The 57,081-nt window shown below is 71.1% G+C and carries 48 protein-coding genes and 1 pseudogene (1 of these 49 only partly in view); 22 read left to right on the top strand and 27 right to left on the bottom strand.

Annotation, left to right across the window (positions count from 1 at the left end):
• Together AB0I22_RS22535 and AB0I22_RS22530 are read right to left on the bottom strand one after the other, a co-directional pair.
• On the bottom strand, window positions 1–12 hold the 5' end (the start) of the coding sequence (locus tag AB0I22_RS22535) for an SCP2 sterol-binding domain-containing protein (protein ID WP_363132640.1). The gene continues 378 nt to the left of window position 1, outside the view; the window shows 12 of its 390 coding nt (coding positions 1–12); the start codon lies at window positions 10–12; its stop codon lies beyond the left edge, outside the window.
• Window positions 13–1,057: 1,045 nt separating this feature from the next.
• On the bottom strand, window positions 1,058–1,444 hold the full coding sequence (locus tag AB0I22_RS22530) for a DUF397 domain-containing protein (RefSeq protein ID WP_363132639.1): 387 nt from the start codon (window positions 1,442–1,444) through the stop codon (window positions 1,058–1,060).
• A 412-nt stretch (window positions 1,445–1,856) separates the two neighbouring features.
• On the opposite strand from AB0I22_RS22530, the gene AB0I22_RS22525 reads away from it, so the two are divergent.
• A complete protein-coding gene (locus tag AB0I22_RS22525; RefSeq protein ID WP_363132638.1) occupies window positions 1,857–2,288 on the top strand; it encodes a GNAT family N-acetyltransferase in 432 nt (143 codons plus the stop codon).
• 117 nt (window positions 2,289–2,405) lie between these two features.
• Here AB0I22_RS22525 and AB0I22_RS22520 read toward each other — a convergent pair whose 3' ends face one another.
• Together AB0I22_RS22520 and AB0I22_RS22515 are read right to left on the bottom strand one after the other, a co-directional pair.
• Entirely contained in the window at window positions 2,406–3,305 is a 900-nt protein-coding gene (locus AB0I22_RS22520; protein WP_363132637.1) for an MBL fold metallo-hydrolase, read from the bottom strand.
• Window positions 3,306–3,347: 42 nt separating this feature from the next.
• Window positions 3,348–3,575: a hypothetical protein gene (locus tag AB0I22_RS22515; protein WP_363132636.1), complete on the bottom strand. Its 228-nt coding sequence runs from the start codon at window positions 3,573–3,575 to the stop codon at window positions 3,348–3,350.
• 171 nt (window positions 3,576–3,746) lie between these two features.
• On the opposite strand from AB0I22_RS22515, the gene AB0I22_RS22510 reads away from it, so the two are divergent.
• The 3 genes from AB0I22_RS22510 to AB0I22_RS22500 all read left to right on the top strand — a co-directional run bounded on the left by AB0I22_RS22510 (window position 3,747) and on the right by AB0I22_RS22500 (window position 6,058).
• Complete coding sequence (locus tag AB0I22_RS22510; protein WP_363132635.1) at window positions 3,747–3,956, top strand: hypothetical protein; 210 nt, start codon at window positions 3,747–3,749, stop codon at window positions 3,954–3,956.
• On the top strand, window positions 3,943–5,334 hold the full coding sequence (locus tag AB0I22_RS22505) for an amidase (protein WP_363132634.1): 1,392 nt from the start codon (window positions 3,943–3,945) through the stop codon (window positions 5,332–5,334). Before AB0I22_RS22510 ends, AB0I22_RS22505 begins: the two co-directional genes overlap by 14 nt.
• Window positions 5,335–5,458: 124 nt before the next feature.
• Window positions 5,459–6,058, top strand: a complete 600-nt coding sequence (locus tag AB0I22_RS22500) for a TetR/AcrR family transcriptional regulator (RefSeq protein ID WP_363132633.1) — start codon at window positions 5,459–5,461, stop codon at window positions 6,056–6,058.
• A gap of 129 nt (window positions 6,059–6,187) precedes the next feature.
• Here AB0I22_RS22500 and AB0I22_RS22495 read toward each other — a convergent pair whose 3' ends face one another.
• Window positions 6,188–7,213, bottom strand: a complete 1,026-nt coding sequence (locus AB0I22_RS22495; protein WP_363132632.1) for an ATP-dependent 6-phosphofructokinase — start codon at window positions 7,211–7,213, stop codon at window positions 6,188–6,190.
• 208 nt (window positions 7,214–7,421) lie between these two features.
• Here AB0I22_RS22495 and pta point away from each other — a divergent pair, with 208 nt between their 5' ends.
• From pta to pyk, 3 genes are all read left to right on the top strand, one after another.
• Window positions 7,422–9,497, top strand: coding sequence for a phosphate acetyltransferase (pta, locus tag AB0I22_RS22490; protein WP_363132631.1), 2,076 nt, complete (start codon window positions 7,422–7,424; stop codon window positions 9,495–9,497).
• A 57-nt stretch (window positions 9,498–9,554) separates the two neighbouring features.
• Window positions 9,555–10,784: an acetate kinase gene (locus AB0I22_RS22485; protein ID WP_363132630.1), complete on the top strand. Its 1,230-nt coding sequence runs from the start codon at window positions 9,555–9,557 to the stop codon at window positions 10,782–10,784.
• A 96-nt stretch (window positions 10,785–10,880) separates the two neighbouring features.
• Complete coding sequence (gene pyk / locus AB0I22_RS22480; RefSeq protein ID WP_363132629.1) at window positions 10,881–12,320, top strand: pyruvate kinase; 1,440 nt, start codon at window positions 10,881–10,883, stop codon at window positions 12,318–12,320.
• 80 nt (window positions 12,321–12,400) lie between these two features.
• Here the strand turns inward: pyk and AB0I22_RS22475 are convergent, their stop codons facing one another.
• The 6 genes from AB0I22_RS22475 to AB0I22_RS22450 form a co-directional block, all read right to left on the bottom strand.
• Window positions 12,401–14,995 (bottom strand): FtsX-like permease family protein, encoded by a 2,595-nt coding sequence (locus AB0I22_RS22475; protein ID WP_363132628.1) that lies wholly within the window; start codon window positions 14,993–14,995, stop codon window positions 12,401–12,403.
• A 70-nt stretch (window positions 14,996–15,065) separates the two neighbouring features.
• Window positions 15,066–15,863, bottom strand: coding sequence for an ABC transporter ATP-binding protein (locus AB0I22_RS22470; RefSeq protein ID WP_363132627.1), 798 nt, complete (start codon window positions 15,861–15,863; stop codon window positions 15,066–15,068).
• 183 nt (window positions 15,864–16,046) lie between these two features.
• Complete coding sequence (locus tag AB0I22_RS22465) at window positions 16,047–16,925, bottom strand: carbohydrate ABC transporter permease (RefSeq protein ID WP_363132626.1); 879 nt, start codon at window positions 16,923–16,925, stop codon at window positions 16,047–16,049.
• 1 nt (window position 16,926) lies between these two features.
• Window positions 16,927–17,832 (bottom strand): sugar ABC transporter permease, encoded by a 906-nt coding sequence (locus AB0I22_RS22460; protein ID WP_363132625.1) that lies wholly within the window; start codon window positions 17,830–17,832, stop codon window positions 16,927–16,929.
• Window positions 17,829–19,187, bottom strand: coding sequence for an extracellular solute-binding protein (locus AB0I22_RS22455; protein ID WP_363132624.1), 1,359 nt, complete (start codon window positions 19,185–19,187; stop codon window positions 17,829–17,831). The genes AB0I22_RS22460 and AB0I22_RS22455 overlap by 4 nt, the downstream gene beginning before the upstream one ends.
• A gap of 80 nt (window positions 19,188–19,267) precedes the next feature.
• Window positions 19,268–20,284: a chitinase gene (locus AB0I22_RS22450; protein WP_363132623.1), complete on the bottom strand. Its 1,017-nt coding sequence runs from the start codon at window positions 20,282–20,284 to the stop codon at window positions 19,268–19,270.
• Between the two features lie 251 nt (window positions 20,285–20,535).
• Here AB0I22_RS22450 and AB0I22_RS22445 point away from each other — a divergent pair, with 251 nt between their 5' ends.
• From AB0I22_RS22445 to AB0I22_RS22435, 3 genes are all read left to right on the top strand, one after another.
• Window positions 20,536–20,661, top strand: coding sequence for a hypothetical protein (locus AB0I22_RS22445; protein WP_363132622.1), 126 nt, complete (start codon window positions 20,536–20,538; stop codon window positions 20,659–20,661).
• A gap of 5 nt (window positions 20,662–20,666) precedes the next feature.
• Window positions 20,667–21,785 carry a methyltransferase domain-containing protein gene (locus AB0I22_RS22440; protein ID WP_363132621.1) on the top strand — a complete coding sequence of 373 codons (1,119 nt, stop codon included), beginning with the start codon at window positions 20,667–20,669 and terminating at the stop codon, window positions 21,783–21,785.
• Window positions 21,786–22,012: 227 nt separating this feature from the next.
• A complete protein-coding gene (locus tag AB0I22_RS22435) occupies window positions 22,013–22,423 on the top strand; it encodes a peptidase inhibitor family I36 protein (RefSeq protein ID WP_363132620.1) in 411 nt (136 codons plus the stop codon).
• A gap of 110 nt (window positions 22,424–22,533) precedes the next feature.
• Here AB0I22_RS22435 and AB0I22_RS22430 read toward each other — a convergent pair whose 3' ends face one another.
• Together AB0I22_RS22430 and AB0I22_RS22425 are read right to left on the bottom strand one after the other, a co-directional pair.
• Entirely contained in the window at window positions 22,534–23,238 is a 705-nt protein-coding gene (locus AB0I22_RS22430; RefSeq protein WP_363132619.1) for a response regulator, read from the bottom strand.
• Window positions 23,239–23,299: 61 nt separating this feature from the next.
• The gene (locus AB0I22_RS22425; protein WP_363132618.1) at window positions 23,300–25,357 is read right to left on the bottom strand and encodes an ATP-binding protein; all 2,058 of its coding nucleotides are present in this window, start codon (window positions 25,355–25,357) and stop codon (window positions 23,300–23,302) included.
• Between the two features lie 246 nt (window positions 25,358–25,603).
• Here AB0I22_RS22425 and AB0I22_RS22420 point away from each other — a divergent pair, with 246 nt between their 5' ends.
• A complete protein-coding gene (locus AB0I22_RS22420) occupies window positions 25,604–26,923 on the top strand; it encodes a cation:dicarboxylase symporter family transporter (protein ID WP_363132758.1) in 1,320 nt (439 codons plus the stop codon).
• 121 nt (window positions 26,924–27,044) lie between these two features.
• Here AB0I22_RS22420 and AB0I22_RS22415 read toward each other — a convergent pair whose 3' ends face one another.
• Entirely contained in the window at window positions 27,045–27,839 is a 795-nt protein-coding gene (locus tag AB0I22_RS22415) for a TetR/AcrR family transcriptional regulator (protein ID WP_363132617.1), read from the bottom strand.
• 212 nt (window positions 27,840–28,051) lie between these two features.
• Here AB0I22_RS22415 and AB0I22_RS22410 point away from each other — a divergent pair, with 212 nt between their 5' ends.
• Complete coding sequence (locus AB0I22_RS22410) at window positions 28,052–29,686, top strand: MFS transporter (RefSeq protein WP_363132616.1); 1,635 nt, start codon at window positions 28,052–28,054, stop codon at window positions 29,684–29,686.
• A gap of 139 nt (window positions 29,687–29,825) precedes the next feature.
• Here the strand turns inward: AB0I22_RS22410 and AB0I22_RS22405 are convergent, their stop codons facing one another.
• Complete coding sequence (locus tag AB0I22_RS22405) at window positions 29,826–31,034, bottom strand: cytochrome P450 (protein ID WP_363132615.1); 1,209 nt, start codon at window positions 31,032–31,034, stop codon at window positions 29,826–29,828.
• Between the two features lie 184 nt (window positions 31,035–31,218).
• Between AB0I22_RS22405 and AB0I22_RS22400 the strand changes: the two genes are divergently transcribed.
• Window positions 31,219–31,893 carry a helix-turn-helix domain-containing protein gene (locus AB0I22_RS22400; RefSeq protein WP_363132614.1) on the top strand — a complete coding sequence of 225 codons (675 nt, stop codon included), beginning with the start codon at window positions 31,219–31,221 and terminating at the stop codon, window positions 31,891–31,893.
• Window positions 31,894–31,941: 48 nt separating this feature from the next.
• Here the strand turns inward: AB0I22_RS22400 and AB0I22_RS22395 are convergent.
• Both AB0I22_RS22395 and AB0I22_RS22390 read right to left on the bottom strand, forming a co-directional pair.
• Window positions 31,942–32,184 (bottom strand): annotated as a pseudogene (locus AB0I22_RS22395) (helix-turn-helix domain-containing protein); the annotation flags it as partial.
• A 240-nt stretch (window positions 32,185–32,424) separates the two neighbouring features.
• On the bottom strand, window positions 32,425–32,796 hold the full coding sequence (locus AB0I22_RS22390) for a hypothetical protein (RefSeq protein ID WP_363132613.1): 372 nt from the start codon (window positions 32,794–32,796) through the stop codon (window positions 32,425–32,427).
• Between the two features lie 305 nt (window positions 32,797–33,101).
• Between AB0I22_RS22390 and AB0I22_RS22385 the strand changes: the two genes are divergently transcribed.
• The 3 genes from AB0I22_RS22385 to AB0I22_RS22375 are packed head-to-tail and all read left to right on the top strand — an operon-like array spanning window position 33,102 to window position 34,377.
• Window positions 33,102–33,941 (top strand): helix-turn-helix transcriptional regulator, encoded by an 840-nt coding sequence (locus tag AB0I22_RS22385; RefSeq protein ID WP_363132612.1) that lies wholly within the window; start codon window positions 33,102–33,104, stop codon window positions 33,939–33,941.
• Complete coding sequence (locus AB0I22_RS22380) at window positions 33,925–34,149, top strand: DUF397 domain-containing protein (RefSeq protein ID WP_363132611.1); 225 nt, start codon at window positions 33,925–33,927, stop codon at window positions 34,147–34,149. The genes AB0I22_RS22385 and AB0I22_RS22380 overlap by 17 nt, the downstream gene beginning before the upstream one ends.
• 6 nt (window positions 34,150–34,155) lie before the next feature.
• Window positions 34,156–34,377: a DUF397 domain-containing protein gene (locus AB0I22_RS22375; RefSeq protein ID WP_363132610.1), complete on the top strand. Its 222-nt coding sequence runs from the start codon at window positions 34,156–34,158 to the stop codon at window positions 34,375–34,377.
• Window positions 34,378–34,447: 70 nt separating this feature from the next.
• Here the strand turns inward: AB0I22_RS22375 and glgB are convergent, their stop codons facing one another.
• From glgB to AB0I22_RS22350, 5 genes are all read right to left on the bottom strand, one after another.
• Entirely contained in the window at window positions 34,448–36,700 is a 2,253-nt protein-coding gene (glgB, locus tag AB0I22_RS22370; RefSeq protein ID WP_363132757.1) for a 1,4-alpha-glucan branching enzyme, read from the bottom strand.
• A 784-nt stretch (window positions 36,701–37,484) separates the two neighbouring features.
• A complete protein-coding gene (locus tag AB0I22_RS22365; protein WP_363132609.1) occupies window positions 37,485–39,002 on the bottom strand; it encodes a maltokinase in 1,518 nt (505 codons plus the stop codon).
• Window positions 39,003–39,276: 274 nt separating this feature from the next.
• Window positions 39,277–40,989 (bottom strand): maltose alpha-D-glucosyltransferase, encoded by a 1,713-nt coding sequence (gene treS, locus AB0I22_RS22360; RefSeq protein WP_363132608.1) that lies wholly within the window; start codon window positions 40,987–40,989, stop codon window positions 39,277–39,279.
• Complete coding sequence (locus tag AB0I22_RS22355) at window positions 40,986–42,980, bottom strand: alpha-1,4-glucan--maltose-1-phosphate maltosyltransferase (protein WP_363132607.1); 1,995 nt, start codon at window positions 42,978–42,980, stop codon at window positions 40,986–40,988. The genes treS and AB0I22_RS22355 overlap by 4 nt, the downstream gene beginning before the upstream one ends.
• 318 nt (window positions 42,981–43,298) lie before the next feature.
• A complete protein-coding gene (locus AB0I22_RS22350) occupies window positions 43,299–44,570 on the bottom strand; it encodes a S8 family peptidase (RefSeq protein ID WP_363132606.1) in 1,272 nt (423 codons plus the stop codon).
• 228 nt (window positions 44,571–44,798) lie between these two features.
• Here AB0I22_RS22350 and glgP point away from each other — a divergent pair, with 228 nt between their 5' ends.
• Entirely contained in the window at window positions 44,799–47,429 is a 2,631-nt protein-coding gene (gene glgP, locus AB0I22_RS22345) for an alpha-glucan family phosphorylase (protein WP_363132605.1), read from the top strand.
• 55 nt (window positions 47,430–47,484) lie between these two features.
• Here the strand turns inward: glgP and AB0I22_RS22340 are convergent, their stop codons facing one another.
• Window positions 47,485–48,111, bottom strand: coding sequence for a hypothetical protein (locus AB0I22_RS22340; RefSeq protein WP_363132604.1), 627 nt, complete (start codon window positions 48,109–48,111; stop codon window positions 47,485–47,487).
• A 273-nt stretch (window positions 48,112–48,384) separates the two neighbouring features.
• Here AB0I22_RS22340 and AB0I22_RS22335 point away from each other — a divergent pair, with 273 nt between their 5' ends.
• From AB0I22_RS22335 to AB0I22_RS22315, 5 genes are all read left to right on the top strand, one after another.
• Window positions 48,385–48,783, top strand: coding sequence for an SAV_915 family protein (locus AB0I22_RS22335; protein ID WP_363132603.1), 399 nt, complete (start codon window positions 48,385–48,387; stop codon window positions 48,781–48,783).
• A complete protein-coding gene (locus tag AB0I22_RS22330) occupies window positions 48,771–49,073 on the top strand; it encodes a DUF6317 family protein (protein WP_363132602.1) in 303 nt (100 codons plus the stop codon). The genes AB0I22_RS22335 and AB0I22_RS22330 overlap by 13 nt, the downstream gene beginning before the upstream one ends.
• The gene (locus AB0I22_RS22325) at window positions 49,073–50,362 is read left to right on the top strand and encodes a hypothetical protein (protein WP_363132601.1); all 1,290 of its coding nucleotides are present in this window, start codon (window positions 49,073–49,075) and stop codon (window positions 50,360–50,362) included. Before AB0I22_RS22330 ends, AB0I22_RS22325 begins: the two co-directional genes overlap by 1 nt.
• On the top strand, window positions 50,340–50,861 hold the full coding sequence (locus AB0I22_RS22320) for a hypothetical protein (RefSeq protein ID WP_363132600.1): 522 nt from the start codon (window positions 50,340–50,342) through the stop codon (window positions 50,859–50,861). Before AB0I22_RS22325 ends, AB0I22_RS22320 begins: the two co-directional genes overlap by 23 nt.
• A 95-nt stretch (window positions 50,862–50,956) precedes the next feature.
• Entirely contained in the window at window positions 50,957–51,373 is a 417-nt protein-coding gene (locus tag AB0I22_RS22315; RefSeq protein WP_363132599.1) for a hypothetical protein, read from the top strand.
• Between the two features lie 10 nt (window positions 51,374–51,383).
• Here AB0I22_RS22315 and AB0I22_RS22310 read toward each other — a convergent pair whose 3' ends face one another.
• The 4 genes from AB0I22_RS22310 to AB0I22_RS22295 form a co-directional block, all read right to left on the bottom strand.
• Complete coding sequence (locus AB0I22_RS22310; protein WP_363132598.1) at window positions 51,384–52,382, bottom strand: serine protease; 999 nt, start codon at window positions 52,380–52,382, stop codon at window positions 51,384–51,386.
• Window positions 52,383–52,426: 44 nt separating this feature from the next.
• Window positions 52,427–54,226: a helix-turn-helix transcriptional regulator gene (locus tag AB0I22_RS22305; protein ID WP_363132597.1), complete on the bottom strand. Its 1,800-nt coding sequence runs from the start codon at window positions 54,224–54,226 to the stop codon at window positions 52,427–52,429.
• A gap of 224 nt (window positions 54,227–54,450) precedes the next feature.
• Window positions 54,451–55,101 (bottom strand): response regulator transcription factor, encoded by a 651-nt coding sequence (locus AB0I22_RS22300; RefSeq protein ID WP_363132596.1) that lies wholly within the window; start codon window positions 55,099–55,101, stop codon window positions 54,451–54,453.
• Window positions 55,102–55,226: 125 nt separating this feature from the next.
• A complete protein-coding gene (locus tag AB0I22_RS22295) occupies window positions 55,227–56,819 on the bottom strand; it encodes a M4 family metallopeptidase (protein WP_363132595.1) in 1,593 nt (530 codons plus the stop codon).
• Window positions 56,820–57,081 lie beyond the last annotated feature (262 nt).

Below are 57,081 nucleotides of genomic sequence, written 5' to 3'. Positions count from 1 at the left end.
GAATACGGGCACCAGGAAACTCCTTACGGACAGGGGGGATTGCGCCGCCGAAGCGGCGGCGCGCATACAACGCTGGTTCGGTGGGGCAGGGGATGTCGCGCCGCGATACGAGCGGCGATACAGCGGATTACGGAATGGCATGAACACCACACGCGGCGCTGCCACGGCGGCCGTTCACGCACGGCGGTTTTCGGGAATGACGTCATGGCCGACGGCTCGGGTTCGAGAATCCGGCGCCGCGCGACGAAGGGTGGACGGAGCGACCGCGAGCGGCCTCGAAAAGGCACTGCGGCGTGCGAGTGGGCGAGAGAAGCAAGTAAAGGGCGCGACGGCGTGGCGCAGGGGGCGTCGGCGCTGCCACGAAAAGTGCCGTGACGGCCGCGCGACGGGCTACGGTCGCGAATACCGCCGTCGCGACGAGGGGCACACCGCCATTGCGGCGGCACGCCTGGGCGGCGGCGACGAATGTGGGGGGATGGTTCGCGTGTCGGTCAGGGTGAGCATCCGGTGAGCGGACAAGTACCCGTAGGGGCACTGATGTCCAAGACGTGGTTCGGTGGCTTGAGCCGCAGGAGCACGGGTGTTGCGATCCCCCGATCGTGACGAATTCCGGATGACACAGACGGTGACACGTGTTTCCCCTTGGTAATTCCCCGTTTGGCGCGATGAGGCCAGGTAACCCACCGGCGGTCGCGCCGGCCGTCACGCGCGGCAATCGCGCTGAACCTGCCCCAGGTTCTGACTAGGAGTCGGTTTCCGACTTTAGGTTACTCAAGAAGCGTGCCAGGTGCATACCTGTTGAGTCAAGAACGATCCACTGAACGGGGAGGCAGTCGTTACCTGCCCAATCGGTCATGCGAGGGCAGGCCCAAGGGCATTGCGGGCAACGGGAGTTCACCGCCCATACACCTTGGGAGCGGGCCCACAAAAACGCACCGCCCCGAGGAAGTGTGGGGGCGGTGCGTTTTCGTACAGCGTTACCGGGCGGGCCTCCGCCCGCCGTTGGGACGTTCGGAACGTTCAGAGGTTGAACGCGGGGGCTGGGGACGGCCGTTGCTCAGGCCGTGGCCGCGTATGAGACGAAGGCGGTCCAGGCGGCGGGCGTGACGGCGAGTTGGGGGCCCTGCTTGTCCTTGGAGTCCCGGACGTGGACGGTGCGGGGGCAGGGGCGGACTTCGAGGCAGGCACCGCCTTCGCCGCTGCTGTGAGAGGACTTGCTCCAATCGGTGGAGACTTCTACACACTCTCCACCCTCGCCACTGCTGTGGGTGGACTTGCTCCAGTCGGCGGCTACTTCTACGCACTCGCCACCGGCGCCACCGCTGTGGTTGGACTTGCGCCACTCGATTGCCACCTCGACGCAGGCACCGCCTTCGCCGCCGCTGTAGGTGCTTTTGAACCAGGCGAGTTCGGGGACGCTGTGCACGGAACCTTCAGTGTTCATAGTTCTCCCAGCATCTTCTCGATCAGGGTCAGCGACTCGTGGGGCGTGAGAGCCTGAGCTGGACGCTTCTTGGGGGTTACCAGGATGAACGGTCCGTCCATATGTGGGTGTTCTCTACAGTCGTTGAGTATCACCTGAAGTTCAACGGTCCGTAGCAGACCGAAGTGCGAGCGCTGCCTCAGTTGTTCCGCGCTGTGGCGGAACCCTTCGTCGAACTCTCTCTGTGCTGACCTGGCCCGTCCCCTAGCAGCGTTACCCGCTTGCCGATGACCTTGAAGGGGGCGTCCGTCTCATGCGTCTCGGCCGCCCGCTCGGGCTGCGGCGGAATTCTCGCTGCGCATGGAAAGGGCACTGACCAGGACACTCACTGGCAGAACTGACCTCCGGGCCGGTGCCGCCTAGCATGAGGTGCGTGGACTTTACGAACGATTCGTACGATGTGCGCGAAGGCGTGCCCTCTGTTGAGATCTTCCGCCGCCTGCGCACCGCTGCCGGTCTCTCCGACCGCGACCCTGAGGCGGTCGCGCTGGCGCTGTCCGGCACTTGGTACTGCGTGGTTCTGCATCACGAGGGCGAGCCCATCGGTATGGGGCGGATCGTGGGCGACGGCGGTACCGCGTTCCAGCTCGTCGATATCTGCGTGGACCCCGCGCACCAGGGGAAGGGCCTCGGCCGGCGCATCATGGCCGCGCTCACCGACGAGCTGGAGCGCCGGGCGCCCGCTACCGCGTACGTCTCGCTGATCGCGGACGGGCCGGCGCGCTTCCTCTACGAGAAGTTCGGCTTCGCCGACACCGCCGAGCACGGGTCGATCGGCATGTACCGCTTCATGCGCGGCGGCTGAGGGGCTGATCGGGCGCGGGGGCTGTTGCCTCCGATGCGGCCTGGGGGCCGTGTCCAGTGCCGTGCGTCGCTGTCACCGCGTCATGCCCGCGGTGGCAGCGACGGCTTGGCGACGGCATCAGGAAGCGGGTACGAGCCGCAGCCGGTAGGCGTCCCCGTGGGTGACCACGCGGCCGGCGGTGGGCGGGGCGAAGTGGGTGCCGAGGAGGAGGGTGTCCGTGTCGGCGAGGGAGCCGAGCAGCTTGTGGCGTGTGGCCTCGGACTGCTGCGGGTCGATGTCGACGCAGGCGCCGATGGCGGGGTGGGCGAGCTGGACGGGGTGGTGGACGCAGTCGCCGGAGATCACCGCCGTCTCGCCCTGGCTGGTCAGTTCCACGGCGACGTGGCCGGGAGTGTGGCCGGGCGTCGGGATGAGGCGTACGCCCGGGGCGATCTCGGCGCCGTTGGACGGGACGTCGACGGCGTGCAGCAGGCCTGCCTGTTCGACCGGGATCACGGAGTCGGCGAACATCTGCCGGCGTGCCTCATCCATGTCGTACGTGGCCCAGAAGTCGCGTTCGGCGCGCGTGGTGAGGTAGCGGGCGTTGGGGAAGGTGGGGACCCATTCGCCGTTCACCTGCCGGGTGTTCCAGCCGACGTGGTCGGCGTGCAGGTGGGTGAGGATCACCAGGTCGACGGAGTCCGGGGGGAAGCCGGCGGCGGTGAGGCGCTCCAGGAAGTCGGTCCGCAGGTTGTGCCAGGCCGGGTTGGCCCGCTCCTTGCCGTTGCCGATGCCGGTGTCCACGAGGACGCGCAGCCCGTCCACGACGAACGCGAAGCTGTGGCTGTCGATGTGCAGGATGCCGTCGCGGCCGGCGAAGTGGGGGTGCAGCCAGTCCTGGGCGGTCACGACCTCGGGGGTGGCGTCGGGCAGCAGCCAGGGTCCGGTCGCGGGCGGCAGGGGTACTTCGTCGACGCGGTGGACGGTGACGCCGCCCACGGTCCAGGAGGGGATGAGGGGGGCGGGGGAGGTGTTCATGGTGTGGTGCTTCCTTTGCTTTCTTCAGCGGGAACGGTCGGTTCAGCGGGAGTGGTCGGTTTCGGCGCGGACTGCCCCGCGCCGCGACGCGGCCAGCGCCTCCAGGGCCGCCAGTGCGAGGAGGGCGGCGGCGATGGCGTACGCGTGTGAGGTGGCCCCCAGCCCGTAGCGCCGGGTGGTGAATCCCTGTAGGGCTCCGGGCTCCGGGCTCCGGGCCCCGGGGCCGCGTGCCGACACGGGCGGGCCGGTGGGAGCGGTGCGCGGGGGCACGGGCGAGCGTCGGTCACGACTCTGGGCATGGGGCTCCTTGCGTATTCCGCACTCCGTAAACGCAACGCGTTTGCGTTAAGTCGACCGTAAGGCCTACAGTCGAGCTAACGCAAACCGTTAGCTTTTAGTGCGGGGCGCCTCGCCGTCGCGCCCCTGACCAGGAGAGAAGCCGTGCCCTCCGCCGAACTCACGCCTCCCGAGGCCGCCCGCTGGGCCGCCCGTGCCGGGCTGTCACTGCCCGGCGGCCGCCACACCGCGGCCGCCGCCACCGCCAACCACATCCACTCCGTCGTCGCGGTCCTGCGGGAACTGGACTTCGGGGACACCCCGCCCGCCGGCGCCTACCGCGCGGGAAAGGAGCAGCACGATGCAGCCGTATGAGTTGTCCCTCGCCGCCGCCGCTCAGCGGATCCGGGCCCGGCAGCTGTCCCCCGTCGAGCTGGTGGACTCGGTCCTCGACCGCATCGACCAGGTGAATCCGCACGTCGAGGCCTATGTCGCGGTCGCCGCGGAGCAGGCCCGCGACGCGGCGCGCGAGGCCGAGCGGGAAGCGGCCGGCGGCGTGTTCCGGGGGCCGCTGCACGGCGTACCGGCCGGGCTCAAGGACCTGATCGACGTCGCCGGTACGCCCACCACCGCCAGCTCCCGGGTCCGGGCCGGCCACCGCGCGGCCGCCGACAGCACGGTCGCCGCCCGGCTGCGGGCCGCGGGCTCCGTCCTGGTCGGCAAGACCCACACCCACGAGTTCGCGTACGGACTGACCACCCCGCAGACCGGCAACGCCTGGGACCGCGGCCGGGTCGCGGGCGGCTCCAGCGGCGGGTCCGCCGTCGCGGTGGCCGCCGGGGCGGCGACCTTCGCCCTCGGCACCGACACCGGCGGATCGATCCGGGTCCCCGCCGCGCTGAACGGGGTCGTGGGCCTCAAGCCGACCTACGGGCTGGTGCCCCGCCACGGCGTCACGTCCCTGTCCTGGTCGCTGGACCACGTCGGCCCCGTCACCCGCACCGTCGAGGACGCGGCCCTGGTCCTGACCGTCCTCGCCGGACACGACCCGCGCGACCCCGCCTCGCTGGCCACCCCCGCCGTCGACCACCGGCCGGAACGGGAGCCGGATCTGACGGGCGTGCGCGTCGGCGTGCCGCGCAACTACTACTTCGACCACGTCGACGCGGAAGTCGAGGCCGCCGTCCGCCAGGGCATCGCCCACCTGGAGAAGCTCGGCGCCCGGCTCGTCGAGATCGACATCCCGATGACCCGGTACATCCAGGCCACCCAGTGGGGGCTGATGGTGCCGGAGGCCACCGCCTACCACGAGGGCACGCTGCGTACGGTCCCCGATCTGTACCAGCCGGACGTCCGCATCCTCCTGGAGGCCGGCGAGCTGATGGGCGCGGGCGACTATCTGCGCGCCCAGCGTTCCCGGACGCTGATGCAGGAGGAATGGGCCCGCATCCTGGAGGAAGTCGACGTGATCGCCGCCCCGTCGGTCCCGATGACCGCGGTGAAGGCCGGCCAGGAGACCGTCACCTGGTCCGACGGATCGGTCGAGGCCGTCTCCGACGCTTACGTGCGTCTCTCCTCCCCGGCCAACATCACCGGTGTGCCCGCCCTGTCCGTTCCGGTGGGCCACGACACGGCGGGCATGCCGATCGGCATGCAGCTGCTCGGGCGGCCCTTCGGTGAGCGGGAACTGCTGCGAGTGGGCCACGCCTACGAGCGGACGCAGTCCGCCCGGCCGCTCGCGCCGGTCGCCTGAACGCGGCGTGCGAGCCGGGCCGAGGCGGGGCGGTACGGGGCCTGGCCCGCCCCCACGCCGTTCGGCTCCCGTCGCCCTGGTGCGCGCCCTCCTAAACGCAAGGATTGTGCTTTAAGGTGGTGTCATGAGCCGTAAGCAGATGGTGCGCCCCGGCGGGCGCAGCGCCCGGGTGCAGACGTCGGTGCACACCGCTGTCCGGGAAATCCTGTCGGAGCAGGGCCGCGACGCGCTGACCGTCCCGCTGGTCGCCCAGCGCGCCGGAGTCACCCCCTCGACGATCTACCGCCGCTGGGGCGACCTACAGGAACTGCTGTCGGACGTCGCGGTGGAGCGGCTGCGGCCCGATACCGAGCCGGAGGGCCACGGCGACCTGAAGGCCGACCTGACGGCCTGGGCCGAGCAGTTCCTCGACGAGATGTCGTCCGCGTCGGGCCGTGCCTACATCCGTGACGCGCTGCTCGGTGACCCGGACGGCAGCAACGCCGGCCAATGCTCGGCCTACGCGGCCGAACAGATCGACGTGATCTTCGCTCGGGCGGCCGACCGCGAGGCGAGCGTTCCCGATGTCGAGACGGCGATGGACCGCATCGTCGCCCCCATGATGTACCGCATCCTCTTCCGCCCGGCCGGACTCGACGCCGCGTACGCCCGCCGCCTCGTGAGCGATTTCCTCGACGCGAGCGAGAAGGTGGGCGAGCAGGCGGGCGAGAAGCCCGGCCGCTGACCGGGTGCGGGGGGTACGAGCACACCCCCCGCCCGGCCAACAGCGCGGCCTGCGCCCGGAGCTGACCCGCAGTCAGCTGAAGTCGACCCGCCGCCGAAGCCGAAGTGGAAACCGCCCCCCACCGCCCGGCTAGAAGACCGACTCCGCCTCGTTCATCCGGTTCTCCGGCACCCGCTTCAGCTCTGTCACGGCCTCCGCCAGCGGCACCATCGTGATGTCCGTGCCGCGCAGCGCCGTCATGTTGCCGAAGTCGCCCCGGTGGGCGGCTTCGACGGCGTGCCAGCCGAAGCGGGTGGCGAGGACGCGGTCGTACGCGGTGGGGGTGCCGCCGCGCTGGACGTGGCCGAGGATGACCGGGCGGGCCTCCTTGCCGAGGCGCCGTTCGAGTTCCACGGCCAGCCGGTTGCCGATGCCCGCGAAGCGCTCGTGGCCGAACTGGTCGATGGCGCCCTTCTCGTAGTCCATCGAGCCCTCGGCGGGGTGCGCGCCCTCGGCGACGCAGACGACCGCGAACTTCTTGCCGCGCGAGAAGCGCTCCTCGACCATTTTCACCAGGTCGTCGACCTCGAAGCGGCGCTCCGGCAGGCAGATGCCGTGCGCGCCGCCCGCCATGCCGGACTCCAGGGCGATCCAGCCCGCGTGCCGGCCCATGACCTCCACGACCATGACGCGCTGGTGCGACTCGGCGGTGGTCTTGAGGCGGTCGATGGCCTCGGTGGCGACGCCGACGGCGGTGTCGAAGCCGAAGGTGCGGTCGGTGGCGGAGATGTCGTTGTCGATGGTCTTGGGGACGCCGACGACCGGGACGCCCGCGTCGGAGAGCATCCGGGCGGCGGTGAGAGTGCCCTCGCCGCCGATGGGAATGAGCACGTCGATGCCGTACGCGCGGGAGAAGTCCTGGGCGCTCTCGCACGCCTCGCGCAGCCGGTCGCGTTCCAGGCGGGCGGAGCCGAGGATGGTGCCGCCGCGGGCCAGGATGCCGCTGACCGCGTCGAGGTCGAGTTTGCGGAACCGCCCGTCGAGGAGGCCCTTGAAGCCGTCTTCGAAGCCGATGACCTCGTCGCCGTGGCCGACGAGCGCTCGGTGCACCACCGAACGGATGACAGCGTTGAGGCCGGGGCAGTCGCCGCCTGCGGTGAGAACTCCGATGCGCATCGTGCTGTGTCTCCTGCTCGCTACCGGTACATGTGAGCCAGTTTGATTGTTTCATGACCCCGGTGGCACTGCTGCCCCCACCTCTCGCTGCGCCCTATCCAGGGCCGCGGGTATTGTCAAGAGGGCAAGCCCGCCATACCGGGTGTTTTTGACCAGAAAACCGGCAAAAGCACAGCTGCTGGACCGAGATGGATCAAGGAGAGCACGCGTGACGCGCAGCGTATACGTGACCGGGATCGACCGCGGCGACGGCCGGCAGGTCGTCGAACTCGGAGTCATGGAACTCCTGACCCGCCATGTGGACCGAGTGGGCATCTTCCGCCCCCTCCTGCACGACGGCCCCGACCGCCTCTTCGATCTGCTGCGGTCCCGCTATCGGCTCGGCCAGACCCCGGAGGCGGCCTCCGGGATGACGTACGCGGAAGCCACCGCGATCCAGGCCGAGCAGGGCACCGACGAACTGGTCTCCCAGCTCGTCGAGCGCTTTCTCGCGGTCGGCCGCGAATACGAGTACGTGCTGGTGCTCGGCACCGACTACGGCGCCACCAACCTCCCCGACGAACTGGCGCTCAACGCCCGGCTCGCCAACGAGTTCGGCGCCTTCGTCGTCCCCGTCGTCGGCGGCCAGGACCAGAGCGCCGAGTCCGTACGGTCGGAGGCCCGCAACGCCTACCGCGCCTACGAGGCGCTCGGCTGCGACGTCGTCGCCCTGGTCGTCAACCGGGTCGCGCCCGGCGACCGCGCCGCCATCGTCGAACGGCTCGCCGCCCGGCTGCCCGTGCCCTGCTACGCGCTGCCCGAGGACGCCTCGCTCTCCGCGCCCACCGTCGCCCAGATCGTCCAGTCCCTCGACGCCGAAGTGCTGCTCGGCGACGCCGCCGGGCTCGCCCGCGACGTACGGAACTTCGTCTTCGGCGGCGCCATGCTGCCCACCTTCCTCAAGGCCCTCACCGAAGGCTGCATGGTCGTCACCCCCGGGGACCGCGCCGACCTCATCGTCGGCGCGCTCGCCGCGCACAGCGCCGGGGCGCCGCCCATAGCCGGCGTGGTGCTCACCCTCGACGAGCGCCCCGGCCCCGACATCCTCGCGCTCGCCTCCCGGCTCGCCCCCGGCACGCCCGTCGTCTCGGTGCCGGGCGGCTCCTTCCCCACCGCCGAGCAGCTCTTCTCGATCGAGGGCAAGCTCGACGCCGCCTCGCCGCGCAAGGCCGAGACCGCCCTCGGACTCTTCGAACGGCACGTGGACACGGCCGAGCTGACGCGGCGCATCTCCGTCGCCCGGTCCGGCCGGACCACGCCGATGATGTTCGAGCACGAGCTGATCGAACGGTCCCGCACCGGACGCCGCCGGGTCGTCCTGCCCGAGGGCACCGAGGAGCGCGTACTGCGCGCCGCCGACGTGCTGCTGCGCCGGGACGTCTGCGATCTGACGCTCCTCGGCGAGGAGACCGCGATCCGCAAGCGCGCCGCCGAACTCTCCATCGACCTCGGCGACGCCCACCTCATCGACCCGCACACCTCCCCGCTGCGCGAGCGGTTCGCCGAGCTGTACACCCAGCTGCGCGCGCACAAGGGCATCAGCTACGAGCTGTCCTACGACGTCGTCGCCGATGTCTCCTACTTCGGCACGCTCATGGTCCAGGAGGGCATGGCCGACGGCATGGTCTCCGGCGCGGTGCACTCGACCGCCGCCACCATCCGCCCCGCCTTCGAGATCATCAAGACCAAGCCGGGCGCGCAGATCGTGTCGTCCGTCTTCTTCATGTGCCTCGCCGACCGGGTGCTCGTCTACGGCGACTGCGCCGTCAACCCCGACCCGGACGCCGAGCAGCTCGCGGACATCGCCATCCAGTCGGCCGCCACCGCCGCCCGGTTCGGCGTCGAGCCGCGCATCGCGATGCTGTCGTACTCCACCGGCACCTCCGGCTCCGGCGCCGACGTCGACAAGGTCCGCAAGGCGACCGAACTCGTCCGCGAGCGCCGCCCGGACCTTCTGGTGGAGGGGCCGATCCAGTACGACGCGGCCGTCGACGCGGCGGTCGCGCGCACCAAGCTGCCGGAGTCGGAGGTCGCGGGCCGGGCCACGGTGCTGATCTTCCCGGACCTGAACACCGGCAACAACACGTACAAGGCCGTGCAGCGCTCCGCGGGCGCCGTCGCCGTCGGCCCGGTCCTCCAGGGGCTGCGCAAGCCGGTCAACGACCTCTCCCGCGGCGCGCTGGTGCAGGACATCGTGAACACCGTCGCCATCACGGCCGTACAGGCCCAGGGCGAGCAGCCGTAGCCACGCAACAGCCGCGATCCGCGAACACCCGTCCGCCGCCTACCGGAAAGCCCGTCCATGACTGCGAACGCCGGCGCCAGCGCCGATGCCACCCACGTGCTCGTCCTCAACTCCGGCTCCTCCTCGGTCAAGTACCAGCTGCTCGACATGGCCGACAGCGCCCGCCTCGCCACCGGCCTGGTGGAGCGCATCGGCGAGGAGACCTCCCGGCTGACGCACTCCCCGCTCGCCACCGGCGGCGCCAAGCGGGAGCGCGAGCGGCCGATCGCCGACCACGACGAGGCGCTGCGGGCCGTCACCGAGGAGCTGGCCGCGGACGGGCTGGGGCTCGACTCGCCGGAGCTCGCCGCGATCGGCCACCGCGTCGTGCACGGCGGGCAGCGGTTCAGCGGGCCGACCGTCATCGACCGGGACGTGCTGGCGGAGATCGAGCGGCTGATCCCCGTCGCGCCGCTGCACAACCCGGCCAACATCTCCGGCATCCGCACGGCCATGGGGCTGCGCCCGGATCTGCCGCAGGTCGCGGTCTTCGACACCGCCTTCCACACCACGATGCCGGAGCACGCGGCGCGGTACGCCATCGACGTCGAGACCGCCGACGCGCACCGCATCCGCCGCTACGGCTTCCACGGCACCTCGCACGCGTACGTCTCCCGCGAGACCGCGAAGCTGCTGGGCAAGGACGTGGCCGACGTCAACGTCATCGTGCTGCACCTGGGCAACGGGGCCTCCGCCTCCGCCGTCGAGGGCGGCCGGTGCGTGGACACCTCGATGGGGCTGACGCCTTTGGAGGGGCTCGTGATGGGTACGCGCTCCGGTGACATCGATCCGGCGGTCACCTTCCATCTGCGGCGGGTGGCCGGGATGAGCGTCGACGAGGTCGACGAGCTGCTCAACAAGAAGAGCGGCCTGATCGGCCTCTGCGGCGACAACGACATGCGCGAGATCGGCCGCCGGATGGGCGAGGGCGACCGCGCCGCGCAGCTCGCCTTCGAGATCTACGTGCACCGGCTGCGCAAGTATGTGGGCGCGTACACGGCGGTGCTCGGCCGGGTGGACGCCGTCGCGTTCACGGCGGGCGTGGGCGAGAACTCCGCGGCCGTCCGCGAGGCGTCGCTGCGCGGCCTGGGCGTGCTCGGCATCGAGGTGGACGCGGTACGCAACTCCGTGCGCGGTTCCTCGGCGCGGCTGATCTCGGCGGACACCAGCCGGGTCGCGGTCGCCGTGGTCCCGACCGACGAGGAGCTGGAGATCGCCACCCAGACGTATGCCCTGGTCAGCGCCTAGCCGACGGCCTCCGCCGCCGGCGGCCGGCACCCCTGGGCGCCGGCCTGACCCCCACTGGATTATTCCGCCCCGAAACAAACCGATAGGATCAGCTTTATGCGCCGTTCCAAAATCGTCTGCACCCTGGGCCCTGCCGCCGACTCCTACGACCAGCTCAAAGCGCTGATCGAGGCCGGCATGAACGTGGCCCGCTTCAACTTCAGCCACGGGACCCAGTCGGACCACGAGGAGCGGTACCACCGCGTCCGCAAGGCCGCCGAGGAGACCGGCCGCGCGGTCGGCGTCCTCGCCGACCTCCAGGGCCCCAAGATCCGCCTGGAGACGTTCGCCGACGGCCCGGTCGAGCTGGAGCGCGGCGACGAGTTCATCATCACCACCGAGGACGTCGCCGGCGACAAGACGATCTGCGGCACCACGTACAAGGGGCTGCCGGGCGACGTCTCCAAGGGCGACCAGGTCCTGATCAACGACGGCAACGTCGAGCTGCGGGTCACCGAGGTCGACGGCCCGCGGGTCAAGACCATCGTCATCGAGGGCGGTGTGATCTCCGACCACAAGGGCATCAACCTGCCCGGCGCGGCGGTCAACGTGCCCGCGCTGGCCGAGAAGGACGTCGAGGACCTGCGGTTCGCGCTGCGGATGGGCTGCGACATGGTCGCGCTCTCCTTCGTGCGCAACGCCGACGACGTCCGCGACGTGCACCGCGTCATGGACGAGGTCGGCCGCCGGGTGCCGGTGATCGCCAAGGTCGAGAAGCCGCAGGCCGTCGAGAACATGGAGGCCGTCGTCGCGGCGTTCGACGCCATCATGGTCGCCCGCGGCGACCTGGCCGTCGAGTACCCGCTGGAGAAGGTCCCGATGGTGCAGAAGCGCCTCGTGGAGCTGTGCCGCCGCAACGCCAAGCCGGTGATCGTCGCGACCCAGATGATGGAGTCCATGATCACCAACTCGCGGCCGACCCGCGCCGAGGCGTCCGACGTCGCCAACGCCATCCTCGACGGCGCGGACGCGGTCATGCTCTCCGCCGAGTCGAGCGTCGGCGCGTACCCGATCGAGACCGTCAAGACGATGTCCCGCATCGTCGAGGCGGCCGAGGAGGAACTGCTCTCGCGCGGCCTCCAGCCGCTGGTCCCGGGCAAGAAGCCGCGCACCCAGGGCGGCTCCGTCGCCCGCGCCGCGTGTGAGATCGCCGACTTCCTGGGCGCGACCGCGCTGGTCGCCTTCACCAAGTCCGGCGACACCGCCCGCCGCCTCTCCCGCTACCGCGCGGCCCAGCCGATCCTGGCCTTCACCACCGACGCGGACACCCGCAACCAGCTGACGCTGAGCTGGGGCATCGAGACGTACGTCGTGCCGCACGTCGACAACACCGACGCCATGGTCGACCTGGTCGACGCCGAGCTGCTCAAGCTCAACCGCTACAACGAGGGCGACGCCATGATCATTACCGCCGGCTCGCCCCCCGGCGTCCCCGGCACCACCAACATGGTCCGGGTGCACCACCTCGGCGGCCAGAACGCGGACCAGCAGGGCTGACGCACAGCGCGACCCGAACGGCGGTGGGCGCCCCCTCTCCTTGAGGAGGCGCCCACCGCCGTTTCGCCGACCCGCGAGCCCTACTGCGCGCCGATCGACTCCAGCGGGCTCAGCCGCCCCGCCCGACGCGCCGGCCACACCGCCGCCAGCACGCCCACGACCAGGGCGATCAGCAGGAACAGGGCGATCCGCGCCCACGGCAGGCCGAACTCGTACGCCGGGAACGAGGACCGCACCAGGTGCCCGCCCGACCAGGCCAGGAACACGCCCACCACGATCCCCAGCACCGCGCCGAACACGCAGATCATCACCGACTCCAGCCGCACCATCTGCTTGACGTCGCGGCGCGCCAGGCCGATCGCCCGCAGCATGCCGATCTCACGGGTGCGCTCGAAGACCGACATGGCGAGCGTGTTGACGACGCCGACCACCGCGATCACCAGGGCCATCCCCAGCAGCCCGTACGTCATGTTCAGGATGTCGCCGATCGCTCCGCTGCGCTCCTCGCGCAGGACGGACTGGCCCTTCACCTTCACCAGCGGATTGCTGCCGAGGGCCGAGCGGAGCTTGTCTTCGAGCCCGGCCGTCCTGCCCGGCCCCGCCTTGATGAGAATCCGCTCGTTGGCGAGGGTCTGCTGGTCGACATGGCTCTCGACCGTCGCCAGCGAGGCGAGCGCGTTGGGCGCCACGTCGTTGTCGGTGTAGACGCCGGCGATCTTGTACGTGGCCGACTTCGGCCCCTTCTTGCGGCCCGGCTTCTCGTCCGCGTCGTCCTCCCCGTCGCTGTAGGAGACCTTGATGCTCTGGCCGGTCCGCACGCCGCGCTCGCTCGCGGTCTTCGCCGACAGGGCGACGGTGTTCTTCGCCCGTACGGCCTCCGCCGAACCGCTGATGAAGCGCAGGCCCGCCACCTTCGGCAGGTTCGGCGCGTCCGTGCCGGTCAAACCGCCCGCACTGGACCCCAGATCGGCACCGACCGTGCGCAGCGGTACGGCCGCGGCGACGCCCGGCACGCCGGCCAGCCGGTGCGCGGCGTCCTTCCCGAGGCCGCGACTGCCCTCCGAGGACACCTGGTAGTCGGCCGTCAGCCCCTGCTTCTTCATCATCCGGTCGACGCCCAGCGTGGCCGAGTGGCCCAGCACCGTCAGACCGGTGATCAGCGTGAGGCCGATCATCAGCGCGGAGGCCGTCGCGGCGGTACGGCGCGGGTTGCGCAGGGCGTTGCGCGTCGCGAGCCGGCCGCTGGCCGGGAACATCCGGGCCAGCCCCTTGCCCGCGAACGTCACCAGCGGGCGCGACAGCAGCGGAGCGAGCACGGCCGCGCCCGCCAGGACGAGCGCCGAGCCCACCATGCCGGCGTCGATGCCCCCGCTGTCCGACAGGGTGGTCACGTACAGCATGGTCGCCACGCCCGCACCGGCGAGCACCGCGCCGACGACGCCGCGGACCCGCAGACTCCGCTGCGCCGGCGCCTGGTCGATCTCGGACAGCGCCTCCACCGGGGCGACCCGCGCCGCCCGCCGCGCCGGCAGCCACGCGGACAGTGCGGTCACGACCACACCGACCACGAGCGCGTAACCGACCGAGGCCGGCTCGACGATCAGAGGGCCGTCGGGGAGGTTCGAGCCCGTCGCGTTGAGCAGCGGCCGCAGCCCGAGCGCGACGCCGATGCCCAGCACGAACCCGGCCACCGACGCCAGCAGCCCCAGCACCGCCGCCTCCGCCAGCGTCGAGCGCACCACCTGGCGACGGGACGCGCCCACCGCCCGCAGCAGCGCGGTCTCCCGGCGGCGCTGCGAGATCAGCATGGTGAAGGTGTTGGCGACGATGAACGCCCCGACGAACAGCGCGATGCCCGCGAAGACCATCAGCGACTTCGTCAGCGACCGGGTGCTCATGGTGATCTCGTCGGCCTGGATACGGGCCAGCTCCGAACCGCTCTGCGCGAAAGCCTTGTCGTCGGGCAGCAGCTGCTGGATCCGCTCGGTCAGCTCGACATCGTCGACACCCGGCTTCGCCCCCACCGAGAACTCGCTGAAGGAACCCGGGGCGGCGAACAGCCGCTGCGCGGTCGCGGTGTCGAACACCGCCAGCGTGCCGCCCGACGTCACCCGCGGGTCGGTCGTGTCCACGGTGCCGACCAGCTTCTTCGTCAGCACCGGCCCGTCGATCGCGAACCGGATCGGGTCGCCCAGCTTGAACCCGGCGTCGGCGGCGGCCTTCGTGTTCAGCGCGACCTCGCCGGAGGCGGCGGGCGCGCGGCCGGAGGTGACCGGGTAACGGCTGTCCTTGCCGTCCTTCCCCGGCATGAAGTCGGCCCCGAGCGACTGCCAGTCGTCGCCCATGGGCCGCTGCTTCTTGTCGGCGATCGTCGCGTAACCCGAAGCGCTCGGCCGCACCGAGGCGACGCCCGGCAGCGCCCGTATCTTCTCGGCCAGCCGCTGGTCGAGCGCGGTCTTGTGCCGATCGCCGGGTGCGCGCATCCCCTCGTCGGCGGTCACCAGGGTGGCGACGCCCTTGTAGTTCTTGGCCGAGACGTTGCTGTACGCGTTGCCGGCGGTGTCGCCGAAGATCAGCGTGCCGGAGACGAAGGCGGTGCCGAGGATGATCGCCAGAGCGGTCATCACCAGCCGGGCTTTGTGCGCGAGTACGTTGCGCAGAGCGGTGCGAAGCACGAGTGTCAGTCCTGGGATGCGGGGGACGGGGAGTGCCGGAGTCCGGCGGCGAGCGGTGGGCGGGGGCTCCTCAGCTCGTACGGCCCTTCGAGTCGAACGCCTTCATCCGGTCCAGGACCGCTTCGGCGGTCGGCTTGCGCAGCTCGTCCACGATCCGGCCGTCGGCCAGGAAGATCACGCGGTCCGCGTACGAGGCGGCGACCGCGTCGTGGGTCACCATCACGACCGTCTGCTGGAGGGCCGGCACCGACTCCTGGAGGAAGCCCAGCAGTTCGGCGCCCGAGCGGGAGTCGAGGTTGCCGGTGGGCTCGTCCGCGAAGATGATCTCCGGCTGGGAGGCGAGGGCGCGGGCCACGGCCACCCGCTGCTGCTGACCGCCGGAGAGCTGCGCCGGGCGGTGCGACAGCCGCGCGGACAGGCCCAGGGTCGACACGATCTGCTCCAGCCACGCCTGGTCGGGCCGGCGGCCGGCGATGTCCATCGGCAGGGTGATGTTCTCGATCGCGTTCAGCGTCGGCAGCAGGTTGAACGCCTGGAAGACGAAGCCGACCCGGTCCCGGCGCAGCCGTGTCAGCTGCCGGTCGCCCAGCGACGCCAGTTCGACGTCGCCGATCCGGGCCGAGCCGGAGGAGAGGGAGTCGAGCCCGGCCATGCAGTGCATGAGCGTGGACTTGCCCGATCCGGACGGCCCCATGATCGCGGTGAACTCCGCGCGCCGGAACTCCACGGACACCGCGTCCAGCGCGACCACCTGGGTCTCGCCCTGCCCGTACACCTTGCTCAGCTCGGTCGCCCGCGCGGCGACGCCGTCGGGGGCGGCGGCGCCGGGGACGGCGGTCGACGTGGGGAAGGGGGCGGAACGGGGCACGAGGTCTCCTGGGAGAGCGGGGAATGAATGCTCTCCCATCTTTGAGCACCGGGCCCCCTCTCCACCTCAGCCGCACGGCCCGACCTGGGCACCGGCCAAATGGCCGATGCCGGGGCCGTACGTCGTACTCAAGATGGACGCCCGTCCGACTTCCGGGCGAACGGGATCACGCGGGAGAGGCCCTCATCCCTTCACCGCGCCGCCCAGTGCGAAGCCGCCGCCGAGGCGACGGGAGATCAGGACGTACAGCAGGATCACGGGCGTCGAATAGAGGATGGAGAAGGCGGCGAGCTGCCCGTAGGCCACTTCGCCGCGGTAGCCGAAGAAGGTGAAGATGGAGACGGACGCCGGGAGTTGGTCCGGGGTGAGCAGCAGCATGAAGGGGACGAAGAAATTGCCCCACATCATGATGAAGCTATAGACGGTCACGACGGCCACGCCCGGCCCCATGAGCGGCAGGACGACGCGGACCAGGGCCTGCATGGGGTTCGCGCCGTCGGTCCAGGCCGCCTCTTCGAGGCTGACGGGGATGGCGTCCATGAAGTTCTTCATCAGCCAGATGGCGAACGGAAGCTGGGTCGCGGCGAGGAAGAGGGCCGTACCGGACAGCGTGTCGATGAGGTTGATCTGCACGAAGAGCCCGTACACCGGGACCATGATCGCGGTGACCGGCAGACAGGTCGTGAACAGCACCGCCATGAGGTACGGGCGTTTGAAGCGGGAGCGGAACCGCGACAGGGGATAGGCGGCGAGGGTGGCGCAGGCGATGGTCAGGGCCGTGGCGCCGCCGCACAGCAGCAGGCTGTTGAGCATGGGCCGGTAGGTGATCTCCGGGTCCATGAGGGCGTCGAAGTTGGCCAGCGTGGGGTGGGACGGCACGGAGACGTCGAGCGAGGCGTGTTCGTCGACGGAGGACAGCACCAGCCAGGCCAGCGGCACGGCGAAGGCCAGGGCCGCGACCAGCAGCGCCGCGTCGGCCGCCAGCCGCTGCCGCGTCGCGCGCCGCAGCTTGGGCGTGCGGTGCGCGGAGGCGGACCGGCGGGGTGTTCGATGGGCCCGCATCTCAGACCTCCTCGCGCAGCAGTCGCAGATACACCAGCGAGAACAGCGCCCCCACCAGGAGCAGCAGCAGCGCCACCGCCGTGCCGTAGCCGATAAGCGCCTTCAAGAACGCCTGGTCGTACATGAAGACCGGCAGCGTCTGGCTGCGCGTGCCGGGTCCGCCGCGCGTCATCGCCCAGATCAGGCCGAACACCGACAGCGTCTGGAGGGTGTTGAGCATCAAATTGGTGGCGATGGAGCGGCGGATCATCGGCAGCGTGACGCGCCACATCCGCTGCCACCCGCTGGCTCCGTCCACCTCCGCCGCCTCGGTGATCTCCTGCGGGATCTCGGAGAGCGCGGCGGAGTAGACGAGCATCGAGAACGCGGTGCCGCGCCAGACGTTGGCGAACGAGACCGCGAGGATGGGCAGCGTGAACAGCCAGTTCTGGGACGGCAGATGCAGCCAGTCCAGAATGTCGTTCAGGGTGCCGCGCTGGTTGAAGAAGGCGTAGAGCAGAAAGCCGGCGACGATCTCCGGCAGCACCCACGCGGCGATGACGATCGCCCCGGTCAGCGTCCGTACGGGCCGCGAGGCGCGCCGCATCAGGGCGGCGAGCCCGAGGCCGAGGGTGTTCTGGCCGACGATCGAGGAGAGCACGGTGAAGACGAGGGTCAGTACGACCGCGTTGATGAACTTGTCGTCCGCGAACGCCTGCCGGAAGTTGTCCAGGCCCACGAAGTGCGTGGCCGAGGAGCCGGTCAGCTGCATGTCGGTGAAGGCGATATAGCCGCAGTACGCGATGGGCCCGCCGAGGAAGAGCAGCAGGAGGAGGGTCGCGGGGGCGACGGGCAGCCAGCGGAGGCGATGGCGGGGGCGTTGTCGCCGGTGGGGTTCACGGGCCCGTGCCGTCGGGAGCGCGGTCATCGGTTCCCGCTCACCACTGCGCCGTCGGTGATCGACGCGACTTGCTCGTCGTACGCCTTCGCGGCCTCGCCCACCGACGAGTCGCCGGTGGTCACGTTCTCCATCTGCTCGCCGATCACCGCGGAGACCCTGGGGTAGACGGGCAGCGCGGGCCGGAAGTGGCTGTACTTCACCAGTGAGGTGAAGAAGTCGATGCCGGGCATGGACTTGAGGTACTTCGCGTCGGCGGCGACATCGTCGCGGACCGCGATCTGCGCGCCCCGGATGTCCCACTCCGCCGCGTTCCGCTTCGACTGGAGGGTTTCGATGAACTGCCAGGCCAGATCGGCGTAGCGGGACTTGGCGGGGATCGACCAGGCCCAGCCGCCGGAGAGGCTGACCTTGCCGGGGGCCTGCCCGTGCTGCGTCGGGAACGGCGTCTGCGCCATCACCTTCGACCACTGCGGCCACGGTTTGCCGCCCGTGGGGAGCCAGTACTCCCCGAGCCAGGAGCCGTCGAGGTCGATGGCGACCTTTCCGGCCGGCAGCCACTCGCTGACATTGCGCACGGCGACATTCGGGTCGAGGGCGTCGGTGATATCGGGGCCGAGTTTCTCCGCGTAGACGCTCCGCACGAAGTCCAGCGAGTCCCGGAACCCCTTGCTGCCGGTGACCCATTTCTTCGCCGCCGGGTCGTAGAGCGGGTCCTTTCCGGTGCCGTACAGCAGCATCTCGAAGGTCTGCATCACGGACGCCTCGCCCGCGCCCTTGCCCGTATAGACGTTGAGCGGGGTGACGCCGGGGACCTTGCGTTTGATGGTACGAGCGGTGTCGAGGACGTCCTGCCAGGTCTTCGGCCGCCAATTCGCGGGCAGTCCGGCCTTGGCGAAGATTTCCTTGTTGTACCAGAGGGCGCGGGTGTCGGTGCCGTCCTGCACGCCGTACGTCTTGCCGTCCTCGGCCCGCGTCGCGGCCTTCGAGGCGGGTACGAACTGCTTCCAGTCGGCCCACGTCTTGAGTTTGTCGTCCAGCGGTCGCAGATATCCGCTCTTGATATCGGAGTTGATGAGGAACGTGTCCTCGTACACGAGATCCGGCGAGGTCTTCGGGGACCGCATCATCTGCTGGATCTTGGCGTAATAGTCGTTCTCGGACGCCTGAATCGGGATCAGTTCGACTCTCTTGCCCCGGTGCGTCTTCTCGAACTCCTTCTTCACCATGGCCAGATAGTTGTCGGTATAGCGGACCTTGCCGTTCGTGTTCCGTTGGTAGGCCACCTTCACGGTGTCCGGATGGGGCGAGGACCCCGCGCCGCAGGCGCTGAGCGCGCCTGCGGCGAGGGCGGCGACGAGGATCACAGGGACGGTGGGGCGCACGGGCACGACCTCCAACTGGCCTCGGCGGGCTGCCCGGTGACCGTACGGCCGTCGCCGGCGGGGCGTCGGCCCCGCGAGCGTCAGCCGTTGTAGCCGGCCAGCACCTTGGTGAAGTCGTACGTTCCCTGCTCGATGCCGCTGCACGCGTCACCGCCGCCGCCCGATCCGCACTTGCGGTCGCGGTTGAGCGACCAGAAGGAGACCCGGGAGAGGTGGTGGCTCGTCGCGTACGACACCATCGACTTGAAGTCCGCGACCGAGACGATCTCGCCCGCCTGGTCGGTGTGGCCGTTCATCGAGGAGAAGCCGACCTTGCGGTAGGCGGCGTCCGAGGACAGCTTGTACTCGCTCGCGACGGTGTTCTTGAGCCCGTCCACCGCCGACTTCGTGGCGGCGGCCATGTCGACGCTCCCCTGGCCGCCGAAGTCGAACGGCATCACGGCCCATTCCGCGTCGAGCCCCTTGGCCGCGCCGCGTTTGACGAGGTCCTTGCCGTCGGCGGTGGGGCCGGTGGTGGTCGTGCCGAAGGTGACGTAGACCTTGAGGCCGGGGTTCTTCGTCTTGGTCGTCTTCAGGGCGTCGATGACGCGCTGGCGGACGGTGGCGTTCGAGACCTCGGTGGCCTCGATGTCGATGTCGATGGACTTCAACTTATAGGCGTCGACGACCTTCTGGTACGCCCCGGCGAGCGCCCCCGCCGACGAGCACTTCTCGCCCAGCTTGTTGCCGCTCCAGCCGCCGAACGACACGGTGACGTCGCCGCCGGCCGACCGTATGGAGTTGATCGTGGACTGGTCTGTCCCGCCGGTGAGGGCGCGGGTGCCGTCCCACTTCGGGTTGCAGCCGCCGTCGGAGAGCATGAAGGCCATGGTGAACTGCCTGATGCCGGTGGCCGACATGACGGACGTCGCCTTCGGCGGACTGCCCCAGCCGAGGTAGAGGTAGGGGCCGTTGAGCCCGCTGGGCGCGGCGGTCGGGGCCGCTCCCTCTGCGGCGTGCTTGCTCGGGGTGGCGTAGGCGCCGGCGGTGAGGGCGCCGCTGACGACGACGGCGGCGGAGAGCGCGGAGAGTGCGGAGACGATTCTCTTGCGATGCACGTCGAACCTCCATGGGGGGTGGGTTGAACGTGCGTGAACGCTAGCGAGACGTCATGCTCGCGACAAGGTGGTGGTTAGGAATGCTTCCTGTCGTATGGGGTTGCGGGGACGTCGCGATTCTGCGTACCGTATGTGACTGGCATATGACGCAGGGTTAATCACGGTGACCTTGCCGTCTCCTGCTACCTCCGTACCGGCCCCTGAGGGGCTGCACTGTTCCGCGCCCGGAACCATCCGCAAGGAGAAAGCGCATGGCACGACACGGCGAGAAGCCCGCCCCCATCCCGACGCCGAAGGAGCCGTCCCCGCGGGACAAGGACAGCCAGCACCCCGACGTCTCCCGGCCCGGCAGCGGCGACCACCGCAAGCCGAAGTAGCCGACGTGGAGCCGGACTTCACCGCGCTGAGCGCCCAGGCCGCCGACGACCTCGACGGCCTGGGCGCTTTCGCCCGGCCCTGGCTGCGCCGCGCCTTCGAGGCCGTACCCCGCCACGCGTTCATACCGGACACCGTGTGGGTCGAGGACGGGGGCGGCTACCGGGCCTTCGGGCGTACGGACGACCCGCGGCGGTGGGCCGCGCTGGCCTACGACCCGCGCGACGGCCTCGTCACCCAGGTCGACGACGGCCGCACCCTCGCGGGCGGCATCGGCACCCTGCCGACCTGCTCCATCAGCGCCCCGAACGCCGTGCTGAACATGCTCGCCGAGGCCGAACTGCGGACCTCGGGCACCGTCTTGGAGATCGGCACGGGCACCGGCTACAACGCCGCCCTCATCGCTCAGCGCGTCGGCGGCGACCGCCTGGTCACCGTCGAGATCGACGAAGCGCTCCACGCCGGGGCGCGTGCCGCGCTCACCGCCGCCGGGTGCGAGGACGTCACCGCCGTGCACGCGGACGGGGAGGCCGGCCATCCGCCGCGCGCGCCCTACGACCGGGTGCTGTCCACCGCCGCGGTGCTGGCCGTCCCGTACGCGTGGGTCGAGCAGACCCGTACCGGCGGCCTGATCCTCACGCCGTACCGCACCGCGTTCTGCTCCCACGGCCTGGCGCGGCTCACGGTCGAAGACGGCCGGGCGTCGGGCCGCTTCGCCGGAGCCATGACCTTCATGACCGTACGCGGACAGCGCCCGCGCTCCCCGATCGGCGACCTGTTCACCGACGAGACCTGGCGGCAGGCGCGCGAATCCGCCCCCGACGGTGGACCGGACCACCTTGCCCTCACCGACCCGCACGCCGCCTTCGCCATCGGCCTGCGGCTGCCCGGCGTCGCCCACTGGGAACAGGGCGACGGCCACTGGTGGTGCGGCCCCGACTCCTGGGCCTACGCCACCGGCGAATCCGTGTACCAGTGGGGGCCGCGCGACCTTTATGACGAAACCCGCGCCGCGGCCGATTGGTGGCGCGACAAAGGCCGGCCCTCGCTGTTCGACTTCGGCCTGACCGTGACGGAGGGCGGGCAGACCGTTTGGCTCGGCGATCCCGGCTGCCCTCTTCTGTGAAGCCGCGGTCGGCGGGCGCTGTGGTGCTTTAATGATCGCCCTCAGGGTTCATGGCCTAATTCGCCATGGCCGGAATGCCGGTTGCGCGACCGCGCCCCTTGGTCTTTTCTTGGACCGCCGAAGTTCACAGCTGACTATGTGATCACAGGTGCATACGGCTGCTCCAAGAAAGGTCCTTGGTGTGGCCTTTCCTGGGCGGCTCCCATTCGCAGAGAAACGGAGTCGTAATGCGTTTTGTGCATGCGAAGAACCGTAGAGCCGCCACCACACTGGCAGCGACCGTACTGGCCGCCGGAGCCTTGGCGTTCGCCGCGCCGACCGCGATGGCCGGCAGCAGCGTCGCCCCAGTCGCCACCCCGCGAGTGGCCGACTATGACTGCCCGCGGGGTGCGTTCTGCATCTACAGCGACTGGAACGGCAATGGTGAGCGCTGCGACTTCTACGGCAACGACCCTTCGGCCGGCAGGTCCTGCGGTTTCAGCTCCAGGAACGTAAACGTCAGGTCGGCGTACAACAATACGGCGGCCCGGGTGAATTACTACACCAGCGAGGGCTACCGGAACCGCATCGGCTCCGAAACGCCCGGCAACCGGACGAACTTGGCGGGCAATTACGTCATCAGGTCGGTCAAGTTCTAGTAGGCGTTGACTGAATCGTCAGTGGTGGCAGCCCGGCCAGGACAGGTCGGGACAGGACAGACCGGGCTGCCATCGCTCGCAGCCCCCGACGTATCGGGGGTCGCGCTGTCTCAGCGCTGCGTCAGCCAGCGGTAGCGGAGTTCGGGGCGGCCGACATGGCCGTACTGCGGGGTGCGGGCGGCTCGGCTCGTATGGACCAGGTGCTCCAGGTAGCGGCGGGCCGTGATCCGGGAGATGCCGAGGGCGGTCGCGGCCGTGCCCGCCGACAGCCCGTCGGCGCCCGCCGCGCGCAGCGCGTCGGTGATCGTCTGGAGCGTGTCCAGGCTCAACCCCTTGGGCAGGGAGGCGGGTTGCGGCGCGCGGAGCGCCGACAGGGCGCGGTCCACCTCGTCCTGGCCGCTGGCCTCCCCGGCGGCGGCGCGGAAGTCCGCGTAGCGCACGAGCCGGTCGCGGAGGGTGGCGAAGGTGAACGGCTTCAGCACGTACTGCACCACGCCGAGGGACACGCCCTCGCGTACGACCGCCAGGTCGCGCGCCGACGTCACCGCGATCACGTCGGTGGCGTGCCCGGCGGCGCGCAGCGACCGTACGAGCTGGAGCCCGTGCCCGTCGGGGAGGAAGAGGTCCAGCAGCAGCAGGTCGACCGCCGTCCGCTTGAGGAACTGCGACGCGTCGGCCCGCGAGTGCACCACCCCGGCCACGGCGAACCCCGGCACGCGCCGCACGTAGAGCGCGTGCGCGTCGGCCGCGAGCGGTTCGTCCTCGACGACGAGAACCCGGATCGGGCCGGCATCCGTCGGCGGCGGCGTGGTCATAGGGGTGCTCCTGCCGGAGTGGGGCGTCCACGGGGCGCGGACGCGAAGGGGCGGCCCGGTCTCATGCCGTGACCTCGCTGCGCAGCGGCAGCAGAACCGTGAACTGGGCCCCGCCCGCCGCCGATTCCGCCACGGTCACGACACCGCCGTTCCGGCGAGCGGCCTGCTGTACGAGCGCCAGCCCGAGCCCCCGCCCCGGCGCTTTGGTGCTCCACCCCCGCCGAAAGACCTCGTCGACCGCCGCCGGATCGATCCCGGGCCCGCTGTCCGCCACCCGCAACAGCAACTCCCCGCCGTCCGCCCGGACGGTCACGGTCACCGACCGGCCGCGATCCGGTTCCGCTGCACCTCCGGCACCTCCGGCACCGGCTGCCGCGTCGCTGTCGTCAGTACGCACGCCGTGCCCGTTCTCGGCGGCTGCGGCCTCGGTGCCCCTCGGTGCGTCCTCCCGCTCGGCGTCTTCGGCCGTCGCGTCCGCGTCGGTGTCGTCGTCCGTACGTGCTTCGTGTCCGTACTCGTCCGCGTCCGCGTGGTCGAGGGTGCGCAGCAGGCCCGCGCACCCGTCGCCGTCCCCTGGCGAGCATCCCGCGCCCTCGGCCGACGCCCCCGCATCGGCGGATGCCCGGTGTCCCTCGGCCGCCACCCCCGCATCGGCCGACGCCCGGCGGCCCCCGGCCCCTTCCGCGGCCGGAGCCGCCTCCGCGGGCGCGTCCGCGGGCGCGCCCACGCCCGGCCGCAGGCCGGAAGGCGGCGCGGGCGCGCCCAGGGCCGGAAGCCGCGGCGCGGCCGCACTGGCGTCGACGGCGTTGTCGATCAGGTTCCCCAAGATCGTGACCAGGTCACGGGCCGGCAGCGCCGCCGGCAGCACCCCGTCGTCGATATGGCTCTCCGGAGTGAGCGTCAGCTCCACGCCGTGCTCATTCGCCTGGGCCGCCTTGCCCAGCAGCAGAGCCGCCAGTACGGGCTCGGCGACAGCCGCCACGACCTGGTCCGTGAGGGCCTGGGCCAGTTCCAGTTCGGCTGTGGCGAAGTCGACGGCCTCGTCGGCGCGGCCGAGTTCGATCAGGGACACCACGGCGTGCAGCCGGTTGGCCGCTTCGTGGGCCTGTGAGCGCAGCGCTTCGGCGAAGCCGCGTACGGAGTCCAACTCGCCTGACAGGGCCTGGAGTTCGGTGTGGTCCCGCAGAGTGACGACCGTGCCGCTGCGCTCCCCGCCGCTGACCGGCGAGGTGTTGACGACCACGATCCGGTCGGCCGTCAGATGCACCTCGTCCACGCACGGGCCCGCCGCCAGCAGCGTTTCGGTGAGCGGCGCGGGCAGGCCGAGGGCGGTGACGCGCAGCCCCACCGCGTCCGGGGTCAGCCCCAGCAGGTCGCGCGCGCCGTCGTTGATGAGGGCGATCCGGCGTTCGCCGTCCAGCATCACCAGCCCCTCGCGCACCGCGTGCAGCGCGGCCTGGTGGTAGTCGTGCATCCGGCTCAGCTCGGCGGCGTTCATGCCGTGCGTATGCCGGCGCAGCCTGGCGTTGGCGACGTACGTGCCGACGCCGCCGAGCGCCAGCGCCCCCAGCGCCACCCCCAGCAGCGCCATGACCTGCCGCCGCACCTCGGCGCTGATCTCGTCGACGGTGATGCCCACGCTGACCAGCCCCGTGATCCGCGCGCCGGAGCGGATCGGCGCCACGGCCCGTACGGACGGCCCGAGCGTCCCCGTGTACGTCTCGGAGAACGCCTTCCCGCGCAGCGCCGGTCCGGTGTGGCCGAGGAACTCCTGGCCGATGCGGGCCGCGTCGGGGTGCGTCCAGCGCGTGCCGCGCGGATCCATGATCGTCACGAAGGTGACCCCGGCGTCGCGCCGCACCCGTTCCGCGTACGGCTGGAGCGCGGCGCTCGGGTCGGCGGCCTCGGCGGCGGCCCGTACCGACGGCGCCCCGGCCACCGCGGCGGCCGTCGCGGTCACCTGACGCCGCGCCGCGTCCTCGGCCTGCCCCCGCCCCGTCGCGTACGCGAAGAACGCGCACCCGGCCACCACGGCGGCGACCAGCACGATCTGCATCGCGAAGAGCTGGCCGGCCAGGCTGCGGGGGCGGGGTATGCCGGGTATGCGGGGTGCGCGCATGGCCGACAGTCTGCCTTCTGATTGAGCCGTGAACGTAATGCACGCAAGGGTGACCGCGGTCACAGACGGGTGCATAGTCTGCGGGGCCCCACTCGTCGGGAGAGCGCGGGCCGCATGAGCCGCACGCCCCGTACACCGAGGAGCACCACCGTGTCAGCGCAGACACCGCCACCGCAGGCGCCACCGTCGCCGGACGGGCCCGAGCGGGCCGCCCGTACGAAGAAGGACCGCACCCACTTCCTCTACATCGCGGTCATCGCCGCCGTGCTCCTCGGCATCCTCGTCGGGTTCACCGCCCCCGGCGTGGCCGTGGAGCTGAAGCCGCTCGGCACCGGGTTCGTGAACCTGATCAAGATGATGATCTCGCCGATCATCTTCTGCACGATCGTGCTCGGCGTCGGATCGGTCCGCAAGGCGGCGAAGGTCGGCGCGGTCGGCGGCCTGGCGCTGGGCTACTTCATGGTCATGTCGACGGTCGCACTCGCCATCGGCCTCGTCGTCGGCAACATCCTGGAGCCCGGCAGCGGGCTGCACCTGACGGAGTCGGTACGGCACGCGGGCGAGGCGCAGGCCAAGGGCGGCGACTCCACCGTCGACTTCCTCCTCGGCATCATCCCCACCACCATGGTCTCCGCCTTCACCAAGGGCGAGGTGCTCCAGACCCTGCTGGTCGCCCTCCTCGTCGGCTTCGGGCTGCAAGCCCTCGGCGCGAGCGGCGAACCGGTCCTGCGCGGCATCGGCCACATCCAGCGGCTGGTCTTCCGCGTGCTCGCCATGATCATGTGGGCGGCCCCGGTCGGCGCGTTCGGCGCGATGGCGGCGGTGGTCGGCGAGACGGGCGTGGACGCGCTCAAGTCGCTCGCCGTCATCATGGTCGGCTTCTACATCACCTGCCTGCTCTTCGTGATCATCGTGCTCGGCACGATCCTGCGGCTGGTCGCCGGGGTCAGCGTCTTCGCGCTGCTGAAGTACCTGGCGCGGGAGTTCCTGCTGATCCTCTCCACCTCGTCGTCGGAGTCGGCGCTGCCGCGGCTCATCGCGAAGATGGAGCACCTGGGCGTCAGCAAGCCGGTCGTCGGCATCACGGTCCCCACCGGCTACTCCTTCAACCTCGACGGCACCGCCATCTATCTGACGATGTCCTCGATCTTCGTCGCGGAGGCGATGGGCGAACCGCTCTCCATCGGCCAGCAGGTCTCGCTGCTCCTCTTCATGATCATCGCGTCCAAGGGTGCGGCGGGCGTCACCGGCGCCGGCCTCGCCACCCTCGCGGGCGGCCTCCAGTCCCACCGCCCCGAACTCGTCGACGGCGTCGGCCTGATCGTCGGCATCGACCGCTTCATGAGCGAGGCGCGGGCCCTCACCAACTTCGCGGGGAACGCCGTCGCGACCGTACTCGTCGGCACCTGGACCAAGGAGATCGACAAGGAGCGGGTGACCGAAGTGCTCGCCGGGCGGCTGCCGTTCGACGAGACGACGCTCGTGGACGACGGGCACAGCGGTACGCAGCAGGCGGCCCAGGACGGCCGCCCCGGAGGTACGGAGAAGGAACCCGCCGCCGTGTGACGCGCCGGGAGGCGGCCGCGTGTGTGAAGTGCGCGCCGCTGGATACCCGGCCGGTGCGGGACGGGAGCGAATCGTTTCCGCCGCGCACCCCCTGATCGCGAAGCTCCGCTGACGCCCCCGTTCAGCGGGGCTTCGCCGCGTCCGTGCCCGTGCTCAAGTCCGCGTCCGTGCCCGTACGTGCGTCAGCGTCGCTACGCGCGTCCGTGCCCGTACGCGCGGCTCCGTCCGTACGTGCCTTCGCCGCCGTCCCCGCCCTAACTGTCCCAGCCCCCGCTGCCGCCGCCGTCGCCTCCCGTACGGCCTCCGAAACGGCCTCGGCGGCGCGGGCCGGCGCGACGCCCGCCGTGGCCAGGACCGTCGTCGCGGCGGCGACGCCCGCCGTCTCGGCGGGCAGCGCGCCCTCGTTGACCGCCTGCATCAGCCCGAAGAGCGTGTGCTCGTAGACGTGCGCGAGGGCGCGCGAGGTGAGCGGGGAGCTGAACGCGCCGTCGTCCAGGCCGCGCTGTATGAGGCCTGCGGCTTTGAGGCGTACGGGCTCCAGGCGGGCCCGGATGCCCGCGTCGGTGACGCTGCGCTGGGCGAGGGCGACGAGGAGCCGGTAGCGGTCGGCGGATTCCCAGACGGAGAGGGTGGCGCGGGCGAGCGCCCGGTCGGCCGGGGGAGCGGGGGCCGTACCCGCCGAGACGTCCTCCATGCCGGCCGCGAAGGCCCGTGACACGTCGTCTACGGCGGCGTCCGTCAGGGCGGTGATCAGCGCTTCGCGGTTGGGGAAGTGCCCGTACACGGTGCGGCGCACGACTCCGGCGGCGCGTGCGATGTGGTCCATGGACGCGTCCGGATTGCGCACCAGCTCGGCGAGCGCGATGTCCATGATGCGGCGGCGGTTGGCGGAGGCACGGCTGCTGAGTGTGGTCATGGTGGTGCGGCTCCTCGGTCGGCGTCCTCGTCCCCGTGCGGCGCGGGGCACGCGTGTGGCCGCCCATTCTCCGGGGGCGTGCGGCTGGTTGCCCCGGGCGTGCCGACCACTCCATTTTGCACACGGCTGTGCATTCGGCTAAATTGCGCACTGCTGTGTAATTGCACAGTGCTGTGCAATATCAATCAACTGAGATCGTGAGAGGTGTCCGGATGCGCGTCGTCATGTCGACGCCGGTCGAGAAGATGGACCGGCCGTACGGAAAGCGCTGGGCAGCGCTGGGGGTGCTCTGCCTCAGCCTGCTGATCATCGTCATGGCGAACACCACCCTGACGGTGGCCGCCCCCGACATGACCATCGACCTGAACCTGAGCAGCGCCGACCTCCAGTGGGTCATCGACGGCTACACCGTGCCGTACGCCGCGCTGATGCTGCTGCTCGGCGCGATCGGCGACAAGTACAGCCGCCGCGGGGCGCTCGTACTCGGCCTCGTCGTCTTCGGCGTCGCCTCCGTCGCGGGAGCGCTCGCCGACAGCTCGAACGCGGTCATCGCGTCGCGCGCGCTGATGGGCATCGGCGCGGCCTTCGTCATGCCGGCCACGCTCTCGCTGCTCGCCGCGACGTTCCCGCGCGCCGAGCGGGCCAAGGCCATCACCATCTGGACCGCCACCGCGGGCCTCGGCATCGCCGCCGGCCCTCTGGTCGCGGGCGCGCTGCTGGAGAAGTACAGCTGGAACTCCAGCTTCCTCATCAACGTGCCGATCGCCGTCCTCGGCATCCTCGGCGCGCTGTTCCTCGTGCCGCCGTCCAAGGCGGGCCACAGCGACCGGCTCGACTACGTCGGCGGGCTGCTCTCCGTCATCTGGGTGGGCTCGCTCATCTACATGATCATCGAGGGCCCGCACTTCGGCTGGGGCGCCGCCGCGATCACCGCGGCCGTCGTCGCCGCCGTCGGCCTGATCTGCTTCGTCCTCTGGGAGCTGCGCCACCCGCGCCCGGTCCTGGACGTCCGCCGCTTCGCGCGCCGTGCCTTCGCCGGGTCCACGCTCGCCGTCGCGCTCTTCTTCCTCGCCGTCTTCGGCGCGTTCTACTACCTCACCCAGCACCTCCAGTTCGTCCTCGGCTACTCGCCGCTGGACACCGGTGTGCGGATGCTGCCGCTGGCCGGCGCGGTCTTCGTCGGCGGCGCGCTGACGGCGCTGCTCACGCCGAAGTTCGGCATGAAGGTCACGGTCGCGCTCGGCATGGCCGTCGGCACGGTCGCCATCGCCCTGCTCACGCGGGTCGACGCGCACTCGGGATACGGGGACTTCGTGATCCCCCTCATCATCCTCGGCCTCGCCATCGGCCTGTCCCTGTCGCCGTGCACCAACGCCATCATGGGCTCCTTCCCGGAGGACCAGCTCGGCATCGGCGGCGCGGTCAACAGCACCTCGATCGAACTGGGCGGCTCGCTCGGCATCGCCGTGCTCGGCACGGTGCTGGCCAATACCTACTCCGACAACCTCGCCGACGCGGCGGCCAAGTCGGCCTCGGCGGGCGCGCAGATCCCGGAGAAGGTGCTCTCCGTCGCACAGGACTCGGTCGGCGCGGGCCTGGCCGTCTCCGAGCAGCTCGCCGCCAAGCTCGGCCCGCAGCAGGGCGCGTCCTTCGCCGACGCCGTGCGCTCCGCGTTCTCCGACTCGGTCGCCCACACCAGCGTCGTCGGCGCGGTCGTGCTGGGCGTCGGCACGGTGATCGTCGCCTTCCTCCTGCCGGGCCGCAAGAAGGCCGCGGCGGACGCGGCCGCCGAGGGCGCCACGGCCGAGGGCACGGCGAGCGAGGACCGCGAGTCCGAGCGCGTCTGACGCCGCGGCCTCCGGCTGGTTCTACGGGCCCCCGCACCGACTTCTACGTCGGGACGGGGGCCCGTCGGCGTAGGCACCGTACGTCCCGTACGTACCGGAGCCGCCGGAACTCCTGGCCCCCGTCGGCCCCGCCGCCCGTTCACGCGTCCCAGGTGACCGGAAGGCTCTTCACCCCGAAGATGTCCGCTGCCTCCGGCCGCAGGCTGACCTCCTCGGCCGGTACGGCCAGGCGCAGCGTGGGGAAGCGGCTGACCAGTGCGGTGAAGGCGACGCCCATCTCGACGCGGGCCAACTGCTGGCCCAGGCACTGGTGGATGCCGTGGCCGAAGGCCAGGTGCCCGGTGTGCTGCCGTTGCAGGTCGAGCGCGTGGGGGTCGGTGAAGCGCTCGGGATCGCGGTTGGCGGTGTGGTACGAGAGGATCACCGGCGAGCCCGCGGCGATGGTCTGACCGCCCAGCTCGACGTCTTCCAGCGCCACCCTCATGAACGTCTTGGCGACGCTCAGATACCGCAGCAGCTCCTCCACGGCCTGGCCGCCGAGTGCGGGGTCGGCGCGCAGCGCGGCCAGTTGCTCAGGGTTCCGCAGCAGGGCGAAGGTGCCGAGCGCCAGCATGTTCGCGGTGGTGTCGAGCCCGGCCGAGAGCAGGATGAGGCTGATCCCGCGCAGTTCCTCATCGGTGAGATCGCTGTCGGTCAGGTCGCTGAGCACGTCGTCGGTGGGGTTCGCGCGCTTGGCGGCCACCAGCTCCGCCAGGTAGTCCTGCGTCGCGGTGTAGGCCGCGATCAGGTCCTCGTCGCTCGTCTCCCCGTTCATGAAGGACTCGACGTGCCCCTGGAAGGAGCCCCGGTCCTGGTACGGCACCCCCAGCAGTTCACAGATCACGATGGCGGGGATGGGCTTGGCGAACGCGGTCACCAGGTCCGCCGGCGGTCCGGTCTTCTCCATGGCGTCCAGGCATTCGGCGGTGATCTGCTCCACGCGCTCGGTGAGCAGCCGCATCCGCCGCACGGTGAACTTGCCCATCAGCGGCTTGCGGTAGCGGCTGTGCCGGGGGTCGTCCATGAGGAGGAACTCGCCGGGCGGCGCCGGGGGGACCTCTATGTCGCCGTAGTCGATGGTCGGGTGGTGGCGCATGAGCTCCTTGCGCGAGCTGAACCGCGAGTCGGCCAGGACCGAGCGGACCAGGTCGTATCCGGTGATCAGCCAGCCGGGCTCGCCGCCGGGGAAGGTGTAGCGGCTGATGGGGCCGTGCTGCCGGGCGTCGGTCAGCTCCGCCGGCGGGTCGAAGGGGCAGCCGGGCCGACGTGCTGCCGGCATCGTCGTGACGGTGTGCGGGGACGCGCTCATGACCGCTCCTCAACTCGCGATATGACGTGTTCAGTGATGACTGAAAGCTATGGCGGCTCCGGAACGGCCGTCAACTGCCTATAGGCCATAAGTGCTGGCAGCAGGCGGGAAATTGGTGCAATGGGGCTGCGCTCGAATGCAATGCTCCGTTGCAATGGGAGGAGGCGAAGGCAATACTGACGGCATGCCAGGAGAACGGTTGACCCAGCAGGAACGGCAGCGCATCGCGACCGGACTCGCCGGCGGACTCTCCTACGCCGAGATCGCCAGGCGGCTCGACCGGCCGACCTCGACGATCAGCCGGGAGATCGGACGCAACGGCGGCCCCCGCGGCTACCGGCCCCAGCAGGCGCACCAGGCGACGGTCCAGCGGGCACGGCGCGAAACCCCCGCGTCCGCGCGCGCGGCCGGAGCGCCGCTCGGCGCGGCGGGGGAGGAGATCGTCGAGCTGGCGGTCCGTACGGGCCTGCCGAGGATGACCGCGCGCGTACACGTCGACCTGCTCCTGTCCGAGGACGGCAGACGCACCGCGGCCGAACTGACCCGCAGGCTGCGGGTCAGCCCCGCCTCCGTCTCCGTGGCCGTGAACTACCTCGTCCAGTACGGCTATGCCCGGCGCGAACGCGATCCGCGGCGGCGCCGCGACGTCTACGTGGTCGACGACGACGCCTTGTACCACTCCGTCATGCTCAGCACGCGGCACACGCTTGAGTCGGCGCGCGCCGCGATGGCCGCGGCGGAGGCGTCCGGGGCCGACAGCCCCGTGGGGCGGCGGCTGGCCAAGTCGGGGGCGTTCTTGGAACGGGTCAGCCTGGAGATGATGGAGTCGGCGGACCGCTGGCGCGCCCTCCTGGCGTGAGGCGGCGGAACCCTTCGGCGCGCGGGCGGCGATCCGGCTCCGGACCTGGAACACGTCGCGCAGGGTCTCCAGGAGGCGGGCGATGTTCGCCTCGTCGCGGCGGCAGTAGGTCCACTTGCCCCGCCGGGTGGCGACCATCAGCCCCGCTTGCCGCAGCATCGCGAGGTACTGCGAGGTGGTCGACTGCCCCAGGCCCGCGCGCTGCTGGATGTCGGTCACGCAGACGCCGATCTCGACGTCTTCGGGCTCCTGGCCGGGGAAGCTCATCGGCTCCTTGAGCCACACCAGCATCTGGCGGCGGGCCGGGCGGCTCCGCCGGCGAGGGCCGCGGGCGCCCACGCGGCAAGATCGCTGTCGCTGTGCACCCCCTGGACGAACCCCCGCGCCGGACGACGTCTTCGCCCAGCGCTCCCAGGCCCTGACCACGCTCCCCGGCCGCCAAGGCTGACGCCGTCCTGCCGACCAACGCCGCACGTACGGGCGGTACGGCAGAGGTACCGGGGAGCGGTCGCTCCGCGTGTGCCTTCCGGCTCAGCCCGTCGCCGGCTCCTTGGGGCCGGGTACGTCCACCGCGGACTCGTCCTCGCTCACGCCGTCGCGGTTCTCGGCCTCATCCGGTGCGGCGGGTACGGGCAGCCGCGCGCCCCGGCTGTCCGCGACGCGCAGGGCGTCGTGCAGGGACTCGGACAACCTGGTGCCGAGAAAACGGAGTTCGATGGCGGACGTACGCTCGTTCCTGAGCATGTCCCTTGCGAAATTGAGAAGTTGGACCCCGGTGGAGAGCTGTTCGGCCTCCAATCTGTCGGCGAGACGCGATACGCGGCCGGTACCGCTGCTCGACTTGAGGTAGCAGGGATTTCCACGCTCGTCCGACCACGGGAGCAGCCGCAGGATGTCGCTCACCGGACGACCCCCAGGGCGCTGCGCGTGTACGGGCGTGGGGGCGGCGGCGACCCGGAGGGGCGGGCGTTACCGTGGTGCATGTCGTCAACTCCGTGTGATTGATGGCCATGCCCCCGGGCCGTTGCAGCGGTCGCGGGGGTCTCTCGTGCTCTCGTGCATGACATGTCGAATACCGCGAGATCCCGCCCCTGATGTCGGAGCGGTGTGGTACCACCATTGCTGAAAGCTTGAGTTGAGTGCACGCTCGGCACGTCACCAAATGCGCCGTGTGGACATCGAGTTGATGCGAAGAAAGGTTCGACTTCATGGAGTTGAACGACGAAGGTGGCAAGCTCAGTCCGCGCGTCAGGTTGGGCCGTCGGATACGGCGACTTCGGGAGCGCAAGGGATTGTCCCTGCGGCAGCTCTCCGACGAGGTGGGCGGATACTCGCACAGCTACCTCGGCCGGGTGGAGCTGGGGGAACAGCTTCCCTCGGAAGCGCTCGTGAAATCATTGGACGAGTTCTTCGACACCGATGGGGTTCTGGCTGACCTGTTGGAATCGGCGCATGACGCCCTGATTCCTGACTACAGCCGGAAGGTGCTGGGACTGGAACCGGAAGCCGAGCGCATTCAGGTGTTCACCAGTAATCTTGTGCCCGCGCTATTGCAGACCCGTGAATACATGCGGGAAGTGTTCTGCAAATTCTACCTGAGAGAGCTCGACGTCCAGATCGAAGAACGCGTAGAGGCTCGAATGCAACGGCAGCGAATCCTCGAACGGGAGGAGCCGCCGTACTATTGGGGCATTATGGATGAGGCTGCACTCAGACGGCCAATTGGCGGTACAAGGTGCATGGTCGAGCAACTCAAGCATTTGTTGCATGTCGCCGTCCAGCGTCACATCACGGTGCAGGTGCTGCCGTTCGCTGCGGGCGCATACCCTTTGTCGGGCGGAAGCCTCACTTTGCACACGCTGCCGAACGGCGGGACCTGCACCGCAATTGAGAGCTTCGACTCCGGTGAATCGACAGAGGCGCCAAAGAGGGTGCTGGAGCTGGTGCGAAGGTTTGACTTTGTACGCTCAGTGGCCCTCACTGATGAGGAGTCTCTCGAACTGATCCGTCGATACCTGAAGGAGTACGAGGGTGCAGAAGATTCCTGATGCATCGGCTGTGGCCGCTTGGCGTAAGTCGAGCTACAGCGAGAGCAACGCAGGCGGTTGCATCGAGGTATCGGACGGCTACCCTGACGGTGTCCCGGTCCGTGATTCCAAGGACCCCCACGGCCCGGCGATCGTCTTCGAATCGGCCGCATGGTCGTCTTTCGTCGCCGCCGTCAAAGGCGGGGGCTTCGTTGGCGCAGTTACCTGAAGGAGTATGAGGGTGCAGAAGATTCCTGATGCATCGGCTGTGGCCGCTTGGCGTAAGTCGAGCTATAGCGAGAACGTAGAAGGTGCTTGCATCGAGGTATCGGACGGCTATCCCGCCGGTGTCCCGGTCCGTGACTCCAAGGACCCACATGGCCCGGCGATCGTCTTCGAAACGGCCGCATGGTCGTCTTTCCTCGCCGCAGTGAAGGGCGGGCGCTTCCCCGTCTGAGCGTGGCCGGGCCCCGTACCGATTCCACATCGGTACGGGGCCCGGCCGCGTACGAATGCGCCGCGCCGCCCTACACCGGCCGCAACCACACCGTGGCCAGCGGCGGCAGCACCGGCAGGATGCTGGTGCGGTGGCCGTGGGAGGCGATCGATTCCGCCTTGAGCGGGTCCGGGTTGGTCACGCCGCTGCCGCCGTACCGGGTGGCATCGGTGTTGAGGACCTCGTGCCAGACGGTGAATCCGTTCGGTACGCCGAGCCGGTATTCGTACCGGACGACCGGGGAGAAGTTGGAGACGGCCAGCAGCGGTCCGCCGTCCGCGTCGTAGCGGAGGAAGGCAAAGACGTTGTCCTCGCTCGCCTCGCCGTCGATCCAGGCGAACCCCTCTGGCTCGGTGTCGCGCTGCCATAGGGCGGGCGTCGCCGCGTAGGTGCCGTTCAGGTCGCGGACCAGGTCGCGTACGCCCCGGTGGTCGGGTTCGGCGGAGTACGAGGGGTCGAGCAGCCACCAGTCGGGGCCGTGGCTCTCGGACCACTCCGCGCCCTGGGCGAACTCCTGGCCCATGAAGAGCAGTTGCTTGCCGGGGTGGGCCCACATGTAGCCCAAGTAAGCCCGGTGGTTGGCTCGTTGCTGCCACCAGTCGCCCGGCATCTTGGCCGCTAGGGCGCGCTTGCCGTGTACGACTTCGTCGTGGGAGATCGGCAGGACGTAGTTCTCGCTGTACGCGTAGACCATCGAGAACGTCATCTCGTGGTGGTGGTACTTGCGGTGCACCGGCTCCTTGGAGACGTACTCCAGCGAGTCGTGCATCCACCCCATGTTCCACTTCAGGCCGAAGCCGAGCCCGCCGAATCCGCTGGGGCCGACGTGGTGGGTGGCGCGGGTGACGCCGTCCCAGGCGGTGGATTCCTCGGCGATGGTGACGACGCCGGGGCAGCGGCGGTAGACGGTCGCGTTCATCTCCTGGAGGAAGGCGACGGCGTCCAGGTTCTCCCGGCCGCCGTTGACGTTGGGGGACCATTCGCCGGGCTCGCGCGAGTAGTCGAGGTAGAGCATCGAGGCGACGGCGTCCACGCGGAGGCCGTCGATGTGGAACTCCTCGCACCAGTACACGGCGTTGGCGACGAGGAAGTTGCGGACTTCCTTGCGGCCGTAGTCGAACTCCAGGGTCCCCCAGTCGGGGTGCGCGGCCCGCGCCGGGTCCTCGTGCTCGTACAGCGTGCGGCCGTCGAACTCGGCGAGCGCCCAGTCGTCCTTGGGGAAGTGCGCCGGCACCCAGTCCACGAGGACGCCGATCCCGGCCCGGTGCAGGGCGTCGACCAGGAACTTGAAGTCGTCGGGGGTGCCGAGGCGGGCGGTCGGCGCGTAGAAGCCGGTGACCTGGTAGCCCCAGGAGCCGCCGAAGGGGTGTTCGGCGACCGGCATCAGCTCTACGTGCGTGAACCCCAAGTCCTTGACGTACGCGGGAAGTTGTTCGGCAAGCTGACGGTACGTCAAGCCTGGTCGCCAGGACGGCAGATGCAGTTCGTAAATGGAGAGCGGCGAGGAGTGCACGGGGTGGCCCGCGCGGTGGATCAGCCACGCCTCGTCCCGCCATGTGTAGTGCGAGGTGTGCACGATGGACGCGTTGGCGGGCGGGTTCTCCGTCTGACGGGCCATCGGGTCCGCGCGCAGCGTGCGCGTACCGTCCGGGCGCGTGATCTCGAACTTGTACAGCGCGCCCTCGCCGACGCCCGGCAGGAACAGCTCCCAGACGCCGGTGCCGCCGAGCGAGCGCATGGGGGAGGCGGTGCCGTCCCAGTAGTTGAAGTCGCCGACCACGCGCACGCCGCGTGCGTTCGGGGCCCATACGGTGAACCGGGTGCCCGTGGCGTTCTGCCAGGTCATGGGCTGCGCGCCGAGCGCCCGCCACAGCTCCTCGTGGCGTCCCTCGCCGAGCAGGTGCAGATCGAGATCGCCGAGCGCGGGCAGGAAGTGGTACGGGTCCTGAACCTCCAGCTCGTTGTCCTCGTACGTGATCAGGAGCCGGTAGTCGGGGATGTCGCGCAGCGGCAGCAGCCCCGCGAACAGCCCGTCGCCCTCGGGGACCAGTTCGGCCCGCAGGCCCCTGGCGGTGACGGTCACGTTGCGCGCGTACGGGCGCAGCACTCGGAACAGGACGCCGCCGCGTACGGGGTGCGCGCCGAGCAGGGCGTGCGGATCGTGGTGCGCGCCGTCGAGCAGCCGCCTGCGCTCGCCGGGTTCGAGCGGGGGAGCGGCCCGCACGCCGCGACCGTTGCCGGGGGCGGCGGGAGCGGCGGCGGCGGCAGCAGCGGCCGGAGCCACCTCGGCCGGCGCCGGGACAGGGGCTTCCGCTTCCGGTCGCGGAGCGCGCGGCGTCGGCGGCGCGGTGTACGACGAGCGACGCTGCGGCGCCGGCGAGGTCGGCCGGCCCGGCCGGGCGGTCTCCTCGTGAGGAGCGGCGCTCGGACCCGGCAGGGGACCGGCCTGGGGGCTGCCGCCGGGCGGCTCGGGGGGCCGGTCGTCCCCCGGCGCGTGGCTCTGCCCGCTCGGCGGCGGCGCGTGGTCCGCTTCCGGGAGGTGGACGTCCTCGACCGGCGCGCGCGTACGGCCGGGGAGCGGCGGCAGGGCGCCCGGCTCGGGGGCGGGCGGGGGCTCCGCCGGCGGAGCGGCCGGAGCGGTCGGAGCGGCGGGAGCGGCGGGAGCGGCCTGAGCCGCCTGCCCCCGGCGCGCGGCGGCCGGGAGGAACGTCGCGGGCACCGCCGGAGGCACTGGCGGGCCGGGGCGGTCGTCCGCGTGGGGCGGGCGGTTGGTCGGCGGACGTGCGGTCACGGTCTGGTCCTCCTCAAGACCCCGGCGCCGTGGCCGGGGGACGGATCGGTGCTGCGTCGTCGTGCGTCCCGTACGAGTTCCCGGCTCGCCCGGCCCAAGCCCGAAACCGACCCCCGGCTCGCCCGGTCCAGTCCCGAATCCGGCCCCCGCTCCACCCGGCCCAAGCCCGAAACAGACCTCCGGCTCGCCCGGTCCAGTCCCGGATCCGGCCCCCGCTCCACCCGGCCCGAGTCCGAAACCGTCACTTGGCGCCCCCGCCCGGTCCGGCCCCCGTCCGTCACCGCGCGCCCCCGTCCGGAACTTCGCCCCCGTGCGCCCCCGCCGCCAGGCGGCGGATCGCGGACATGGGGACCGGGAGCCAGTCGGGGCGGTGCCGGGCCTCGTACAGGACCTCGTAGACGGCCTTGTCGGTGACGTAGGCGCGCAGGAGCGCCGGGTCCTCGCGGGGGTCGGCGCCGGTGACGGCGGCGTAGCCGTCGCAGTACGCGGTGCGGGCGCGGTCGGACCAGGCGCTGCTCGTGGCGTGGCCGACGGCCGCCGCGTAGTCGAAGGAGCGGAGCATGCCCGCGAGGTCGCGGGCGACGGGCTGCGGGCGGCGGCGCTCCGCGAGGGGGCGGGCGGGTTCGCCCTCGAAGTCGATGAGGGACCAGCGGCTGTCGGTGGCCGTGCGCAGCGTCTGGCCGAGGTGCAGATCGCCGTGGATGCGCTGGGCGGTCCAGGTGCGGCCCGCGCGGCCTAGTTCGGCCAGGGACTCGTACGCGGCGTACAGCGCCGGCCCGTACGGGCGCAGCGCGGGGACGGCGGCGGCGGTCGCCTCCAGCCGCTCGGTCATCGAGACGGCGAGGTGTTCGAGCTGGGGGCGGCGCAGCGCGACGGTGGGGAGCGTGTCGGCGAGGGCGAGGTGCACCTCGGCGGTGGCGTGGCCGAGCGCTCGGGCGGAGGCGGCGAAGTCGGCTCGCAGGGCGAGGGAGTTGAGGGCGAGCTGCCAGCCGTCGGCGGAGGAGGCGAGGAAGTGCTGGAGGACGCCGAGCGTCATCGGCTCCGCGCCGGGGTCGGGGGGCACGGCCTCGTACCAGGCGACCGGCGCGGGCACCCGCGGGCACTTGGCGCGGGCCAGCGCGAGGGGCAGTTCGAGGTCCGGGTTGGCGCCGGGGCAGACGCGCCGGAAGAGCTTGAGGATGTACGTCTCGCCGTAGACCACCGAGGTGTTGGACTGCTCGGTGGTCACCAGGCGGGGCGTCAGGTCCGGGTCGATGACGGCTTCGGGCGTGTGGGTGAAGCGCAGCGGGCCGAGCCGCCCGGGCGTGCGCAGCCGTTCCAGCAGCACGGTCGACAGGCGCGGGTCGGCGAGCGCCTCGTACACGGTCAGGCCGTGCAGCGGGCCTTCCGACGGGCGGCCGATGAGGGCGGGGGCGAGGTGCGGCGGGAGCGTCTGGCGGACGCCGAGCAGGAGCTGGTAGCAGTCGGCGGCGTCGGCGGGCTCCGGCTGGGCGCCGGACTGCTGGGCCCGTACGAGCAGATGCAGCAGGCCGGGGGAGGTGCCGTGCGGCGGGCTGGGCAGCAGTTCGGTCACGGAGACGGGGATGAAGCCGGTGATGGGGCGGCCCTTGCCCGCGAACCAGCGCTGCCGCGGCAGCCACTCGGCGAGCATGGGCACGAGCGACGCGAGCAGCCCGGCGTCTCCGGCGGCGGCCTGTTGTGCCGGTCGTCCGGCGGTGGCAGCCGCGGCGGCGGCAGCGGCGGCCGTGGTGCTCCCGCTGTTCGGTTCGGCACGGGCCGAGAAACCTTCCGGCATGACGTCGCGTCCTTTCCCCGGGCACACGACAGTTAGGGCGAAGTGTCCCGGATTGCGGCAGTGACTGTGCGGCGGTGCGGGACGTGTCGGGCGAGGATCGTCCATACGGTCAGCCCGTACGACCGGGTCGAACAACCGGGGATACGTCCGGCCCGGACGGCCGGTGGGAAACGCGATCCGGGGCCCGGCCCGTTGCGGTAATAGGGAGAGTGCCCAGGGGCGGGTGGTGAAAACGCCCGTGCGCGCCGCGGGGCGCGCGCGGGCGCGGGACCGTTCAGCGAATGGCGGGCAGTTCGCCGTGGCGCAGGCGGAACCAGTAGAAACCGTGGCCCGCGAGGGTTAGCAGATACGGCAGCTCGCCGATGGCGGGGAAGCGGACGCCGCCGATCAGTTCGACCGGATGGCGTCCGTTGAAGGACTGCAGGTCCAGTTCGGTGGGTTGCGCGAACCGGGAGAAATTGTTCACGCACAGCACGAGGTCGTCCCCGTACTCGCGGAGGAAGGCGAGCACGGCCGGGTTGGAGGAGGGCAGTTCGGTGTACGAGCCGAGGCCGAAGGCCCGGTTCTGCTTGCGGATCTCGATCATCCGGCGGGTCCAGTGCAGCAGCGAGGCGGGGCTCGACATGGCCGCCTCGACGTTGGTGACCTGGTATCCGTAGACCGGGTCCATGATCGTCGGCAGGAAGAGCCGGCCGGGGTCGCAGGAGGAGAACCCGGCGTTGCGGTCCGGGGTCCACTGCATCGGGGTGCGCACCGCGTCCCGGTCGCCGAGCCAGATGTTGTCGCCCATGCCGATCTCGTCGCCGTAGTAGAGAATCGGCGAGCCGGGCAGCGACAGCAGCAGGGCCGTGAACAGCTCGATCTGATTGCGGTCGTTGTCGAGGAGCGGGGCGAGCCGCCGCCGGATGCCGATATTGGCCCGCATCCGCGGGTCCTTGGCATATTCCGCGTACATATAGTCGCGCTCTTCGTCCGTGACCATTTCCAGCGTCAGTTCATCGTGATTGCGCAGGAAGACGCCCCATTGGCAGCGGGACGGAATCGCCGGGGTCTTGGCGAGGATCTCGGAGACCGGGTAGCGGGACTCGCGCCGTACGGCCATGAAGATGCGCGGCATGACGGGGAAGTGGAATGCCATATGGCACTCGTTGCCGCCCTGCTCGAAGTCGCCGAAGTAGTCGACGACGTCCTCGGGCCACTGATTGGCCTCGGCGAGGAGCACGGTGTCCGGGTAATGGGCGTCGATCTCGGCCCGTACCCGCTTGAGGAAGTCATGCGAACGGGGGAGGTTCTCGCAGTTGGTGCCCTCCTCCGCGTACAGATACGGGACCGCGTCCAGCCGGAAACCGTCGATGCCCAGGTCCAGCCAGAAGCGCAGGGCGGCCAGTACCTCCTCCTGGACGCTGGGGTTCTCGTAGTTGAGATCGGGCTGGTGCGAGAAGAAGCGGTGCCAGTAGTACTGCTTGCGTACCGGGTCGAAGGTCCAGTTGGAGGACTCCGTGTCGACGAAGATGATCCGCGCGTCCTGATACTGCTTGTCGTCGTCGGCCCATACGTAGTAGTCGCCGTACGGTCCCTCCGGGTCGGTGCGCGACTGCTGGAACCACTCGTGCTGATCGCTGGTGTGGTTCATGACGAAATCGATGATCACGCGCATGCCGCGCTGGTGCGCGGCGTCCACGAATTCCACGAAGTCGGCCAGGTCGCCGAATTCCGGCAGAACCGCCGTATAGCAGGAGACGTCATAGCCGCCGTCGCGCAGCGGCGACTGGAAGAACGGCGGCAGCCACAGGCAGTCGACCCCCAGCCATTGCAGGTAGTCGAGCTTGGCGGTGATGCCCTTGAGGTCGCCGACGCCGTCGCCGTTGCTGTCCTGGAAGGAGCGGACGAGCACCTCGTAGAAGACGGCGCGTTTGAACCAGTCGGGGTCCCGGTCTTTCGCTGGGGTGTCCTCGAAGGTGTCCGGCACGGGCTCGTTGACGATCATTTTGTGGGTGACCCTCCGATCGGTGAGGACGGTCGCAGCGAGAACACGTGCGCGGGCGCCGGGGCACGGCCCGGGTCGAGGCGCACATAGTTGTCCCTGCCCCAGTGGTAGGTCTCACCGGTGAGCTCGTCGCGCACCGGGACGGACTCGTGCCAGTCGAGGCCGAGTTCCGGCATGTCCAACGAGACCGTCGCCTCCTGGGTGTGGTGGGGGTCGAGGTTGACGACCGTAAGGACGCACGAGGCGCCCGACCGCTTCGAATAGGCGATGACAGCCTCGTTGTCGACGCGGTGGAAGCGGATGTTGCGCAGCTGCCGCAGGGCCGGATGGCGGCGGCGGAGCCGGTTGAGCGTGGTGATCAGCGGTGCGATGGAGTGCCCGGCCCGTTCGGCCGCCGCCCAGTCCCGGGGCCGCAGCTGATACTTCTCCGAGTCCAGATACTCCTCGCTGCCCGCCCGTACGGCGGTGTTCTCGCACAGCTCGAATCCGGAATAGACGCCCCACGCGGGGGAGAGGGTCGCGGCCAGCACGGCCCGCGCCTCGAACGCGGGGCGGCCCCCGTCCTGGAGATACGCGTGCAGGATGTCCGGGGTGTTGACGAAGAAGTTCGGCCGCATGTAGGCGGCGCTCTCCCCGGACAGTTCCGTCAGATAGTCGGTGATCTCCTGCTTGCCGTTGCGCCAGGTGAAGTAGGTGTACGACTGCTGGAACCCGAACGCGGCGAGCGCGCGCATCACCGCCGGCCGGGTGAACGCCTCGGCGAGGAAGACGACGTCCGGATCGGTGCGGTTGATGTCCCCGATGACCTTCTCCCAGAACGCGACCGGCTTGGTGTGCGGGTTGTCGACGCGGAAGATCCGCACCCCGCGCGCCATCCAGAACCGCAGCAGCCGGCGGGTCTCCCGGACGACGCCCGTCCAGTCCTCGTCGAACGCGACGGGGTAGATGTCCTGGTACTTCTTCGGCGGGTTCTCGGCGTGGGCGATGGTGCCGTCGGCGCGGTGGTGGAACCACTCGGGGTGCTTCTCCACCCAGGGATGGTCCGGGGAGCACTGGAGCGCGAAGTCGAGGGCGACCTCCAGGCGCAGCTCGCGGGCGCGCGCGACGAAGTGGTCGAAGTCCTCCAGGGTGCCGAGATCGGGGTGGACCGCGTCGTGCCCGCCGTCGGCGGAGCCGATCGCCCAGGGGCTGCCCACGTCGTACGGGCCCGCGCTGAGCGAGTTGTTGGGGCCCTTGCGGTAGGCGGTGCCGATCGGGTGGATGGGCGGGAGATAGACGACGTCGAAGCCCATCGCGGCCACGGCGGGCAGCCGCCGGGCGGCCGAGAGAAACGTTCCGCTGCGCGGGGGCTCGCCCTCCCGCACCACCGCGCCCTCCGAACGCGGGAACAGCTCGTACCAGGACCCGAAGAGCGCGCGCTCCCGCTCCACCAGCAGCGGCAACGGGCGCGACGCGGTGAGCAGTTCCCGCAGCGGATAGCGGGACAGCGGCGCGCGGACCGCCGGGGCGAGGGCCGCGGCCAGCCGGTCGGCGGCGGGCCGCGACGCGTCGCGCAGCGCGTCCACCGCGGCCAGCACCGCCTCCCGGCCGTCCCGCTTGGGCACCCCGGCCGCGGCCCGCTCGTACAGCCGCGCGCCCTCCTCCAGAACCAGCGCGCAGTCGATCCCGGCCGGAATCTTGATGCCCGCGCCGTGCCGCCAGGTGGCCAGCGGATCGCTCCACGCCTCCACCGTGTACGTCCAGCGGCCCTCCGTACGCGCCGCGACCACGGCGCCCCAGCGGTCCGTACCCGGAGCCAGCTCGCGCATCGGCGTCCACGGACCGCACCGGCCGGCCGGATCGCGCAGCACCACATTGGCGCCCACCGCGTCATGGCCCTCCCGGAAGACCGTGGCGCTGACCTGGAATTCCTCTCCGACCACCGCCTTCGCGGGGCGGCGTCCGCAGTCGATCAGCGGGCTGATGTCCAGGACGGGGATACGACCGATCATGGGCTCACCTGGGGGTCTGGCTGGTCCGGCGGGGTCTGTTCTTTCTATCTGCTCCACGTGGGCCGGGCGGGCTGTGGGCATGACGGCTCCTGTCCGCGTTCACTCGGTGGGCGGAAGAGGGATGGGCCAGGGGGACTGCTCGCGGGTGCGCGCGGTTGCGTACCGAGTGAGCCTTACCGCGCATTCCAGTCGGGCATTCTCGCAATGCGGCGGCTATGGGCGCGCGGTTTTCCCGGCATCCCGCGGCGAGGGCGCGAGAAGGCCCCGCCGCGGGGGCGGGGCCTTCTCGGTCGTACCGCGGATTCAACGGATTCACGGTCAGGAACCGACGTGCAGGAGTTTGTCGGTCGTCAGCGGTCCCGCGTCGCCGACTCTGCCCGGCGTGGACGCCCGTACGAGGGCGCCGCCCACCTCCGCCGGGCTCGCCGACGGATGGCCCGCCAGATACAGCGCCGCCGCTCCCGCGGCGTGCGGCGCGGCCATCGAGGTGCCGGAGAGCGTGGCGCTCGCCGTGTCGCTCGTGTGCCCCGCCGAGACGATGGCCGCGCCGGGCGCGAACAGGTCCAGCGCCGGGCCCCAGTTGGAGAACGCCGCCCGGCGGTCCCCGGCGTCGGTGGCGCCGACCGTGATCGCCTCCTCGACGCGCGCGGGCGAGGAGAAGTCGGCGGGGATGCCGTCGTTGCCGGCGGCGACGGTGTACGTCACCCCGGACGCGATGGAGTTCCGTACCGCCGCGTCCAGTTGGGGATTGACGACGCCGCCGATGCTGAGATTGGCGACCGCCGGCTTCGTCGCGTGCGCGGTCACCCAGTCGATGCCCGCGATGGCCTGGGCGGTGGTGCCCGCGCCCCGCGCGTCCAGCACCCGCACGCCGACCACCTCGGCCCGCTTCGCCACGCCGTAGCGGGAGCCCGCGACGGTGGCGGCCACGTGGGTGCCGTGGCCGTTGGCGTCCTCCGCCACCGCGTCGCCGCCGACGAAGTCCCAGCCGCTGACGGCCCGGCCGCCGAAGTCCCGGTGGGTGGTACGGACGCCGGTGTCCAAGACGTAGACGGTGACGCCCCGGCCGCCGCTCGCGGGCGCGGTGTACGAACCGTCGAGAGGGCGGTCCGGCTGGTCGACGCGGTCCAGGCCCCAGGACGGCGGACCGGGCTGCCGCACGGTGGGCCGGCGCGGCCGATCGACGGCGTCCGGGCTCGGGGAGAGCGGGCCCGGCCGGCTGTCCTTCAGCGTCACCTCGGTGTCCTGCGTGACCGACGCGACCGCCGGGTCGGCCGCGAGCCGCCGCGCCCGGTCCGCCCCGGCCCGTATCGCGTAGCCGTTCAGCGCCGTCCCATAGGTATGGCGGATTCGCGCCCCGTACTTCCGTACGAGATCCTTGCCCGCCTCGGACGACGCGGCCACGCCGCCCGGACCGCTCCTCAGCGTGACGATGTAGCTGCTGCTCACGGCGGCGGGCGAGCCGGCCGCGAGGACACGGCCCGACGGCTGCGCGGCGTGCGCCGGGAGCGCGGCCGCCGCGAGGAGCGCCACCGTGGCGCAGGCGGTCACCCCCTCGGCCAGCCGGCGGCTGGTGCGCGACAAGGACATGCCGTGAGCCCCCTTCTCCACTGCTGCGCGACGCGGCACGTGCTTCACACCCTCCCGTGGGCCACGGACCGGTACAAGGCCGCCCATGGGGGCGGAATCGGCCAAATCACCCGAGGGTGCGGGCCTGCCCACTGCGCGTCGCGCCGTACCTCGTCACTGCCAACCGTCCGCCGAGACCCGCGGCCGGTTGTCGAGACCCGTGGCCCCTCGCGCCGCTAACGTCGAAGCGTGAAGGCCATTCGTCGATTCAGCGTGCGCCCCGTCCTTCCCGAACCCCTACGACCCCTCAGCGAACTGGCGCGCAACCTGCGCTGGTCCTGGCATGCCGAGACCCGCGACCTCTTCCACACCGTCGCCCCCGAGGGCCACCGCGCCGCCGACTGCGACCCGCTGCGGCTGCTGGGCACCGTGTCCGCGGGGCGGCTGGCGCAACTGGCCGGGGACCGGCGGTTCCTGCGCCGGCTCACGGCCGTCTCCGACGACCTGCACGACTACCTGGGCGGCCGGCGCTGGTACCAGGAGCAGGGCCCGGACCTGCCGGCGGCCGTCGCCTACTTCTCGCCCGAGTTCGGCGTGACCGGGGCCCTGCCCCAGTACAGCGGCGGCCTGGGCATCCTCGCCGGGGACCACCTCAAATCCGCCAGCGACCTCGGCGTACCGCTCATCGGCGTCGGGCTCCTCTACCGCCACGGCTACTTCCGCCAGGCCCTCTCCCGCGAGGGCTGGCAGCAGGAGCACTACCCGCTGCTCGACCCCAACGAGCTGCCGCTGTCCCTGCTCCGCGAGGCCGACGGCCGCCCCGTCCACGTCGCCCTGGCCCTGCCGGGCGGCCGTTCCCTGCGCGCGTACGTCTGGCAGGCCCAGGTCGGCCGGGTGCCGCTGCTGCTCCTCGACTCGGACGTGGAGGAGAACGACCCGCACGAGCGCGATGTCACCGACCGGCTCTACGGCGGCGGCAGCGAGCACCGGCTGCTCCAGGAGATGCTGCTGGGCATCGGCGGGGTACGGGCGGTACGCGCGTACTGCCGACTCTCCGGCCACGCGGCCCCCGAGGTGTTCCACACCAACGAGGGGCACGCCGGCTTCCTCGGCCTGGAGCGCATCCACGAACTCGCCGCCGAGAGCCTGGAGTTCGAGCCCGCCCTGGAATCCGTACGGGCCGGCACGGTCTTCACGACGCACACGCCCGTACCGGCGGGCATCGACCGCTTCGACCGCGAACTGGTGGCCCGCCACTTCGGGGCGGGGGCCGAACTCTCCGACATCGACATCGAACGCGTCCTCGCCCTCGGCCTGGAGACCTATCCCGGCGGCGACCCGAACTGCTTCAACATGGCCGTGATGGGGCTGCGCCTGGCGCAGCGCGCCAACGGCGTCTCCACGCTGCACGGCGAGGTCAGCCGGCGGATGTTCGCGGGGCTGTGGCCGGGCTTCGATCCGGCCGAGGTGCCGATCACGTCCGTGACCAACGGCGTGCACGCCCCGACGTGGGTCGCGCCGGAGGTCTTCCGGCTCGGCGCCCGGCAGATCGGCGCGGGGCGCACGGAGGACGCGCTCGCGGTCGGCGGCTCCGAGCGCTGGGACGCCGTCGCCGACATCCCCGACGGCGAGATCTGGGAACTGCGCCGTTCACTGCGCGAACAGCTCGTGGCCGAGGCCCGCGAACGCCTCGCCGCGTCCTGGCGGGAACGCGGCGCGGGCGCGGCCGAACTGGGCTGGATCGACGGCGTGCTGGACCCGGACATCCTCACCATCGGCTTCGCGCGCCGCGTCCCCTCGTACAAGCGGCTGACCCTGATGCTCCGCGACCGCGACCGGCTGATGGAACTGCTGCTCCACCCCGAGCGGCCCATCCAGATCGTCGTCGCGGGCAAGGCCCACCCGGCGGACGACGGCGGCAAGCGGCTCGTACAGGAACTGGTGCGCTTCGCCGACGACCCGCGCGTACGGCACCGCATCGTCTTCCTGCCCGACTACGGCATGACGATGGCCCAGAAGCTGTACCCCGGCTGCGACATCTGGCTCAACAACCCGCTCCGCCCGCTGGAGGCGTGCGGCACCAGCGGAATGAAGGCGGCGCTCAACGGCTGCCTCAACCTGTCCGTCCTGGACGGCTGGTGGGACGAGTGGTACGACCCCGACTTCGGCTGGTCCATCCCCACCGCGGACGGCGCGGCCGTCGACCACGACCGCCGCGACGACCTGGAGGCGGCGGCCCTGTACGACCTGCTGGAGGAGCGGATCACGCCGCGCTTCTACGAACGGGGCGCGGGCGGCCTGCCGGAGCGCTGGATCGACATGGTCCGCCGGACGCTGGTCACCCTGGGCCCGAAGGTACTGGCGGGGCGCATGGTGCGGGAGTACGTGCAGCAGCTCTACGCCCCCGCCGCCCGCGCCCACCGCTCCCTGGACCCGGCCACCGCACGGGAACTGGCGGCCTGGAAGGCCCGGGTGCGCGACGCCTGGTCGGGCGTGGCCGTCGACCACGTGGAGACGTCCGCGACAGCGGGCGGCGTCAACGGCACGGCCGAACTCGGCTCCACCCTCTCCCTGCGGGTCCGCGTCGCCCTCGGCGGCCTCGACCCCACGGACGTGGAAGTCCAGGCGGTGGCCGGCCGCGTGGACGAATCCGACCGCATCACCGCCCCCACCACCGTCCCCCTCAAACCCACCGCCGGCCCCGACCTCGACGCCGGCTGGCTCTACGAAGGCCCCCTGACACTGAACCGCACCGGCCCCTACGGCTACACCGTCCGCATCCTCCCCGCCCACCGCCTCCTGGCGAGCGCCGCGGAGCTGGGCCTGGTCGCGGCGCCGACGGAGGCTTCGGGGGAGGCGGCGGGGGTGCTGATGAGGTGAGGGGCGGTGGGGGCGGCGGGGTTGAGGTGACGGGCGGGGCGCTGCTCGTCGATGGTCAGTCGCGCGGGGGCCGTCCGTACCGGCGGCGGTAGGCGGCGGTGCCCTGCCGCCGCTCGGCCCGGTTCCGCGGAACCAGAGCGGCGGCCTCCTCGGCCCGCGCCGCCTCCTCCGCCCCGGCCTCGCGCACCCGCCGCTCGTAGTCCAGCCGGGCCCCGACCTCGGCCGGAGTGAACCGGACGAACGTCGCGGACGCCACCTCCCCGACCCCGAAAGCGACCACGGCCGGCAGCACCGGCACGGCCACGACCAGCAGCCACCGGCTGTTCAACGCACCGCTGCCGCGCCGCCCGCCGCGCCGCCGCGCCGCCCACGCATCCTTGGGCGTCGGGGGCGGCGCTGCGGGCTTGCGCCGATGCCGTACGAAGCCGTAGGCGAGGCCGCCGACGGCGAGCACGGCCTGCACGACGCCGAGCCCCCGGCGAAAGGACGCGGAGAACCCGAAGGCCGACACGAACCCTTCGTAGAAGGCGCCCGCCACGGCGGCCGCGAAGGCCATGAGAACCAGGTGGAGAAGGCCGACGGCCACCCGCCGCAGCCAGTAGCCCGCGCCCCGGGCGACCCACGTCGTCCCCCAGAGAGGGACGGGCTCCGGTTCCACCGCATGGTGGGGGTCGACTGGCATGGGGGTGCTCATCTCAGGGAGGGGTCGCTTTACCGTGCCACAGGCGGTGGATCTTGTCCGCCGCTCCCTGAAGTTCCGTGACGGGCTCCAGCCACGACCCTGCTGCCCGGTCAATGGTGGGTCAATAGGTGGCCAGAAATCGCCCAATGGTTGGCATGAATTCGGCATGCGCACATGACTATGGGCGGAATTTGGCGGATGCGGGAAGGGCCGGCGAAGTTACCTTGAGGCGCGTTCCAGCGCGTGATGCTGCGCGCGAGAGGAGAGAGCCGCATGGGGGAACAAGTGGCGTCCCGTATCCTCGACTATTTCGCAGTCGAGCCGCCGACGGCAGCCCAGCAGGGCGTGCCCGCCTATTCCACACCGGTATTCGTGCCGGCGCACCCGCGCTACCCGGAAGGGGGCGGGAAACCGGACATCGCCGTCGAGCTCCTGCGGCACGCAGCCGGGGCCGCTGTGCCGGTCGCCTTCAGCACATTGGACAAGCTGGTCGAGGCTCTGGGCCCGGCCCAGCCGTGGATCTCCGTCTCGATCGGCTCCTTCGCGGAAGCCATGAGGGACGCGAAGCTCGCCAAAGTCCGGCTCGACCCGGCGATACCGTCCGGCACGGTCCACTGGCGACCCGAAGACCTGGAGACCTACGCGCGGGGGGCCGCCCAATGGCAGATCTGAAAGCGGTGCTCGGCGACCTCAAATCCATGGCCGGAACGTTCCACCGGGAAGCGGGCAATTACCGCAAGCTCAAGGAGAACGTCTCCCCGCCCATCGTCAGCGGCGGCGACCCCGGACTGGACCACGCCATCATCTCGATGGCCGATGTCATCATCGCCATGCACACCGGCTTCGCCGACCGGCTGGACGACCACGGCGACAAGGTGCACGAAGCGCACGACTCCTACGAGCGCCACGACATCGATGTGCACGGGCTGTTCGAGGACCTGATGAACGACGAGAAGCGCTGATGGGCGACAGCTGGGTCGGTGGGGACATCGGCGGCCTGCGCCACATGGGCGAGGCGTACAAGAAGGCCAAGGGCGACCTCGACGGCGTCGTGAAACCGCTCGAAGGCGCCGTGAACGGGCTGGCCTCGGACGCCGGCTGGAAGGGCGAGGCGGCCGAGAGCTTCCGGGGCGCGTGGAGCGAGGACTCCATGACGGCGGGCGCCTTCGCGAGCCTCGTCCACTCCACCGGGGAGATCCTCACCCAGCTGGCCGACGATCTGTCGGCGGCCGAGACCTCCCTGAAGAACGCCGAGGACGTGGCGGTCCGCGCCGGTGTGCCGATGAAGGCGAAGGGCGTGCCCAACGACTTCATGTACAACGACCCGCCGTCGGCCGCCGACAAGAAGACGATCGCCGCGATGAAGGAGTACGGGACGGTGCGCAAGGAGGTGCTGCACACCGCGCAGCACGCCCGCATCGTCGCCGCCGACAAGCTGCGGGGACTGTACAAGCAGATCACGGACCCGGTCTCGCCCGGCGACAAGACCACGCTCGCCGACTACGTCCGGGGCCTTTACGCGTACGACGCCGAGGACGCGCGGGCGGGCGGCGCGGAGGCCCGTACCAAGATCGACGAGGCCAAGAACGCGGAGACGCAGGCCAAGAAGGAACTCCGCGCGGAACGCAAGGTGTACCAGCAGCAGGGCCGCGCCCTGCCCAAGGACTTCGCGCCGAAGGCCGCCTACCGCGATGCCATGTCACGGGTCGAGAAGCTGGAGACCCAGCTCGCACGGGCCGAGCACGGCAGTACGGCGCTCCCGTACGACCGCGCCCTGAACGTCAAGGTGACGGACGCCGCCAAGCTTCTGCGGGCGGGCGAGGGCCTGGAGAAGCTGCCGGACTTCCTCAAGGAGATACCGGTGCTCGACGTCGCCGCCGCCGGCGCCTGCGGCATCCTGGAAGCCTCCGACGACCACGACAAGGGCTGGTCCTGGACCCACTCCGTGGCCGTCGACGGCGGCGCGAACGTCGGCGGCCTGGTCGCCGGCACCGCCGCCACGGCGGGCCTCGTCGCCCTGGCGCCCTTCGACGTGCCGGTGGCCCTGGCGGCCGGCGTCGGCGGCGGCATCGTGATCGGCGCCACCGGCGTGATCGACCACGCCTTCCACGAGCACTGGAGCGAGGACATCCACAAGCACGGAGTGGTCGGCGGCGTACTGCACGGCACCGGCCACGTGTTCTCGCAGACCGGCGAGGATTTCAAGCGACTGGGAGGAGACGTCTGGCATGGCATCAAGAGTCTCTTCTGACCCCACCGCCCCACCGGCCCTCCCCGGCCTCGGCACCACCTGGTACGAGCGCGGCGCGCCCTACTGGTCGCGGCGCGTCGGCACCGGTGTCCTGTGGGTGGCCGTCACCGCGTTCGTGTGCTTTCTGGCCGTGAGCTTCTACCAGGGGTTCCGCGATCAGCTGCCGTCCGGCGTGCGCACGGCCTGGGACGGTGTCCAGGCCGTGGCCGCCTGCGCGGCGTTCGTATGGGGGTGGCTCGTGCAGCGGCGAGGGCACCGCGCGAAACTGGCCGATCCGCCCACGCCCGAGCAGGCATGGGACCGCAAGTCGGGCGAGAAGCGCCGGACCACGGGGCTGGCCGTGCTCGGGCGGATCGTCGCGGTCCTGGTGGCGCCGGTGGCACCGGCGGTCGCCGCGTTCGCGCTGGGGTGGGTGTGTGCGGTGGTGACGGTGCGGGAGTACCCGAGCGAGGTCGGCGCGCGGCGGGCGCTGGCGGACGGGGCGCGTGGTCGAGGGTGACGCGAGCGGTGTCACGGGCATCCGCCGAGGAGCCGGAACCGGCGGACCTTCCGGGCATCGGAAGGACTTGGCACAAGCGCGCTGTCGGGTACTGGATGAATCGGGCGCGACTGGCCATTGGCCAGTTGATGTTCACGGCGTTCGTGGGCTTCTTCGCGGTAGCCGCCTACAGCGGAGTAGTCGATGACCTGCCGCCCACGGCGCGCGTAGTGGCCGACGTGCTGGAAGCGGTCGGCTCCTGCGCGGCATTGGTATGGGGCTGGCGGGCGGCCCGTAAGCAGATCCGGGAGCAACTGCTCCATCCCCCTACGCCGGAGCAGGCGTGGCGGAGGGTGAAGTCGAGCCGGAGCCGCGCCGCGGGGCAGGCGGCCGGAGGCCGGTGGGTCATCTTCCTGGCGCCGCTGCTGGTGCCGATGGTGGCGTACCTGCTGGGGATGGTGTGCGCGGGCGCGTTCGTCCGGGAACTGCCTTCCGAGGTCGGCGCGCGGCGGGCCCTGGAGCAGGTGTCGTGAGGGTGCGGCCTCAAGCCGTCGTCGCCCGCCGGTACAGCCCGGCCACGTCGTCGCCGAAGTACGTGCTGTACGACGTGGTGTCGTCGCCGCCCTCGTCGTAGCCGCCCAGTACGCCCGTCACCGTCCCCCGGCCCGTGTTCGGGTCGAGGTCCGTGAGCATCGGGCCGCCGCTGGTGCCGCTGGGGAAGCCGGGGCAGATGAGGCTCAGTTGGGTGGGGCTGAAGGGGTTGGTGGCGTTCTGGCAACTGATGGGGCGCTCTTGGTCGTACGGGTAGCCCACCAGACGCGTCGGGCGGCTCGGCGGCGGGTTGAAGCGGATCTGTTCGGCGGCCGTCGTCGACTCGATGCGGGCCTTGCCGGCGCCCGGTCTGCGGACCTGGACGAAGGCCACGTCATGGTCCGGGTCGCGGTCGGCGGTCCACCTCGGGTCGAGGTCGATGCGGGTGGGCACCCACACGCCGTACGGCATCAGCCCGTCGTGGTAGCCGGGGACGAAGGCGAGATCCGTGCGGAAGCCGCCCTGGTAGACGCAGTGCGCCGCGGTGACCAGCAGGTTGCCGCGCGGCGAGTGCACGACGGCCGCCGTGCACTGGTGGTCCGGGCCCCCGGGCACGCCCGCGTAGAACAGCGGGCCGATCGTCGGCCGCGGGCCGGTCGGCGCGGCGGCCAGGGGATCGGACGCGGGCAGCGGCGAAGGGGCCGCCTTCGCCAGGTCTGCCACCTCCGGACGCGTCGGCGCGCTTGTATCCGTGGTTCCCTCTCCCTTCAGTCCGGCGCGTACCTCGTCCGCCACCCCGTCCCCCCGCTCCGCGTCCGCCGACCAGCGGCCCCCGGCCGCGTCGCCTGGAGCCAGCAGTTCCGCACGCGCCCGTTCCTGGTGCTTGAGCGCCACGCCCGTCGCGGCCACCGCCGCGAGTACGCAGAAGGCGGCGCCCACGGCCGCCAGTCGGCGCCGGCGACCGGTCCGGGGCCTCGCGCTCGTATCGCTCGTGCTCGCATCCAGGGGCATGGGAGCCATTCAAGCCGGTCGCGACCCCACCGGCCGCACCCCCCTCACCGCCCGCCCCATCTCCCCAGCAGCTCCCCGCACTCCCGCTCCACCCCCGCCATCCCCAGTTCCGCTGCCGAATGGCACGCCGTGGTCAGGAGGCCGATGGCCGCGCGGCGGCCGCCCGGGGTGCCGGTGCGCAGTTGGGCGCGGGCCTCGTCCAGGCGGAGCCGGGCCATGTGCGGTGGCGAGGAGCGGGCCAGGCGGGTCGCGTGCCAGAAGTGGTGGAGGGCCTGGGCGGGGTCGTCGTCGGTCAGGGACAGCAGGCCGCTCGCGCGGGCGGCCGGGCCCAGGAGCACCGTCGGCCGGCCCGCCAGGACGAGTTCCGACGCGTGGGCGGCGAGGAGGTCCATCAACTGCAAGGCGCCGGAGCGTAGTTGCGGGTCGTACTGGCCCGCCCTTTCCAGGCTCGCGTACGCCTCCGCCAGCAGCGCCGTCGTCGGTACCGACCAGCCGTGCGGAGGCAGCACCGTGAACCCCCTCGTGTCCTGCGCGAACGCCGCCAGGTGGTCCAGCGCCCGGTCGTAGCGGGCCGTCTCGCACAGGGCCAGGATCAGGCCGGCCCGCCACACCGGGAAGTAGCCATGGCGCTCCACGCCGTCGGTCATTCCGGAGTCGAACAGCTCCGCCGTCCGGCCCTGTTCGCGCAGCAGCCAGTACGCCTGGCCCAGCCGGGTCCGGCGGAGGGTGTCGGCGGGCACCGCCAGATCGGCCTCCAGCCGTTCGACGATGGCGCGGGACTCGCCGAAGATCCAGTCCGCGGCTTCCTTGAACCGGCCGCGCCACAGGTCCAGCAGCGTGTCCAGGGTGGACTGCTGCCACGTGGTCAGCGCGCTGCGGCGGCGCGCGGCGTGCGCGCGGTGCCGTTCCACCGTGGCGAAGGCGCTGTTGACGCGGCCGACCCGGAGCTGGTCGATGGCCAGCGCCACCAGCGCCTCGCCGTGGAAGTGCGCCGAACGCGCCCGCGTCGCCGCGTCCTGGAGCTCCTCCGATACGGCCAGCAGATCGCTCGCCGGAGCGAAGTCGTACAGCCCCCAGCGACACTCAGTCAGCACCTCGCAGCGCGCCTCCGCGCTGAGGCTGAGCCGCCGGCCGGGCGGCAGGCCGCGCAGTTCCCGCAGCGTACGGCCGGCCTGCTGGGCGCCCCGCTCCGGACCGGCCCACGGCACCGCCGTGTCCTCGCCGACCGCCATCGACAGCTTCTTGGCCAGATGCGCGCTGAGCTGGAGCCGCAGCCCGTCGGCTGCCGGGCTCTCGTCGCCGTCCAGTGCGGCCAGGCCGGCGCGGAGCAGATGCAGCAGTTCCCGGTCCACCTGGCCCGGGTCCGACCAGCGGCGGGCGTAGCGCACGACGGCGTACGCCTGGGCCCGCGCGTCGCCCGCCGCCGTCCCGTGCGCCGCCAGGTACCAGCGGCCGGCCTCCTGCATCTCCCCGGCCAGGTACCGGGCGTCGCCGCTGCGGATGAGGCGGTCGAACTCCGCCCCGTACTCCGGCGGCCGGCCCGCCTCGGCCAGCCCCGGCTGCCGCTGCGCGGGTTGGGCCGGGTGTGCCAGGGGCGTATCGCCCGTTACGGAACGGGGCGCGGGGTCGGGCGGCGGCGGCGCCAGGGCGATCAACTCGCCCTCCGCGTCCAGCGCCACATCGCAGCGGAGCGCCAGCTCGCGTACGGCCGGCCGGCGGCCGTTCTCCACCCGGCTGAGATACCCCTTGCTGTAGTGGGTCAGCGCGGCGAGGCCGCTGAGTGAGAGATTCGCGGCCTCCCGCCTGCTGCGCAGCGCGTCGCCGAACCGCTCGTCTGACGTCATCGTCCAGCCCCCCGACGCCCGTACCGGCCCCCGCTGCCAAATATGCCTTGGCAACGGCCGGTTCCGCCCGCTTTCCCCCGGACCGGCGGAAGCTGGCTGATACGAGCAGGGACCGACTCCAGGAGGGAGGGCGAGCCATGGACCGACTCCGGGAGGGAGGGCGAGCCACCGTCATGACCTCGCACAGCACTCGCCCGCGCAACGGAGCCCCCGCGCGCAGCGCCCTACTCCACCAGCCCCGCCTCGTACGCCAGGATCGCCGCCTGCACCCGGTTCTTCAGCGAGAGCCGCGACAGGATGGCGCTCACATACGCCTTGACCGTGCCCTCCACCAGGTACAGCCGCGCCGCGATCTCCGCGTTCGACAGGCCGCCGCCGAGCAGGGCCAGCACCTCGCGTTCGCGGGTGGTCAGCTCCTCGACGCGGCCGCGGGCCGTCGCCGCCTTGGACAGCTGGCCGTCGCTGAGGCGGGCGATGACGCGCTGGGCGATGCGCGGGGAAAGGAACGCGGCGCCGCCCGCCACGGCCTGCACCCCCGCGATCAGTTCGCGGGGGTCGCCGGACTTGAGCAGGAAGCCGCTGACTCCGCTGCTCAGCGCCTGGGTGATGTATTCGTCCTCGGAGAACGTGGTGAGCATGACCACGGCCGAGTCCGGCGCGGTGCGCCGGAGTTCGGCCGCGGCCTGGAGCCCGTCGAGGCGGGGCATCCGGATGTCGAGGAGCGTGACGTCCGGGCGGTGCTTGAGCGTCAGGTCCACGGCCTCGCGGCCGTCCGCCGCCTCGGCGACGACTTCGATGTCGGGGGAGGCGGACAGTACGGCGCGTACGCCCGCGCGGATCATCGCCTCGTCATCCGCCAGCAGAACTCGGATCACGGTATTCCCCCGTACATCGAAATCGGTCGGTCGGGTCGTTACTTTACGTCGGTCGTCCCTTCCGGCCGTCCGTCCCGGCCGTTCGTCATGTGACGTTGGCGTTCGTCATTTGATGTTGATGTTCGTCACTTGACGTTGACGCCCGTCCAGGCGGCCCCGACCGCCTTGTACTCCGCGCTCTTCTGCCCGTAGAGCGCGCCCGCCGCCTTGAGCGTCGCGACCCGGGCGGCCTTGTAGTCGGTGGTGGAGGTCATATAGGTGGTGAGCGCCTTGTACCAGATCTTGACGGCCTTGTCCCGGCCGATGCCGGTGACCTTCTTGCCGTCCTGGGTCGGGCTGTCGTACTTCACGCCGTCGATCGTCCGCGGGCCGCTGCCCTCCGCCAGCAGGAAGAAGAAGTGGTTGGCGACGCCGGAGGAGTAGTGCACATCGAGGTCGCCCAGGCCCGCGGACCAGTAGTCGGGCGAGAGGCCGTCCTTGCTGGGCTTGTCCATGTAGCGCAGCGGGGTGCCGTCGCCGTTGATGTCGATCTGCTTGCCGATGAGGTAGTCGCCGGGCTCCTTGGGGTTCTTGGCGTAGAACTCGACGGCGGTGCCGAAGACGTCGGAGGTGGCCTCGTTGAGGCCGCCGGACTCGCCGCTGTACTCCAGGTTGGCGGTGGCCGAGGTGACGCCGTGGCTCATCTCGTGGCCCGCGACGTCCAGGGAGGTCAGGGGCTTCTTGTCGCCCTCGCCGTCGCCGTAGGTCATGCAGAAGCAGTCGTCGTCCCAGAAGGCGTTGACGTAGCTCTTGCCGAAGTGGACGCGGGAGTAGGCCGCCTTGCCGTTGTTCTTGATGCCGTTGCGGCCCAGCACCTTCTTGTAGAAGTCCCAGGTGGCGGCGGCCCCGTACTGCGCGTCGACGGCGGCGGTCTGCTGGATCGTCGGCTTTCCGTTCCCCCAGACGTCGTCGGCGTCGAGGAACGTCTTGCCCTTGCCGCTCTCGTTGCCCTGGAGGTTGAACGTCTGGTGGCCGCCGCGGGCGTTGTCCTTCATGAGGTAGGACTTGCCGCTCTTGACCGAGCCGACCGGGACCTTGCCGCTGTACTGGCCGGTTCCGGTGCCGGTCTCGACGGCCTGGTACTCGTACAGCTTCTTGCCGGTGGCCGCGTCCGTGACGACGTGCAGCTTGCTGGGCGTCCCGTCGTCCTGGAAGCCGCCGAGCACGGTCTCGAACGCGAGGACCGGCTTCCCCTCGGCGGCCCAGATCACCTTGCGCGGCGCGGTGTTCACCGTCGGGGCCGCGCCCGCCTTCAGGCCCTTCATCGTGCGGGCGGCGGCCAGCGCCGCCTTGCGCGCGGTGTCCGCGGACTGCTTCGGGGCGGTGGTCGGCACCGTGATGGCGGCGTCGGTGGCCTTGGTGACGTCCTCGACCTTGCCGTCCCCGGCCTGGTGGACGACGAGGTCGCCGCCGAGGACCGGCAGCCCGGCGTACGTGCGCTCGTACCGGGTGTGGACGGCGCCGTCGGGGTCCTTGACGACGTCCCGGGCTATGAGCTTCTCCTTGGCGCCGAGGCCCAGATGGGCGGCGGAGGCGTCCGCGGTGTTGGCGGCCTCGGCGGAACCGGTGGTGAACGCGGTGGCGAGCAGGGCCGCCGCGACGGTCGCCGCGCCGGTGGCGACGGCGGTGCGGCGGTATCTGTGACGGTCGGTACGGGAATTGCGAGAAGAAGTGCGCACGCGAAACTCCTCTGGCCGTGGTGCCGGTCGCCGGAGATCGCGACCGACTGATCACAGTTTTATCGAACTCGCGTGCGCATCGGGAGGGAATCGGCAGGTACGCCCTCCGATGCACGGTAAAGAAATGACCAACTCCGGATAGCGGACAGGGGCGGTGGGGGGGGGGGGGGCGGGGGGGGCCCCCCCCCCAACCCCCCGCCCCCGGGGGGGAGGTTATGAATTATACCAATGAGAAAAAACAGAACCCAAACGAGGAAGCGGG

Origin of the sequence: Streptomyces sp. NPDC050610 (assembly GCF_040654875.1) — a bacterium.
Lineage (GTDB): Bacteria > Actinomycetota > Actinomycetes > Streptomycetales > Streptomycetaceae > Streptomyces.
This window is presented reverse-complemented; position numbering and strand designations above follow the sequence as displayed.

Excerpts from the sequence above, each read along its gene's own strand:
- AB0I22_RS22485 (WP_363132630.1), top strand. The coding sequence starts at position 9,555 with ATGACTGCGAACGCCGGCGCCAGCGCCGATGCCACCCACGTGCTCGTC.
- AB0I22_RS22520 (WP_363132637.1), bottom strand. The coding sequence starts at position 3,305 with ATGAACACCTCCCCCGCCCCCCTCATCCCCTCCTGGACCGTGGGCGGC.
- AB0I22_RS22500 (WP_363132633.1), top strand. The coding sequence starts at position 5,459 with ATGAGCCGTAAGCAGATGGTGCGCCCCGGCGGGCGCAGCGCCCGGGTG.
- AB0I22_RS22310 (WP_363132598.1), bottom strand. The coding sequence starts at position 52,382 with ATGCCCCTGGATGCGAGCACGAGCGATACGAGCGCGAGGCCCCGGACC.
- AB0I22_RS22365 (WP_363132609.1), bottom strand. The coding sequence starts at position 39,002 with ATGCCGGAAGGTTTCTCGGCCCGTGCCGAACCGAACAGCGGGAGCACC.
- AB0I22_RS22400 (WP_363132614.1), top strand. The coding sequence starts at position 31,219 with ATGCCAGGAGAACGGTTGACCCAGCAGGAACGGCAGCGCATCGCGACC.
- AB0I22_RS22385 (WP_363132612.1), top strand. The coding sequence starts at position 33,102 with ATGGAGTTGAACGACGAAGGTGGCAAGCTCAGTCCGCGCGTCAGGTTG.
- pyk (WP_363132629.1), top strand. The coding sequence starts at position 10,881 with ATGCGCCGTTCCAAAATCGTCTGCACCCTGGGCCCTGCCGCCGACTCC.
- AB0I22_RS22325 (WP_363132601.1), top strand. The coding sequence starts at position 49,073 with ATGGGCGACAGCTGGGTCGGTGGGGACATCGGCGGCCTGCGCCACATG.
- AB0I22_RS22415 (WP_363132617.1), bottom strand. The coding sequence starts at position 27,839 with ATGACCACACTCAGCAGCCGTGCCTCCGCCAACCGCCGCCGCATCATG.
- AB0I22_RS22340 (WP_363132604.1), bottom strand. The coding sequence starts at position 48,111 with ATGCCAGTCGACCCCCACCATGCGGTGGAACCGGAGCCCGTCCCTCTC.
- AB0I22_RS22330 (WP_363132602.1), top strand. The coding sequence starts at position 48,771 with ATGGCAGATCTGAAAGCGGTGCTCGGCGACCTCAAATCCATGGCCGGA.
- AB0I22_RS22355 (WP_363132607.1), bottom strand. The coding sequence starts at position 42,980 with ATGATCGGTCGTATCCCCGTCCTGGACATCAGCCCGCTGATCGACTGC.
- AB0I22_RS22430 (WP_363132619.1), bottom strand. The coding sequence starts at position 23,238 with ATGACCACGCCGCCGCCGACGGATGCCGGCCCGATCCGGGTTCTCGTC.
- AB0I22_RS22495 (WP_363132632.1), bottom strand. The coding sequence starts at position 7,213 with ATGCGCATCGGAGTTCTCACCGCAGGCGGCGACTGCCCCGGCCTCAAC.
- AB0I22_RS22305 (WP_363132597.1), bottom strand. The coding sequence starts at position 54,226 with ATGACGTCAGACGAGCGGTTCGGCGACGCGCTGCGCAGCAGGCGGGAG.
- AB0I22_RS22460 (WP_363132625.1), bottom strand. The coding sequence starts at position 17,832 with ATGACCGCGCTCCCGACGGCACGGGCCCGTGAACCCCACCGGCGACAA.
- AB0I22_RS22350 (WP_363132606.1), bottom strand. The coding sequence starts at position 44,570 with ATGTCCTTGTCGCGCACCAGCCGCCGGCTGGCCGAGGGGGTGACCGCC.
- AB0I22_RS22410 (WP_363132616.1), top strand. The coding sequence starts at position 28,052 with ATGCGCGTCGTCATGTCGACGCCGGTCGAGAAGATGGACCGGCCGTAC.
- AB0I22_RS22375 (WP_363132610.1), top strand. The coding sequence starts at position 34,156 with ATGAGGGTGCAGAAGATTCCTGATGCATCGGCTGTGGCCGCTTGGCGT.
- AB0I22_RS22315 (WP_363132599.1), top strand. The coding sequence starts at position 50,957 with ATGAATCGGGCGCGACTGGCCATTGGCCAGTTGATGTTCACGGCGTTC.
- AB0I22_RS22335 (WP_363132603.1), top strand. The coding sequence starts at position 48,385 with ATGGGGGAACAAGTGGCGTCCCGTATCCTCGACTATTTCGCAGTCGAG.
- AB0I22_RS22465 (WP_363132626.1), bottom strand. The coding sequence starts at position 16,925 with ATGCGGGCCCATCGAACACCCCGCCGGTCCGCCTCCGCGCACCGCACG.
- AB0I22_RS22505 (WP_363132634.1), top strand. The coding sequence starts at position 3,943 with ATGCAGCCGTATGAGTTGTCCCTCGCCGCCGCCGCTCAGCGGATCCGG.
- AB0I22_RS22445 (WP_363132622.1), top strand. The coding sequence starts at position 20,536 with ATGGCACGACACGGCGAGAAGCCCGCCCCCATCCCGACGCCGAAGGAG.
- AB0I22_RS22425 (WP_363132618.1), bottom strand. The coding sequence starts at position 25,357 with ATGCGCGCACCCCGCATACCCGGCATACCCCGCCCCCGCAGCCTGGCC.
- AB0I22_RS22435 (WP_363132620.1), top strand. The coding sequence starts at position 22,013 with ATGCGTTTTGTGCATGCGAAGAACCGTAGAGCCGCCACCACACTGGCA.
- treS (WP_363132608.1), bottom strand. The coding sequence starts at position 40,989 with ATGATCGTCAACGAGCCCGTGCCGGACACCTTCGAGGACACCCCAGCG.
- AB0I22_RS22405 (WP_363132615.1), bottom strand. The coding sequence starts at position 31,034 with ATGAGCGCGTCCCCGCACACCGTCACGACGATGCCGGCAGCACGTCGG.
- AB0I22_RS22530 (WP_363132639.1), bottom strand. The coding sequence starts at position 1,444 with ATGAACACTGAAGGTTCCGTGCACAGCGTCCCCGAACTCGCCTGGTTC.
- AB0I22_RS22320 (WP_363132600.1), top strand. The coding sequence starts at position 50,340 with ATGGCATCAAGAGTCTCTTCTGACCCCACCGCCCCACCGGCCCTCCCC.